The following is a 57671-nucleotide window of genomic DNA, read 5'->3' on the forward strand; positions in this document are numbered from 1 at the left end:
GCCGCGCACGGCACCGGAGCGGTCGTCGACGACAAGGGCGAAGGTCATCTCGACTTAGAGCCTCCCCCGATTGTGCCCGCGCGTGTCTGCTGGCGCTAGTGTGGCGTCGCCGGCGCCCCGCCGCAATGGACGGGCGCGACAACAGGCCCGAAAACGGGCTCACGCGGAACCTTGCGGCGCCTCGTCCAAATCTGTTGACCCAAATCCGTCATTGTTCGACAGTTCCGCTGCTTTCCTGGGTGCTGATGAACTTCAAGTTCGGTCTCGCGTCGTGGAATGTAGCGCAACGCCATCCTGGCGCTATCTGGCAGCGTGGTACGCCGTGTCCGGCGGCCTGCTATTGCTGCTGCCGGCCTGGAAGTTCGGGTTTGCGGTGTGGCTGTTGCCTCGGCCCCAGTGGCTTCCCTTTGCCACTCTTGCGACCGCCTTTGTCCTGAGCGCAGCGACCGCCGCGCTGCTGCGGCCCGCGATCCGATCGGTCGGGCTGATCACGCTCTGCACCACGGCGATCTTCAGCGCGGCCTTTCTCGGCTTCCTCGTGACCAGGACCGATTATTCGCGCGCCGTCACGCTGACAATATTCCTCGCCGCCGTGATCTTGATACCGGCGCCCTACGCGCTCGGCGCTTCGCCGTCACGCCGTGCGCTGGCGCTTGGCGTTCTGCTCGCTGCGGCGGCCGCCGGACCCTTCGCCCTCGGCCTGCTCCACCAGGTCGCCTTGCGCAGCTCGGCCCTGATCAAGACCGAGTACTACAATCTCGATGTCGAGACCTATTCGAGCGTCTTCCCCAAATCGGCGGTCCATGGCGGCGCGCTGGCGAGGATCGGGGATCGCTATCTGTTCTTGACCGGCGATGGCCATCTCGACGTCTTCGGCTGGAACGAGAGCGGCGATCGTCCGAAGGCGACGCCCCTGCCCTACCGCGTTCCTGTCAACGGCGAGGCCTTCGCCGCAGCTGCCGGACGCCCCTGGGCGATCCCGCCGGGCGAGGGCCTGCCACAGGAAGATACGGCAACGGGCGGACGAGGCGAGATCCTCAATAGCGAATCGTTCCGCGCCTACGGCCTGCTCGTCCAGGAAATCGGAGCCGACGCCCGTATCTTCGTCTCGCACGCCTATTGGCACGCCGGCCGCGAATGCTGGGTCGAGCGAGTCTCGATGCTGCAGGCCGAGCGCGCCGCGCTGTTGCGCGGCACGGCGACCGCCGAATGGAAAACGCTTTACGAGACGGCGCCGTGCCTGCCCGTGCGCGGCGAGAAGCGGCGGCACGGCATTCCGTTCGTCGGCTATTTCGGCGGCGGCCGCATGGCGCTGCTCGATCCGCAGACCCTGCTCCTGACCGTCGGCGACTTCGGCTTCGACGGACTGGCTTCGGTCGAAGCCCAGCCGCAGGATCCGACGACCTCCTACGGCAAGACGATCGCCATCGGCATCGCCGATGGCAGCGCGTCCGTCTTCACCCTCGGTCACAGAAATCCGGAGGGGCTCTTCATCGATCAATCCGGCATCATCTGGTCCACCGAGCATGGGCCGCAGGGCGGCGACGAACTCAATCGGCTGGTGCGGGGCGCCAATTACGGCTGGCCCTATGCGACCGACGGCACCGATTACGGATCATTCGCATGGCCCCTGAACAAGCCGCAGGACGAGCAGCGCGGATTTCAAGCGCCGGTCTTCGCCTGGGTCCCCTCGATCGGGATCTCGAACCTCGTGGCGGTCGAGCACGGGCTGTTTCCACAGTGGCGCGGCGATCTCCTGATCGCCTCGCTACGCGCCCAGACGCTGTTTCGCGCCCGGATCCGCAACGGCAACGTCGCATACCTCGAAGCGATCGCGATCGGCAGCCGGATCCGCGACGTCGCCGAGGGCCATGACGGCCGGATTTTGCTCTGGACCGACGACGATACGCTGGTGTCGCTGCGGCCCAGGACGGGCTCGAGCGGCGAGGCGCTGTTCGCCGAGAAATGCAGCGGCTGCCACCAGGCGGCCCTGATCAGCGGCAACCGGATCGGACCTAACCTCGCCGGCGTTGTCGGACGCCGCGTCGCTTCGCTGCGCAGCTATCCGGATTACTCGCCGAGCCTGCGCCAGCTCGGCGGCACATGGTCGGAAAAGCGCCTGGATGCCTTCCTCAAGGACCCGAACGCCCTGTGTCCTGGAACCAGCATGGAATTCGCCGGCGACGCCAGCGTCGCAGACCGCGCCGCGATCATCGGCTATCTGGGAACGCTGCGGTGAGTGTCGTGGCCGTCGATCGATTCCGCGGCATTCATCCCCGCCGTTTTGCCGGACAGATGAGCCCGTAACTTCTTTTCAGTTGTAACCGCCGGGCGCCTTGTTCGGCTGCACCGTCGGCACGTTCCTCTTGTGGATCTCGGCCTTGCCGCCGGGTGCGAAGCCGGGCCCGACACAGCGGCAGCGCGGCGGCTGGTGCCAGTAGGGCCTGGCGCATTTGAGCACCTGCCCGAAGGGACAGGACTCGACGGCCGATGCCATCGCCGGGGCAAGCAGGATGCCCGCCGCGCTCAGCAGTGCCATTATCATCCTCTTGCGCATCGTTCCCGCTCCCTGTCGGTCGGCTCTGGCGTTTCGCAACGACATGATCGCCCTCGCCTCAGTCGTATCCGCCCGGGCCCTTGTGCGGCTGCACCGTCGGCACGTTGCGCTTGTGGATCTCGGCCTTGCCACCCGGTTCGATCCATGAATATCCAACGCACCGGCAATACTGCGGCTCGCCCGAGTGCTTTTTCTTCTGGCATTTGAGCGACTGCCCGGGTGGACAGGACGGCACCGCGAGCGCCATCGACGGACCGAGCGCCAGGCCCGCCGACACAAACATGCTCAGCATCATCCGCGTGCGTCGCATCGTTCCGCCCCTTGCGTTTCGGATCCTCGCCTCAGTCGTTGGTGCCGGGCCCCTTGTTGGGCTTCACCGTCGGCACGTTCTTCTTGTGGATCTCGGCCTTGCCGCCGGGCGCGACCCAGGGACCGCGCTGGCTGACGCAGCGGCATTGCGGCGGCCGGGTGAGCGGCGGCCGATCACATTTCTGTACCTGTCCCGGCGGACAGGATGGGGCGGCGAGCGCCACCGCCGGACCGAGCAGCGCGCCCACAGCGGCCAGCATCGTCAGCAACATCGTCTTGCGCATCGTCTCGCTCCATTTCTCGTTCAGCAGAGCTTTCATTCGGCAGAGAAGAGATCGGGGAGCCGTATCGGCTCCCCTTCGAACTTCACCGTGCGCCGTCACCGCACATTGGTGGTCGGCCCGCTCGGCTCGAAACGGGTCCGAGGCTTCGTCACCGGCGGCCGCGGCGGCGGCGTCACCACCGGGCGCTGCGGACGCTTGGGCGGGACAACAATCTTCGGCGGCGGCACGAACACCGGCGGCGGTCGCACGCCCGGTCGGACCCGATGCGGCGGCGGCAGCACCTTCGGCGGCGGCACCACCAATGGCGGCACCATCACCCTCGGCGGCGTCACATGCGCCGGCGGCGTCGCGGGGACGCACGAGCGCCGGTTGGCGTCGGGCCGCTGGCCGGCCGGACAGCAGACGCCGCTCGCGGTCGCCTGGCTCTCTCGGCAGCACGCCCCGCTCGGCAGCCGCACATAGCCGGCGAAGCAGGATGCCGGTGTCGGTGGAGCGGCCGGGCCGACGCACCTCTGGCCATCGAAGGTCTGCCCCGGCGGGCAGGTGCAGGCCGGGACCGTGGCGGCAGTGACGCCGAGCGGCGGGCAGCACTGGCCGTTGGCCTTCTGGATGGTGTTGGGCGGACAGAGCTGCTGGGGCGTGCACGTCCCGGTCAACGGATTGGTCACCGTGCCGGGCGGGCAGGTCTGGCAGGTGCCGTCCGGTTGCGGCGTCGAACCGAGCGGGCAGCACAAGCCGGTGGAGGTTCGCCGCTCCGGCGGGCAGATCGGGATATGACCGCCGCCGCAGGTGCCATCGGGCTGCGGCTTCTGGCCGGACGGACAGCAGACGCCCTTCACCGTCATCTGCTCGGGCGGACAGGTCGGGATATGACCGCCGCCGCAGGTGCCGTTGGGCTGCGGCTTGGTCCCCGGCGGGCAGCACTGGCCGCTCGACGAGAGCTGCTCGGGCGGACAGCCGGTCTTGAGCGGCGGCCCGCATTGGCCGTCCGGTCCTGGCAGCATGCCCTCTGGGCAGCACTGCAGGATCGGCAAGGCCCAGCCTTGATCGCCGCACAGCGCATGGCACTGGCCATCGAGGCCGACCTGCTGGTCTGGGCCGCAGAGCTTCTGCTGCGGGATCGGATCGCAGGTCGCGTTGCTCCAGATGTCGTCGGGATTGCCATGCGGCGGCCCCTCGACATAACCGGCCGGACAGACCGCACCCGGCGGCTTGGGGCACCGCGAATGGTTCTGGACCTTCATCGGCGGCGAGCCATCCCAGCACATCAGCGCATTCGGATCGAAATTGTTCGGATCCGGCGGCGGCGCCACGCCCATCATGCAGAACATCCTGCTCGCCAGGTCGGCCGCGCCGTTGGCGCAGAGCGAATGGCACTGGCCACCGGGGCCCGGCACCATGAAGATCGGACAGCATTGCAGGCCCGGGCGCTGCGTGGTGCCCGGCGGGCAGCTGCACGGCGCACCCGGCGGGCAGAAGCAGCCATTCGGACCAGGCACCGGGCAGAACGGCGGCGGCGGCGGAATCGGCATGCCGAAATCGAAGCCGAACCACTCGACCCACGCCGGCGGCAGCAGCAGCGTCAGCCGCTCGCAGCTCTTCGGGATGGCGACGTCGCCGATCTGGCCGCGCGCGGCGGCATCGTCGAAGCGATCGTCCTTGTCGATGAAATAGGTCGTCCACGGCGGCACATTCGCCGGCGCGACCAGTTCGGCATCATTGCCCTGCAGGCCATTGACGATCGGCGGCCCGCCTTGCGCGAGCCGCTGCGCGGTTGCCGGATCGTTCGAGACGCGCAAGCGCTCGCCCGTCGACCACAGGAAGCCGCCGCAGGAGGCGCGCTCGATCACGCCCTTGTCGTCGTAGCGATAGCCGAGCGCGATGCCGCCATTGCCGTTGCTCATCTGGGCGGGGAAGCCGATCGCATACTGATCGGGATCGTCCTGCCAGCGCGGTGCGTTGGGATCGCCCGACACCACCGGCGCATAGCGCAGCACGCGTCCGATGCCCTCCTGGGCCAGCGCCACCATGGCGTAATCGCCGGTCGGGCCGGCGCGTTCGGCGAGCAGCATGCGCCCCCGGTTATCGAAGACGATCTTGGAAATCTCGGTCGGCGACGGCCCTGGCGGCACCGCGACCTCGAGCCGCGGATCCTTGCCGAAACTGCCGCCGGCGATCGACACCGACCACACCTGCAAGCCTTCGGCGACGGCGTAGTAGAGCCGCCCGCCATGCACGCCGAGGCCGAAAACGAGGCGCGCCGCCGGCGCATGGCCGAAGGTCGCAGGATTTTCGCTCAGGAAGGCCGGCGACGTGATGTTGAGCTGCTTGCCATTGTACGGAACAGGCGGCGCGCCGACCGCGGCGCGGCCGACGACGCCATGATCGAAACGGCCGCGCTCGACACCGTCGAGACCGAACTGATGGATCATGCCGGTGGTGCGATCGGCGACGAACAGCGAATTCGATGCGCCGTCGAAGGCGAGGCCGCCGAGCGCCGGCCCGGCATTGGCAACGCCGTTGAGCGTGACATTGGCGAACAGCCGCACCTCACCGCTCGCCCCGTCGATGCGCCAGATCGCGCCGGGGCCGCCGGGTGACGGTCCGAACAGGCCGGCCATGAAGTGGGCGTTGGCGGTGCCCTGCTTGACCCGGTCCTCCAGCCCGTCGCCGTCCTGATCGGGCACCACGATCGGCAGCCCATAGACCGAGGTCGCCGCCACATAGATGTTCGGCGGCGTGGCGTTGTCGAGCGCGACGCCGAACACCTGGCCGACCTGCGACGCCGTCGCCGCGAACGGCTTCGGCAATGTGAGAAGCTGCGCCTGCGGCGGCGCGCCGGGCGACTGCAGGTCGAGCACGCGGACCGAGACGCCGTTGGGATCGATATAGGTCTTGTCGAGCGGATTGACGCCCGGCGCCACCATCACCGGCGGCACCGTGCCCGAGAAACCGGTGATCACCGCATTGCCGTCGGCAACGATCGGCTGCTGCGCGGCTGCCGGCGCGACGAGGGCGGCGGCGGCGAGCAGCGCCGCCAGCGCAACCGCGACGGCAGGACCGCGCCAGCGGCGAAGCCGCGATGCCCCAGGCGTCGGTGATGGTCTCAAGGTGAGAGGAACGAGGCTCGGGCGTTGCCGGAAGATTGCGAGCACACATGCGAGCAACGCCGCGGCGGAGATCCCCAGGACCGTCATTGTCGCCTCCCACTATGAGGTGGCGGATCTTGGCCCTGATGGCAACGGGAACATTGACTTAACGCAACTTCCGGCTGCGACAGCGCCGTCGCGCGCTACCGGGGTATGGCATGCAAGGCAAGCCGATGTCGGATGATGCCGCGCCTGCGGTCCGGCAAGCTGGATTCAAATGCCGCGCATGAATGCGCGTGGTAACCACGCGCGCGTCCCTTATGTCTCCGAAGCGCCGTCCGAGCCGTGCGACAAATGGAGCGGTCATTCGGAGACAGGACACTAGAACTTGTAGGCGAGCCCCAGCGTCGCGGTGTGGGTGCGGGTGCTGACCGAATAATGGACCGCATCCGAGCCCGGGTCGGCGGACGGCTGGCCGGCGAACAGCACGCCGCTGACGTTGCCGAAATCGCTGTAACGATATTCGCCGCGCAACAGCCAGGCGCCGAACTTGCGCTCGATGCCGCCGCCGATGGTCCAGCCGGTCAGGACGTGGCGGTCGGTCTGCGTCTTCACGGCAAATGGCGGCGAGATCAGGCACACCGGATCGGCCAACGTATTGGCGCAGGTTCCGGACACCTCGATGCTCTGCCAGGCGACGCCGCCGGTGCCGTAGACCAGCGTTTCCGGCGTGACGAGGTAACCGACGCGCGGCCGCAGGCTCACATCCCAGAGCGCGCGGATGACGGAGGAATCGACGCCGGGCCCGGGAAAGCCCACGGCGCACTCGATCCTGCAGCCCGGCACACCCGCGTGGGTATCGCTCGCGTCCGACCAGGCGGCGTCGATCTCGAGGCCATAGACCCAGGGACCGGTCTGCCAGTTGTATCCGGCATAACCGCCGACCCGGAATGCCGCTGGACGGAACCGGTCGGGCGACGATGCGTCGATCACCGCCGTTCCGAATGCTGCTGCCGGCGGATCGACCAGCTGCGTGGTGGTCCATTTCGCGTCGGTCCACTTGCCGCCGAGCGCGACGCCGACATAGAGGCCCGCCCAACTACTCTCGACCGGCGCGGCACTATAAATAGGCGCCTTGACCGGCAAATCGGCGGCGAGCGCGCCATCGCCGACACCGACGCCGACGCCGACAGCCAAAGCGAACACCAGAGCGCAGAACGATTTGACCCGCATGCCCCTGCCCCAACGTCTGATTGCAGACGGCACAGGCTATCAAGTCAGGGGGTGCGGCGATAGCCCGACGCTCACTGTTCCGCGCGATCCTCAACCGGCGCGGGACGGCTCGCCGCGCCGTCGCCGAGCACCCGCTGCATCAGGACGGTGTCGACCCATTGGCCCAGCTTGAAGCCGACCGCGGTGAAGGTGCCGACCGGCGCAAAGCCCAGCTTGCGGTGCAGCGCAATCGAGCCGGCGTTGCCGCTGTTGCCGATCACCGCGAGCATCTGGCGCCACGGTCCCGCCTCGCAGCGCGCGAGGAGGCTCGCGAGCAGCGCGCTGCCGATGCCGCCGCCGCCGAGGCCGTCCGCCACATAGATCGAATCCTCGATGGTGTAGCGATAGGCCGGGCGCGGGTGATAGGACGCGGCATAGGCGTAGCCGACCACCCGGCCTTCGCGTTCGGCGACGAGATAAGGCAGCCCCGCATCGATGATTGCGGCGCGTCGGCCCGCAAGCTCGGTCACCGACGGCGGCACCTCCTCGAAGGTGGCGAGGCCGTGCAGGACGTGATGGGCATAGATCGCCTGGATCGCCGGCAGATCGGCATCTTCGGCATCGCGGACGTGGAGGTTGGTGTCGGTGCGGTCACCGATCGGTCGCAGCGCTTGCGTGGTCATTGCATGGTCCGTTGGCGAGGCGCGAAGCCGAGGCAGCCCGGGCCCGCGCCGCGCGGGTTTGATGGCCTCAGCCTGCCGCGGCCGTTGTCATAATAGAAGGTTTTGTATCTTATGCAGAGCATAAGAGATTCTTTGAGATGCGGCGGATCAATCTCGACTATCTGCGGACCTTCGTCACCGTGACCGAGCACGGCAGCTTTTCGGCGGCCGCGGACCATCTCAATCTGACCCAGCCGGCCGTCAGCCAGCAGATCCGCCAGCTCGAACGCAGTCTCGGCGCCCCCCTGATCGAGCGCGTCGGCCGCAAGGCGAAGCCCACCGCAGCGGGGACCGAACTGCTCGCCCATGCCGGCCGGATCGATGATGCCGTCAGCGCGGCGATGGAGGCCGTCGCGCGCCGGGCGGACGGCACGCGCGGCCGCGTCCGGCTCGGCACCGGCGCCACCGCCTGCATCTTCCTGCTGCCGCCGATGCTCAAGCAGCTGCGGCGCAAATTTCCCGACATCGAAATCACCGTGACGACGGGCAATACCAATGAGGTGGTGAAGGCGATCGAGGACAATGTCCTCGACATCGGCCTCGTCACCCTGCCGGTGTCGGGCCGCGCCCTGGACATCACCCCCATCCTCGACGATGAGCTGGTGGTGATCGCCCCAGCCGACATGGCGCTGCCCGCGCGGGTCACGCCCCAGGTGCTGGCGACGACGCCGGTGCTGCTGTTCGAGCCCGGCGGCAACAAAAGGCGGCTCATCGATCAGTGGCTCGCCCGCGGCGGCGTCTCGCTCAAGCCGGCGATGTCGCTCGGCAGCGTCGAGGGCATCAAGGAGCTGGTCGCGGCGGGGCTCGGCTGCGCCATCCTGCCGGCCATGGCGGTGCGCGACCTCCGGCAGCAGAAGGCGCTGGCCGTCCGGCCGCTCGCCCCGCGCCTGCACCGCCGGCTCGCCGTGGTCGTCCGTCGCGACAAGCGGCTGACGACGGCGCTCAAGGCCGTCTTGCTGGCCTTCAAGCGCCTCGGCTGAAACGCGCGCATCGTCAGAACTCGACCCTCGCCTGCAGCGTGATCTCGCGCGGATCGCCGATCGCCACCACCGTGGTCGAGAGGCCGGACGGATAATAGGTGCGGTCGAAGATGTTCCTGGCATTGAGCTGCCAGGTCACCGGCAATCCGTTGTGCGTGGTCTTGTAGGAGACGAAGGCGTCGGTCAGGTAATAGGCCGGCAGGAAGAAGGAATTGGCGGCGTCGCCGGCGCGGGCGCCGACATAGCGCTCGCCGACGCCGGCGCGCAGCCGGCCGGCGAACACTTCGCCGAAATCATAGGTGAGGAACAGCGAGGCGTTGTGCGCGGCGACGTTGTTGAGCCGCTTGCCCGTGAGCGTCGGATCCTCGAGCACGCGGGCATCGAGATAGGAATAAGTGCCGATCAGACTCCAGTTCTCGCTGATGCGACCGGCGACGTCGAGTTCGAAGCCGCGCGAGCCGACCCGGCCGGCGGTGCGATTGACGCTGATGCCATCGACCACCTCGGTGTAGAGCACGTTGCTCTTGACGATATCGAAGACCGCGGCGGTGGCGGTGATGCCGCCGGGCGTCTCCAGCTTGATGCCGGCCTCGATCGAGCGGCCCTGCTCCGGCGGCAGCGCGCCGACATAGCTCGAGATCGAGGAGTTCGGCCTGAATGACTGGCCGTAGTCGACATAGAGCGAGGTGTCGGGCCGGATCTTGTAGACCGCGCCGACGCGCGGCACGGCCTTGCCGCCCTCCACATCGGTGTTGGTGACGAAGGGGCGGCCGCGCCCGGCGACCTGGTGAAACTGCTGGTAGCGCAGCCCGCCGACGACGATGAAGTCGTCGGTCAGATGGATGCTGTCCTGGAGATAGGCCGCCTGGGCCTTGATCCGCTCGGTCTGATCGCTTTCCGACGCGCTCACCCGCGTGCTGGCCGGCATCACGCCGTAGTCGGGATTGTAGATGTTGAAGGTAGTGGTGTTGGGGCCGCGGATCATGTCGGTGCGCAGCGTGTCGGTTTCCTCATGCTCGGTGCCGATCAGGATTTCGTGCCGCACCGGTCCGGTCATGAACTTGCCGACGAGCTCGAGCCGGGCGATCTGCTGGTCGATGTTGGAATCCTGGGTCGCGTCGGCGCGCCGGGTCGCCACGCCGGTGTTGAACTTCACCGACAGAACCCGCGCCTGGTTGTCCTTGTACCAGCTGTGATTGTAGAAATAGCCGGCGCGCAGGCGCCAATTGTCGTCGAGGGCGTGCTCGATGGTCGCGGTCAGCATGTCGGTCGAGCCGCGGGTGACGTTATAGGGCGCGTCCAGCCGCCGCTCGCGCGGAATATCGACCGGCCGCCCGGTGCGGGTGTCGATCACCGTGCCGCGGTCGAACGGAATCTTGTATTCGGAATGCTCGTAGGCGACGTGGACCGTCGTCCTCTCGCCGTACCAGGACAGCGACGGCGCGATCAGGCTGCGCTGGATCTTGCCGAAGTTGCGCCAGTAGTCCTTGTCCTGATAGTCGCCGATGACGCGGTAGGCGAGGCCGTCGGCGCCGATCGGACCGGTGAGATCGATCGTGGCGCCGCCGCCGTTGAAGCTCGACCAGTTGCCGGACAGGCTGCCCTTGCCCTGCAGTTGCGGCTTCTTGCTGATGATGTTGATGACGCCGCCGGGATCGAGAATGCCGTAGAGCATCGATGACGGCCCCTTCAGCACCTCGACGCGATCGGCCGAGGCGCTGAAGTTGCTGGGCAGGATGGTGCGGAAACTGTCGCGCAGGATCGAGCCGTCGCGGTTGTCGCCGAAACCGCGCTTCATGACTGCGTCCTGGGTACCGCCCAGCGTGTTGGCCTGGGTGATGCCGCTGACATTGTAGAGCGCCTCGTCGAGCGTGCGCACCTGCTGGTCGACCAGCGCCTGGCGCGGCACCACGGCAATCGCCTGCGGGATATCGATCAGCGGCGCATCCGTGCGCGTGGCGGTGGAGGCGCGCAGCGGCTGGTAGCCGCCCTCCTGCCTGTCGGCGCCGGTGCCGGCCGTGGGCACGCGGGCCGCCGGCGGAGCAGCGGGCCGCGGCGCCGTGGTGCGCCTGGCCGCCGATGCGCGCCGCTGCCGGTCGCCGTCCTTCTTCCTGTGAGGGCCGGCGGTGACCTCGATGCTCGGGAGCTCGACGGGCGTGCCACTCGGTTCTGCCCGCGCCTCCAACACGCCGAGCACGGCGAGACTCGAGAGACCAGCGGCAACCGCCGCACCACGCAACGCCATCGAATCGACTTCCAGTCATGAGCACATTCGGTGCGTGCCTTATCGGTCACGCCGATTGCATGGAAGCGCGCAACGCGATGTTTCGAGCGATTCAAATTTGCGCGCTGTTTCGAACGATTCAAATCTGATGATGCAGTTGTCGCATTCCATCGCGCAGCCTTGTGGTCTATGCAGCACGCGTCGCGCGACGTGTTCGCGCCCATGGCGTTTTCGAGCGAGGTGGACACGCTTCGCCTGGAGAAGGCGCGTCAGAAACAATCGAGTGTCCGCTCGGATTCCATCGGAGCGGAGTCGCCGCAACCAGAGGCTCCACCGCCGCCTCTCATACGAGACGTCTTCGCGCGATGACCCCGCCGCCGCTTCGCCGCCTTCTCTTCCATGCGCACTCGATTGCCGGACTGATCGTCTCGCTGCTGCTCGCGCTGATGGGGCTGACCGGCGCAATGCTCGCCTTCGAGGACGAGATCATGGCGGCGCTGAACGCCGCAACCGCGCAGTCCGCGCCGCGTGCCGAGCCGACACTCGGCCCCGCCGGGATCCTGACCCGCACGGGGCGGCAAACGACACACCGCATCGCCTCGATCAGCTTCGCGGGCGAGGCCGGTGCGGCTGTCCACGTCCGCTTCGCGCGCGGCGCCGATGGCGAGCGCCCGGCGGGGCTCTATCTCGATCCCTATGACGGCCGCGTGCTCGCACCGGTACGTGGCGAAGAAGCTTTCGCCCTGATCCGGCGGCTGCATCGCTGGCTGCTGCTTCCCGGCGATGGCCGCGGCGCCGGCCGCACGATCACGGGCGCGGCGGCGCTGTCGCTGCTGGCGCTGCTGGTCAGCGGCGTGATCCTGCGCTGGCCGCGCAAGGCGAGCAGCCTGCGGCTGTGGCTGAAGCCGCAGCTCGGGCTGCGCGGCCGCGGCCTCCACCGCTCGCTGCACACGGTGATCGGCACCTGGCTGCTGCCGATCTATCTGGTGATCGTCCTGACCGGCCTGTGGTGGTCATACGACTGGTACCGGGCCGGCGCGAAGTGGCTCTTATCCAGCAAGGCCGCGGCGGCCAAATCCGGCGGCGACGCCGGCCGCGACACCGCGACGGACGCCGCGATGCTCGACGGAATCTGGCGGACGTTCCTCGCCAGCGGCGGCGCCGGCTACGTCAGGGCGACGCTGGCGCTGCCGGATGGCGGCGGCGAGCGCATGATCCACATCCGCTCCGTCGCCCGCGACGCTCCGCACGCTTATGCGCGCGACGAGTTCCGGTTCGATGGCCGCAGCGGCCGGCTGCTCTCCGCCGAACGCTACGCCGCCATGGCGCCCGGCGATAAGCTGCTGGCCAGTGTCTTTGCCCTGCACAGCGGCCGCTATCTCGGCCCGATCGGCAGCCTGCTGTTCATGCTGGCGGCGGCGATGATGCCGTTGTTCGCCTTCACCGGCTGGATGCTCTATCTGTCGCGGTTGCCGCGGCGGCCGACGGCGGAAGCCGCGGAGGCGGCGCCGGCGCCGAAATGACGGCTGCCGAGGCGATCGGCGCACAGTCGGATCGTCGCGCCGCTCAGGCGCGACCCGGCAGATGATGCGTCGGATGCGGAAGGAGGTTCGGCCGCTGCGCCGCCTCGTAGAGCGCGGTGATCAGGCTCTCGATGTCGCGCCGGCGGTCCGGCTCCCAGCCGCACGAGCAGCCATGCGCGCCGCAATGAGCGTCCGCGGTGTCGCGGTAGATGGTGCCGAGCGTCGCGGCCACTAGTGCGGCGTCTCGCAATTGCCTATGCCCTTCGCGGCAAGCCCCTGTAGGCAATTGCGAGACATAAGCCGCGCTAGCTTTTTGATTTTGCTAGTGTCCCGATGTCTCCGAATGACCGTGCGAGGGTGAGGCAAATGAAGCGGTAATTCGGAGACAGGACACTAGTTGGAGCAGCAATCATCCGTGCCGCGCGGGCCACTCGCCGTGCCATAGGTCATGATGCATCTCTCGTTCGACCCGGGGCATGATCCGGAAAAGCGAGGGACGTTTTCCGGCAAGATCATGCTCCATCATGGGAGCGCGATTGTGCTTCGACTTGAAGCTGTCGCGCTCTGGCGGAACGGTAGGGCGCGCGCTGCGCGTGATGCAAATTGAATAGCTCCAGGGTCATGACGCTGCGCTCAGATAGCCCGCAGCTCATGCCGGGAGATCGCTGGCCGGCGGCGTCGATCGATGCCTGGACGGCATCGCCAAGCCCTTAATGCCCCTCGAAGCTCATCAAGGTGCGCACCGGCACGTTGAGGGCGCGGAGCTTGTCGGCGCCGCCGAGTTCGGGCAGGTCGATGATGAAGCAGGCGGCCACGACATTGGCGCCGATCTGGCGCATCAGCTTGACCGCGCCCTCGGCGGTGCCGCCGGTGGCGATCAGGTCGTCGATCAGGATCACCTGCTCGCCCGGCTGGATGGCGTCGGCATGGACCTCCATCTCGTCGAGACCGTATTCCAGCGAATAGGCGATGCGCACCGTGGTGTGCGGCAGCTTGCCCTTCTTGCGGATCGGCACGAAGCCGGCGGAGAGCTGGTGCGCCACCGCGCCGCCGAGGATGAAGCCGCGGGCTTCCATGCCGGCGACCTTGTCGATCTTGGCGCCGGCCCAGGGCTGCACCAGTTCGTCGACGGCGCGACGGAAGGCGCGCGCATTGCCGAGCAGCGTGGTGATGTCGCGGAACATGACCCCGGGCTTGGGATAGTCCGGGATGGTGCGAACACTCGCCTTCAGGTCGGTCATCTTCAACAGCCTCTTGTCAGAGTGATGCCGTCATGGCCGGGGTCGTCGCGGGCATGACGTGAGTTAAGAATGGCGGGGCCGCGCGCATCACGGCCGCGCGGCGAGCCGAAATGCGTTCTCGACGATCCTGAGCCCGACCTCGCCGCCCAGCGACATCAGCGACTCGGGGTGGAACTGGACGCCGCCGACCGGCAGCGTCCTGTGCTCGATCGCCATCGGCACGCCGTCCTCGGTCGCAGCGGTCACCTCGAGCTCGTCCGGCATGGTCGAGCGATCGACATAGAGCGAATGATAGCGGCCGATGGTGATCTCGTTCGGCAGGCCGCGCATCAAGCTGCCGCCGCGCACCTGGATGCGCGAGGGCCGGCCATGAGCCGGTTGGGCGAGCTGCCCGAGATGGCCGCCGAAATATTCGCCGATCGCCTGGACGCCGAGGCAGACGCCGAACACCGGCAGCTTCCTCTTCAACGCGGCATCGAGCGTCTTCTCGATCCTGAAATCCTCCGGCCGCCCCGGCCCGGGCGACAGCACCAGCAGATCGCAGGGCTCGCGCTCGAGCATTTCGAGCGCATGGGTGTGGCGGGTGACGCAGACCTCGGCGCCGACCTGGCGGAAGTAATCGGCCAGCATGTGCACGAAGCTGTCGTCGTGGTCGATCAGCAGCACGCGCTTGCCGGAGCCCGAGGCGTCCGGCGCCAGCGCCGACAGCGGCTTCGGCGGATCGCCGCGCAGCGCCTGGAACAGCGCCGCCGCCTTGGTCTGGCATTCCTTCTCTTCGGCGACCGGATCGGAATCGAACAGCAGCGTGGCGCCGACCCGCACCTCGGCGAGGCCGTTCTTCATGCGGATGGTGCGGATGGTGATGCCGGTGTTGATGCTGCCGTCGAAGCCGACGAAGCCGATGGCGCCGGCATACCAGCGGCGCGAGGAGCGCTCGTTGTCCTCGACGAACTGCATCGCCCACAGTTTCGGCGCGCCGGTGACGGTCACCGCCCAGGCGTGGGTGAGGAAGGCGTCGAGCGCGTCGAAGCCCGGCCGCAGCATGCCCTCGACGTGATCGACGGTGTGGAAGAGTTTCGAATAGGTCTCGATCTGGCGCCGCGCCAGCACCTTGATCGTGCCCGGCACGCAGATCCGCGCCTTGTCGTTGCGATCGACGTCGGTGCACATGTTCAGCTCGAACTCGTCCTTCTCCGAATTCAGGAGCTGGCGGATCTGCTCGGCGTCGCCGATGGCATCGGAGCCGCGGGCGATGGTGCCGGAGATCGGGCAGGTCTCGACGCGGCGGCCGTCGCTGCGCACGAACATCTCCGGCGAGGCGGAGACGAGGAACTCGCCGTCGCCGAGATTCATCAGGGCGCCATAGGGCGAGGGATTGATCTTGCACAGGCGCTGGAACACTTCCGCCGGCGAGCGTTCGCAGGGTTCGCCGAACAGCTGGCCCGGCACCGCCTCGAACAGGTCGCCGCGGGCGAAGGCTTCGCGCGCCTTCTCGACCGTGGCCTGGTATTCGCCCGGCGTGTGGTCGGCGAAACCCTGGCGCGGCTCCTTGTTGTAGATGCTCTCCGGCGTGTCGTGGCCGAGGCCCGCCGTGCCCTGCCCCTTCCAGGCGAAGTCGTAGGACAGCGTGACGCCGCGGCCGGTGGCGCGGTCGTAGGCATAGAGCTGGTCCGGCACGTAAAGCACGATGTCGCGCTGGTCGCTGTCGCGGGCGCGCTTCTGGACGAGGTCTTCCATCTGGAAGACGAGGTCATAGGCAAAGGCGCCGTAGAGGCCGAGCAGCGGCTCGGCGGAATTGGCCAGCGCCGCCACCATGGCGCGCACCAGCGTCATGATGCTGGCGCGGCGGGTGCGCTGGTCTTCCCTTTGCGGCGCCTCGCCGCGGATGACGTGGCCGGTGAGGCGTGTCGGGGTGCGGGCGGTGAACTGCACGACCGGATCGCTGAGGGTGTCGCCGAGGAAGGCGATCAGCACCTCGCCGCGGGTATTGAGCGCGTCGATGAAGAAATCGACGCCGACGGTCTCGAGACGCAGCGGCGGATCGGCGAAGCCGAGGTCGAAACTGTCGTAGCGGCCCGGCACCGTGGTGCCCGAGGACAGCATGACGCCGCGACGGCGGTCGAGCAGATCGATCAGGCGGTCGAGCGCGGCGCCGCCGGTGAAGGGCGCGATGGTGCGGACCACCTCGAGCCCCCCGGCGGTGCGGTAGGCGCTGTGGGCGGGGAGCGAAAACACGGTCCTGTTCATGATGTCCTCGGAGCTGCGGTCTGCCTAAGGGAGGGGCGCGTCACGCAGGGCACACGAACAGAAGGCCGTCGCACTGCGGAGACGGCCTGAACGATTGTGCTGAGTTTGACGAAAAATCGCACCGGCCACCTTCAGGAGGTGGGCCACCAGTAACGGGATGGGCGGGCGACGGTGTTCATGGGGCGGAAAACACCATGCCGCAGCCGGGGCGTCAAGGGGCTTGGCTGGCACCGCCGCCGCGGCCTGAGGCCGTGGCCGGCCGCTGTTTCCGCAGCACCGACAGCCGCAGTGGCCCGACACCGTCCTCGATGAGCTCCCAGCCGAGCCGCAGGTAGAAGCCGCGCCGGGCCTCGGCGGCGCACAGATGGACCATCTCGCCACCGAGGGCGAAGGCGGCCCGGGCGGCGGCCCCGACCAGCGCGGCGCCGAGGCCGCGGGAACGGAGCGGCGGCTCGATCCAGACCGCCGCCACCCATGGCGTGTAGTGCGGCCGCTCGTCGAGATCGGAAACGATCACCGAGGCCGTGCCGATGAAGCGCGGACCGTCATGGGCGACGAGCGCGACCGGAAGACCCGGCCCGGCCATGTTCTCCTTCAGCCGCTCGATGACGTCGTCGCGTGGCACGCCGTTGCGCCGCCACCACGCCGACCAGATGCGATCGGCGACGATGTCGAAGAAGGCTGGCTGCTCCCGCAGATCGGAGATCGAGAAATTCACGGCGCCACGCCTCTCTGTGTTGTCGTCGCCCGCGCAGCAGGCGGCCAGTCCAGTACGCCGAGCCTCTCGCCGGCGCGGCGTACTGGCCCCCGGGTCAAGCAAGGGCAAGCCGGGGCGACAGGCGGAGGTTGGGGCTGCGCGCCCTACGAGGCGACCAGGCGCGGCGCCCCTTCCCTCACCCTAGATGCTTGTGGAAGAAGTCGGTGGCGCGGGTCCAGGCGAGCTCGGCCGCGGCGCGGTCATGGACCTGCTGGCGCTGCTCATTCACGAAGGCATGCTCGGCGTCGTAGCGGAAGATCTCGGCGTCCTTGCCGGCGGCCTTGAGCGCCGTCTCGAAGGCACCGACCACCTGCGGCGTGCACCAGTCGTCCTTGTTGGCGAAATGGCCCTGGAACGGCACCTTGAGGTCGGCGGGCTTGGCCGCCTGCTCCGGCGGAATGCCGTAGAAGCACACCGCGGCGCTGAGCTCGGGGATGCGCGCCGCGCCGATCACGGTGACCGCGCCACCGAGGCAGAAGCCGGTGAGGCCGACCTTGGCGCTGTTGCACTTGAGATACTGCACCGCGCCGCGCACGGTCTGCTCGGTGGCGTCGAGGAAATCGAGCGAGCCCATTTCCTTGTTGGCCTTTTCGGTGTCGTGATACGGCACCAGCACGCCGTTATAGAGGTCGGGCGCCAAGGCATCGAAGCCGGCCAGGGCGAAGCGGTCGGTCAGCCCCTTGATGTTCTCCGACAGGCCCCACCATTCCTGGATGACCACGACACCCGGCGCGTTGCCGCGCGAGGCATTGGCGAGGTAGCCCCTCGCGTCCTTGCCGTCGGGCCGCTTGAAGGTGATGGTCGTTCCCATGGTCGTCTCCTGAAAAAATCCGGGGTCGAAAACGGCGGCAGAATGCCGCCGCGGCGGCGGATGCGCAACGGGGCTGCATCAGCCCAGCCACCCCATTCAATCCACGTCACCCTGAGGTGCGCGGCCGAATGGCCGCGCCTCGAAGGGCGACGCGGCCCGGTGGTCCGGGCCGTCCATCCTTCGAGGCTCGCCGTGCCCATGCACGGCTCGCACCTCAGGATGACGGAGAGAGCGCGAAACCGCCGAGCTCGCCCCCAAACGAAAAAGGGCTCCTCGCGGAGCCCTTTTCGTCAGGTCGCTTCACGCGCGTCGATCAGTGGGCGTCAGCCCAGACCTTGCGCTTGGTGAAGTACAGCATGCCGCTGAGAATGATCAGGAAAAGCATCACCTGCAGGCCCAGCCGCTTGCGCGACTCGAGCTTGGGTTCCGCGGTCCACATCAGGAAGGCGGCGACGTCGGTGGCGTATTGCTGCACGGTCTGCGGCGAACCGTCATCATAGGTCACCTGGCCGTCGCTGAGCGGCTTGGGCATGCCGATCGAATGGCCGGGGAAGTACAGGTTGTAATTGCCGCCCGGCGGCAGGGTGAAGCCCTGCGGCGCGTCCTCGTAACCGGTCAGGATCGCGACGATGTAGTTCGGGCCCTTTTCCTGGAACTGGCGAAACAGGTCGAAGACGAAGAGCGGGAAGCCGCGGTCATAGCCGCGGGCCTTGGCCATCAGCGACAGGTCCGGAGGCAGCGCGCCGCCGTTGGCCGCGCGGGCCGCCTGCTCGTTCGGGAAGGGCGCGGGGAAGTAATCCGCGGCGCGGCCCGGCCGCTCGAACATGTCGCCCTGGTCGTTGGGACCGTCCTTGATCTTGTATTCGGAAGCGAAGGCCTCGGCCTGGGCCTCGGAATAGCTCGGGCCGCCCTGATCGGCGAGGTTGCGGAAGGCCACATAGTTCAGCGAGTGGCAGGCGGAGCAGACCTCCTTGTAGACCTTGAGGCCGCGCTGGAGCTGGCCCTGGTCGAACTTGCCGAAGGGGCCGGCGAACGACCAGCTCAAGCCCGGCGGCATCGGCTGCTCATGGCCCTGGGCGCGGGCCGAGGACACGTTGCCGAGCAAGGCAAGGCCCCCGACGGCCAGGATGGCGACGGCGGAGACCACCGCCTTGGCGCCGCTCTTGCGCAGCACGTCGTCGGCGATCGAATTGGGCACCGGACGCGCGGTCTCGACCCGGCTGAGGATCGGCAGCAGGATCAGGAAGTGGAAGAAGTAATAGGCGGTGAGGATGCGCGCGGCGACGACATAGACGCCTTCCGCCGGCTTGGCGCCGAGCCAGCCCAGCAGCAGGCAGTCGACCACGAAGATCCAGAAGAACTGCTTGGCGAGCGGCCGGTAGCGCGCCGAGCGCACCTTGGCGCCGTCGAGCCAGGGCAGGAAGGCGAGGACGATGATGGCGCTGAACATCGCGATCACGCCGCCGAGCTTGCTCGGGATCGAACGCAGGATCGCGTAGAACGGCAGGTAGTACCATTCGGGCACGATATGCGCCGGGGTGACACCCGGATTGGCCGGCACGTAGTTGTCCGGGTCGCCGAGGAAATTCGGCGTGTAGAACAGGAACCAGGCGAAGAAGATCAGGAAGCACGCCATGCCGAACGAGTCCTTGATGGTCGCGTAGGGCGTGAACGGCACGGTATCCTTCTCGGTCTTGGGCTCGACGCCGGCCGGATTGTTCTGGCCGACCACATGCAGCGCCCAGACGTGCAGCACGACGACGCCGGCGATGACGAAGGGCAGCAGGTAGTGCAGCGAGAAGAAGCGGTTGAGCGTCGGGTTGCCGACCGAATAGCCACCCCACAGCAGCGTCACGATGCTGTCGCCGACGTAGGGAATGGCCGAGAACAGGTTGGTGATGACGGTGGCGCCCCAGAAGCTCATCTGGCCCCACGGCAGCACGTAGCCCATGAAGCCCGTGGCCATCATCAACAGGTAGATGATGACGCCGAGGATCCACAGCACCTCGCGCGGCTCCTTGTACGACCCGTAATAGAGGCCGCGGAACATGTGCACATAGACGGCGATGAAGAACATCGAGGCGCCGTTGGAGTGCATGTAGCGCAGCAGCCAGCCGTAATTGACGTCGCGCATGATGCCTTCGACCGACTTGAAGGCCATGTCGACATGCGGCGTGTAGTGCATCGCCAGCACGATGCCGGTGATGATCTGCACCGCCAGCATCATCGACAGGATGGCGCCGAAGGTCCACCAGTAGTTCAGGTTACGCGGCGTCGGATAGGCGATGAACGAGGAATGGATCAGGCCGCCGATCGGCAGGCGCCGCTCGACCCATTTCAACACTGCGTTCTGCGGCTGGTAGTCGGATGGTCCGCTCATGATGCGATCCTGAAGATCCTGGAAGAAGATCCTGAAAGAAATAAAGGCGGGCGATGCGGTCGGCCGGGGCGGCTCAGCCGATCTTGATCTTGGTGTCGGTGAGGAAGGCGTAGGGCGGCACCGGCAGGTTCGCCGGCGCCGGGCCCCGGCGGATGCGGCCCGAGGTGTCGTATTGCGAGCCGTGGCAGGGGCAGAAGAAACCGTCATAGTCGCCCTGGTGGGCGATCGGGATGCAGCCGAGATGGGTGCAGATGCCGATCACCACGAGCCACTGGTCGTGGCCTTCCTTGACGCGGGACTGGTCGGTCTGCGGATCGGGGAGCTGCGACAGCGGCACCGCGCGCGCCTCCTCGACCTCCTTCTTGGAGCGGTTCATGATGTAGATCGGCTTGCCGCGCCAGAACACCTTGATGGCCTGGCCCTCGGCGACCGGCGCGAGATCGACATCGATCGGGGCGCCAGCCGCGACGGTCGAGGCGTCGGGGTTCATCTGCGAGATGAACGGCCAAGCCGTGGCAACGGCGCCGACAGCGGCCACCGCACCGGTTGCGACATAAAGAAAATCGCGGCGGGTAGGCTCCGCCGAAGTCGAGGTCGTCACGATCCCAAACCCTTTCTGATCTGCAGCCGGCGGAACCGCCCCCGAAAGACGCTGCTGTACGAGCTTCGCGATCCGGGGAGACGACCGGTGCCCGCGGGGCACCCGCGGTGGCAGAATGAGGACCCATGCCGCAATACCCCCAGCGGAACAGGCCTTCAGAATCGTTCTATTGGCACCCTTGCCCAAAGAGCGCAAGCCCGCTATCGGCACGGCGCAGCGCGATGCACCAATTCCACACAACGGGGCCGGTACGGACCCGGCCTTGTGCAGGATTCATCGGTTAAGCCCATGCGAATCGCATTGTTCCAGCCGGATATTCCCCAGAACACCGGGACGATCCTGCGCCTGTGCGCTTGCCTTGCGGTCGAGGCCCATATCATCGAGCCGGCCGGCTTCCCGGTCAGCGACCGCCATTTCCGCCGCTCCGGCATGGACTATCTCGACGAGGTGACGATCCGCCGCCATGTCTCCTGGGGTCATTTCGACCAATGGCGGCGCGAGGACGGCGGCCGTCTCGTGCTGTTCTCGACCAAGGCCGCGCGGCCCTATCTCGAACATCGCTTCATGGACAGCGACATCCTGCTGTTCGGACGCGAGAGCGCCGGCGTGCCCGACGCGGTCGCGGCGTGCGCCGACGCACGGCTCGTCATCCCGATCGCGCCGCAGTTGCGCTCGCTCAACGTCGCGATGTCGGTGGCCATGGCGCTAGGCGAGGCGCGGCGCCAGACGCAGGGTGGACAATCCTGACGATGTGCCCCAAGCACGTGGGTCGCATCAACACAGCAAGGATCGGCATGGACAAGCAGCTTGACGAGCGCAAGGCGCGCGCGAAGGCCTGGTTCGAGAGCCTGCGCAATGACATCTGCACCGCCTTCGAGCGCCTCGAGGACGATGCGCCGCCTGCGCTCCATGATGGCGCGGCGGGGCGCTTCGCCCGCACGCCGTGGCAGCGCACCGACCACTCCGGCGCCGACGGCGGCGGCGGCGTGATGGCGATCATGCGCGGGCGCCTGTTCGAGAAGGTCGGCGTCCACTGCTCGACGGTGCACGGCGAATTCGCCCCCGAGTTCCGCGGCCAGATCCCCGGCGCCGCGGAGGATCCGCGTTTCTTCGCCACCGGCATCTCGCTGATCGCCCACATGCGCAGCCCGCATGTGCCGGCGGTGCACATGAACACCCGCTTCGTCGTCACTACCAAGGCCTGGTTCGGCGGCGGCGCCGACTTGACCCCGGTGCTCGATCGGCGCCGCACCCAGGAAGATCCGGACAGCATCGCCTTTCACGGCGCGATGCGCGCCGCCTGCGACGCCCATGCCGCCGTCGCGCCCTATGACAAGTTCAAGACCTGGTGCGACGAGTATTTCTACCTGCCCCATCGCAAGGAGCGACGCGGCATCGGCGGCATCTTCTACGACTGGCTCGACAGCGGCGACTGGGAAGCCGACCTCGCCTTCACCCAGGATGTCGGTCGTGCCTTTCTGTCGATCTATCCGGAACTCGTCCGGCGCAACTTCGCGACGCCGTGGACGCCGGCCGAGCGCGAGGAGCAGCTGATCCGCCGCGGCCGCTATGTCGAGTTCAACCTGCTCTATGACCGCGGCACGATCTTTGGACTGAAGACCGGCGGCAATGTCGAGTCCATCCTGTCCTCGATGCCGCCCGAGGTGAAATGGCCCTGACCAATATTGCGGCATTCACGGCAATTTGCGCCGCTCCGATGTGACCGCAAGGCCACATCGGCCGACGGATTGCCCGCTGGCTCCGCTCCCGGCGGCGAAACCGTTGCCCGGCCCGGGGAAAGCCCCTACCCCTATACAAGTGGACCGGCCGCGAGGCGGCCGGCGCGCGTGGAGTGGGGACTCCAGGTTGCCAAACGTGGCGCGACGCATCGGTGCAGCCCTCGTCGGCGCTGCTCTTGGCCTGATCGCAACCGCCCTGCCGGAACCGGCACGGGCGGCGGACCTCGCGCCGCTTTACAAGGCTCCCGCCGGGCGCGTTCCGGTCGCCGTCAAGGACACCTGGACCGGTGGCTATATCGGCTTTTTCGCCGGCGGCGCCGCAGCGGCCTCCGATGCCTCGACGAGCGTCCCGGCCAGCGCCGCCGGCACACCGTTCTTCGGCGGCCGCGCGGCGAGTTATGGCCTCGGGGCCAGCGCCATCGCCGGTCTGACCACCGGCTACAACCTGCAGGTCGCGCCACACTGGGTGATCGGCCTCGAATCGGAAACCGGCTATCTGCGCCTCAAGGGCTCGAACGGCTTCGACGGCCGGCCGACCACCACCGGCACCATGCAGATCGGCGCCACCTACAGCCTGTGGTCCGGCCGCGTCGGCTATGCCTTCGACAAGTCGCTGCTCTATGCCAAGGGCGGCGTGGCGCTGGCCCAGGTCGACGGCGGCGCCAGCGATCCGACGCCGGGCCTGCACACCGACGCCATCGGCCATGAGCTCGAAATCGGCTATGCGGTCGGCGGCGGCCTTGAATACATGATCGGGCCGCGATGGAGCCTGAAGGCCGAATATCTCTATCTCGGCCTGCCGAAGGACCTCACCACCACCGGCAACGGCCAGCCGCTGCCGACCCAGCTGTTCACCACCACGACCGTGCCCGGCATCCATTCGGCCAAGGTCGGCGTCAACTATCAGTGGGACTGGCTGTCGCTGTTCAAGCGGTGATCTGTGAACGGGTGGGCGAAAGAAGCGACGCGCTCCACGCATTTTTAGCTGTCACCCACCGGCTTGACCGGTCGGCCCTGGTACTCCATGTCGACGCGGTGGCGCAGAGCACCGGACGGCGCGCGATTGTGATGGACGCCGCCCTACAACCTGTGCTCGCGGCGGAAGCGCGCCACAGTCTCGTCGGCGATGCGGGCGAGCCCCGCCGGGTCGTCGATGAAGCCGCTGGCGAGCCAGGCGTCCTCGCACAGGGTGAGGATATGGCCGAGCGCCGGCCCCTCGTCGATGCCGCGGGCGATCAGGTCGGCGGCCCGAATCGGGAATTTCGGCGGCGTCCAGCGGTCAGGCAGCGTCGCGAGTTCAACCCAGCGCTGCGACGAGACCGTGCGGCCGGAGCGCGCCCAGGCCAGCATGATGCGATCGCGATAACCGGCGGCGCCGAGGCGATAGAGCCGGCGCCGCGCGGTGGCGTCGTCCATGCCGGTGAGCCGCCACCAGCGATGACCCATGGTGTCGAGCCGCTTGGCTTCGGCATTGGACAGGCGCAGGCGTTGGCCGAGACGCCGCGCATCCTCCGTCACCGCGACGCAGAGCGCACCGAGGCGCAGCACCGCATCGGGCCGCAGGCCGAGCTGGCGCTCGATCTCGATCATGACGGCGAACGGGCCGGGATAGGCTACGCCGCCGATCACCAGCTGCAGCAGCCCGCCGTCATTCATCGCCACCACCGCCTCGACCGCCCCCGGGGCGGCGACGAGCTTGAGCATCTCCTGGCGCAGCCGCTCGGCGGACAGCGCCGCGAGGCCGTCGCGTGCGCGAACGCAGGCGAGATAGCCGGCGCTCTCGGGGGCGCCATGGCCATAGGCGGCGTGGATGCGGAAGAAGCGCAGAATGCGCAGATAGTCCTCGGCGATCCGCGCATCCGGGTTGCCGATGAAGCGCACCCGCCGTGCGGCGATGTCGTCGAGGCCGCCGACATGGTCGTGCACCACGCCACGGCGGTCGAGCGACAGGCCGTTGACGGTGAAGTCGCGGCGATGGGCGTCGCCCGCCCAGTCGCGGCCGAATTCGACCTTGGCCTTGCGGCCGAAGGTCTCGACATCGAGGCGCAGCGTCGTGACCTCGTAAGGCGTGCCGTCGAGCACCAGCGTGACGGTGCCGTGATCGACACCGGTGGGCACCGCCTTGATGCCCGCCGCCGCGGCGCGGCGCATCACTTCCACCGGGACCGCGGTGGTGGCGATGTCGACGTCGGCGACCGCCAGGCCGAGCAACTGGTTTCGCACGGCGCCGCCGACGACCCGTGCTTCCTCGCCATCGGCATCGAGCAGAGCGAGCACGCGCGCAGCGCCGCTCTGTTCCAGCCAGGCAACATGGTCGAGTTGTCGGGTCGTCATTTCTCAGTCCCTGGCACGAGCCGGCCGTTCTCGATATGCGCCGGCGTGTAGGTTGATGTGGGCGGCGCACCGGAGAAATTCGCCAGCAGCACCAGGCTCAGGATAGTCAGCAGGGCGGCGATCACCGACAGGCGCACCACCATCGCGGCCGGCCACGACGAGGTATCGATGACGCCGCTGCGGGTCGCGACCAGGAACAGCGCATAGACCGCGAAGGGAATGAGGAAGACGCCGACCTCGGTCAGGACCGCGCGGATCATGAAGCAATGATCCGTTCGTAGAGCACCCGCAGGATGCCCGCGGTGGCGCCCCAGATGTAGCGATCGGCGAAAGGCATGGCGTAGTAGGAGCGCATCAGGCCGCGCCATTCCTTGCTGTGTCGCTGGTGGTTGCCGGGATCCATGAGAAAGGCGAGCGGCACCTCGAAAGCCTCGTCGACCTCGCCGGTGTTGACGTTCAGCGAAAAGCCGGGCCGCACCCGCGCCACCGTCGGCAGGATGCGGAAGCCGAAGCCGGTGGCGTAGAGATCGAGATAACCGAGCGGCTCGACGAAGCCGCGCGACAGGCCGATCTCCTCCTCGGCCTCGCGCAGCGCGGTGTCGAGCGGGGAGGCGTCGGTGGCGTCGATCTTGCCGCCCGGAAACGAGATCTGGCCGGCATGGTCGTTGAGATGTGCGGCGCGCTGGGTCAGCAGCACCGTCGGGGTTTCATGGGCGACGACGCCGATCAGCACCGCCGCCGGCCGGATCGGCCGCTCCTGGGCGACCGCCGACAGCATGCGGTCGGTGCCCTCGTCGCCGGTCACCGGAATGACGGCGGGATCGGTGAGACCGGCGGGCACCTCGAAATTGAGCCGCTCCGTGGCGCGGGCGAAGAATTCGCCGGAGCTCAGAGCGGCGGGATCTGGCTTGCGGATCATCTCGTTCAAGTCGCCATCCCCGCGATGCGGGCAGGTCCAGACTGCCGCTTCTCTTTCGTCATGCCCGGCCGTAGCAGTCTGCCTTGCGCAGACTGCGTAAACTTGTCTGCGATGCCGAGCATCCACGTCTTTACGGCGTCTGCAGCAAGAAAGTCGTGGATGGCCGGGACAAGCCCGGCCATGACGATGGCGAGGAGGTATCGCCGAGAACTGCAATAGGCGCTGGAAAACGAAATGCCCACAATCAGCCCCTCACCGCAGCGGCGTCGGCCATGGCGAAGAAGACGCCACCCGACCACACGCCATACTGCGCCCTGCCCGCCACGCTTCCTTCCTCTCCCAGTTCGACCACATCGTAATACAGCGCGCGGGTCACCTTCGCCCAGAGGCCGCTGCGCACGTGAACGTAAGGGACGAGACCGCCGTCGGCGGCCGGCTCGAAGCGCAGCCGATGGTCGGCGTCGCACCTCACCCAGTCGTCCATATTGGTCCGGAAATGGAGCACCCGCTCCTGCCTTTCGCCCTCGATCCTCATCTCCACCGCCGTAAACGGCGCATCGTCGACCCGGATGCCGACCTTTTCCACCGGCGTGACCAGGAAATAGTGGTCGCCCTCGCGCTTGAGAATGGTGGAGAAGAGCCGGACCAGCGCCGGCCGGCCGATCGGCGTGCCGAGGTAGAACCATGTTCCGTCGCGACCGATGCGGATATCGAGATCGCCGCAGAACGGCGGATTCCACAAATGCACCGGCGGCAGCCCGCGGACGGCGGCCTCGCGCGCCGCCGCCGCCAGCCCGTCCAGCGCCTGTGGGCTCTGCCCTTGCTTCGCCATTCTTTACCTCGACGCTGTCACCGGCCCGATTGTCACTGCATCCTGTGGCACGATTGATGCTCATTCGATGCAGTCGCTTTCGGTGCCGCCGGGCGGGATGCGGCCGGTCTGGATGCACGCTCCGGCTGCGAACGAGAAGGTTCATGCAACGAGGTTAACGCCGCGGCGTTGGCCCGCCGGACCGGAGAATCGATGCGGGAAATGGTGCGGACAACGTGTCCGGTTAGGCTTCGGTCCGGTCTCCACATCGTGATGATCAGACCCTCTTTACGCCCGATAAGGTGGGGAAAGGTCAAATCGAGGAATACATCGCGGTTGTTGAAGTCTAGTGTCCCCTTGTTTCCAACGTTCGTATGAGCGCCTGGTGCAAAGGAATACGAACGTTGGAAACGGGACACTAGCATGAAGTTTCGCCGGGTCATCAGTGCCCGGTGGACAACGGCCCGCCTCGCCGATCAGATCGAAGGCCGGCCGACGGCAGTGGATGCAATGGAACCGGACTCGCCCACCGCCGTCCTTGGCAACATAACAAGCGGAAGTAGAGGCCCCTGCAGCCGTGCGCGGGGCACAGGAGAGGCGAATGGCTGGCGATAGTGTCGAGAAGCTGGAAGACGTGATTGTCCGCTCGGCGGAACAGGTGGCCGGCCAGATTCGCGCCGCCAAGGAGGCGATCGCCACCGTCATCTTCGGCCAGGACCAGGTGGTGGAGAACACCCTGGTGACGATCCTGTCCGGCGGCCACGCGCTGCTGATCGGCGTGCCGGGCCTCGCCAAGACCAAGCTGGTGGAGACACTGGGTGTCACCCTCGGCCTCGATGCCAAGCGCATCCAGTTCACTCCGGACCTGATGCCCTCGGACATCCTCGGCTCCGAAGTGCTGGACGAAAGCACCGCCGGCAAGCGCTCCTTCCGCTTCATCGCCGGTCCGGTGTTCGCCCAGCTGCTGATGGCCGACGAGATCAACCGCGCCAGCCCGCGAACCCAGTCGGCGCTGCTGCAGGCGATGCAGGAACAGCATGTCACCGTGGCCGGTGCCCGCCACGATCTGCCGAAACCGTTCCACGTGCTGGCGACCCAGAACCCGCTGGAACAGGAAGGCACCTACCCGCTGCCGGAAGCCCAGCTCGACCGTTTCCTGATGGAGATCGACGTCGACTATCCCGATCGCGACGCCGAGCGCCGCATCCTGTTCGAGACCACCGGCGCCGAGGAATCCCACGCCAAGGCGGCGATGACGCCCGACACCCTGATCACCGCCCAGCGCCTGGTGCGGCGCCTGCCGGTCGGCGATTCGGTGGTCGAGGCGATCCTGTCGCTGGTGCGCTCGGCGCGGCCGGGGCCGGATGCCGGAGCGCTGGGCAGTCTGATCGCCTGGGGCCCGGGACCACGGGCCAGCCAGGCGCTGATGCTCGCGGTGCGTGCCCGCGCCCTGCTCGACGGCCGCCTCGCGCCGTCGGTCGACGATGTCATCGATCTCGCCGAGCCTGTGCTCAAGCACCGCATGGCCTTGACCTTCGCCGCCCGTGCCGAGGGCCAGACCGTGCCCGGCATCATTCGCCAGCTCAAGGCGAAGATCGGCTGATGGCGGCGCCTGCGGAACGCGCCACACCGGAACAGCTCGCGCTCCGCCGCGCCGACGGCGAGAGCCGGACGCTCGCGGCCTCGCTACCGCGCCTGGTGCTGGAAGCGCGCCGCATCGCGGCCAATGTCATCCACGGATTGCACGGCCGCCGCCGCGCCGGCTCGGGCGAGAGCTTCTGGCAATACCGCCGCTTCGCCTCGGGCGAGCCGGCGCAGAATGTCGACTGGCGCCGTTCGGCGCGCGACGACCATCTCTATGTCCGCGAGCAGGAATGGGAGGCCGCGCACACCATATGGTTGTGGCCAGACCGTTCTGCATCCATGGCCTTCGCCTCCAGGGGCATGCGCGACAGCAAGCTGGAACGCGCCCTGATCGTCACCTTCGCCCTCGCCGAACTCCTGGTCGCCGGCGGCGAGCGGATCGGCGTGCCCGGGCTGATACCGCCGAGCTCGAGCCGCAACATCATCGACAAGCTGGCCCAGGCCATGCTGCACGATACCGCCGTGCGCCCCAGCCTGCCGCCCGCCTTCGTGCCCTCGCCGCTCGCCGAGATCGTCGTGATCGGCGATTTCTGGTCGCCGATCGGCGAGATCGAGGCGATGCTCGCCGGCCTGTCCGCCTCCGGCGCCCATGGCCTGTTGCTGCAGGTGGTCGACCCGGCGGAAGAGAGCTTCCCCTATTCCGGCCGCGTCGAATTCGTCGAGCCGGAAGCCGGCAGCACCATCACTGCCGGCCGCGCCGAGACCTGGGCCGGCGACTATGTCACGCGCCTCGCGCTCCATCGCGACCAGATCCGCGCCGCCGCCGGCCGCCGCGGCTGGATGTTCTCGACCCACACGACCAGCCGTTCGGCGGCCGAACTTCTGCTGTTCCTCCACGCCAGCATGACCGTCAACCGGGCGGGCCGCTCCACCGGCATCGGGGCTGGCGCATGATCGGAGCCCTGCCCCTCTCGTTCGCCGAACCGTTGCTGCTGGCGGGGCTGATCAGCCTGCCGGTGCTGTGGTGGCTGTTGCGGCTGATGCCGCCGCGACCGCGACGGATCGATTTCCCGCCGACCCGCCTGTTGTTCGACATCGCGCCCAGGGAGGAGACGCCGTCGCGCTCGCCGTGGTGGCTGACCGCGCTGCGCCTGCTCGCCGCCGCGCTGGTGATCCTCGCCGCCGCCGGACCGGTGTGGAATCCGCAAACCGTCGGCCAGCGCAGCCAGGGGCCGCTGGTGCTGCTGATCGACGACGGCTGGAGCGCCGCCGCGAGCTGGGATGCCCGGGTGAAGTCGGCCGACGAACTGATCAGCAATGCCGAGGCCGATCGCCGCGCGGTGGCGCTGGTGCCGCTGTCGGAGCCGACCCGCGACCTGTCGATGATGCCCGCCGGCACCGCGCGCGTCGCGCTGCGCCAGCTCGCGCCCAAGCCCTATGCGGTGGAGCGCATCGATACCCTGCCGGCGGTCGAACGCCTGCTCGGCGCCACCAGCGACGCCGAACTGGCGTGGCTCGCCGACGGCGTCGACAGCGGCCGCGGCCCCGACTTCGTCACCGCGCTCGGCAAGCTCACCGATCGACATCCGCTGACCATCGTCGATGGCGGCACGCCCCCCACCCATGCGCTGGTCGCCGCCGAGAATGCCGCGGCCAAGATGACGGTGAAAGTGCTGCGCGCGACCGGCGGCGGCATCGACGGCGGCCTCGTTCGCGCCCTCGACCAGAAAGGCGCGCCGCTCGGCGAGAGCCGTTATCAGTTCATCGGCAACGAGACCGAGACGGAAGCGTCGTTCGATCTGCCGGTCGAATTGCGCAACGACATCGCAAGGCTGGAGATCGCCGGCGAGCGCTCGGCCGGCGCGGTGCAGCTGCTCGACAAGCGCTGGCGCCGCCGCGCCATCGGCATCGTCTCCGGCGCCACCAGCGACACCGCGCAGCCGCTGCTGGCCTCGACCTTCTATCTCGCGCGGGCGCTCGCTCCGTTCGCCGATGTTCGGCTCGGCGGCCGCGTCGCGCCCGCCCAGGCGATCGCCCAGTTCCTCGACCAGAAGCTGCCGATGATCGTGCTCGCCGACATCGGCGCGCTGTCGCCGGAAGTGCACGAGCGGCTCGACGCCTTCATCGAACAGGGCGGCGTCTTGGTGCGGTTTGCGGGCCCCCGCATGGCCGCCGGCGACGACGATCTGGTGCCGGTCAAGTTGCGCCGCGGCGGCCGCAGCCTGGGGGGCAGCCTGACCTGGGAGAAACCGCAGCATCTCGCCGCCTTCGCCGCCGATGGACCATTCGCCGGGCTCGCCGTGCCGTCCGACGTCACCGTCAACCGACAGGTGCTGGCCGAGCCCGATCCGTCGCTGGCGACGCGGAGCTGGGCCTCGCTCGCCGATGGCACGCCGCTCGTCACCGGCGATCGTCGCGGCCGCGGCGTGCTGGCGCTGTTCCACGTCAGCGCCGATGCGCGCTGGTCGGACCTGCCGATGTCGGGCAGCTTCGTCGAGATGCTGCGCCGTCTCGTCGACATGGCCGGCTACACCGCCAAGCCCGGCGCCGGCGTCGCCGCCACCGAGGCCAGGGATACCGTGGCGCCGAGCCGCGTGCTCGACGGCTTCGGCGTGTTCGTGCCGCCGCCCTCGACGGCGCGGCCGATCCCGGCCGACTTCAGCGACCGCGCCAGCGCCGAGCATCCGCCCGGCTTCTACGGCCCGCCCGACGGGCCGGTGGCGCTCAACACCCTCGCCGCCGCCGATCGCGTTGCCGCGCTCGATACCTCGGCGCTCAAGGCGCGGCGCGCGAGCTATGCCAGCGCCGAACCGCGCGACCTGCGCGGCCTGCTGCTGTCGACCGCGCTGGCATTGTTCCTGATCGACGCGGTGATCGTCGCCCTGCTCGGCGGCGGCCTCGCCGCGCTGCTGCGCCGGCGCGCCGCGACGACGACTGCGGTGCTGATCGCGATCGGACTGGCGAGCGGCGTTGCCGCCGGCCTCGTGCCGTCAGGGCCGGCCCGCGCCCAGAGCCCGCCGGATCGCACGATCACGGCGCCCGCGCCCGCTCCCAACGGCAGCAAAGCGGCAAGCAGCAAGAGCGACGACGAAGCGGCGATCCGCGCGGTGTCGCAGACGAGGCTCGCCTATGTCGTCACCGGCAATGCCGACGTCGACGACATCGTCAAGTCCGGCCTGTCGGGGCTGACGCTGTTCCTCGCCCAGCGCACCGCGCTCGAGGCCGGCGATCCGGTCGGCATCGATCCGTCGCGCGACGAGCTCGCCTTCTATCCGCTGATCTACTGGCCGGTGCTGCCGGGGGCGCCGAAACCCTCGCAGCAGGCCCTCGACAGGATCGACGCCTACATGAAGAACGGCGGCACCGTGCTGTTCGACACCCGCGACGCCATGGACGCCTCGCCCGGCGCGGAATCGCAGACGCCCGGCATGCAGTCGCTGCGCGACATTCTCTCCTCGCTCGACGTGCCGGAACTCGAACCGGTGCCGCGCGACCACGTGCTGACCAAGACCTTCTACCTGCTGCACGACTTCCCCGGCCGCTTCACCAACGGCCAGACCTGGGTCGAGGCCCTGCCGCGCGAGAACGACGAGGAGGCCGAGGCGCGGCCGGCGCGCGGCGGCGACGGCGTATCGCCGATCATCATCACCTCCAACGATCTCGCCGGCGCCTGGGCGATGCGCAGCGACGGCCAGCCGATGCTGCCGACGTCGCCGGGCGAGCCGCGCCAGCGCGAATTCGCCTTCCGCGCCGGCGTCAACATCGTGATGTACACCCTGACCGGCAACTACAAGGCCGACCAGGTGCACGCGCCGCAGATCATCGAACGGCTGGGGCAGTAACGCATGCAGTACGGCATCGCCTTCGCTCCGCTCGTTCCGACGCAGGTGCTGTGGATCGCGCTCGCCGCCATCGTCGTCGTCGCCGTGGCGCTGATGCTTTCCCGCGGCGCCAAGGCGGCGGTCCGGGTCGCGGCGCTGGCACTGATCCTGCTGGCGCTCGCCAATCCTTCCTTCACCCGCGAGGAGCGCGAGCCGCTGTCGTCGGTGGCGGCGGTGATCGTCGACAAGAGCCCGAGCCAGAATTTCGGCGACCGCACCGGCGAGACCGCGCGGGCGCGCGACGCGCTGCTCGAGCGCCTCAAGGCCATCAAGGGCCTCGAGGTCCGCACCGTCGAGGCCGGCCAGGCCGACGGCGAGACCGACGGCACCAGACTGTTCGGCGCGCTGGCCTCGGCGCTGTCGGACGTGCCGCCGGACCGGATCGCCGGCGCCTTCCTGATCACCGACGGCCGTGTCCACGACATTCCGGCGAATGCCGCCGGCCTCGGCTTCCACGCGCCGGTGCATGCGCTGATCACCGGCAAGAGCAACGAGCGCGACCGCCGTATTGCCATCGTCGCCGCGCCGCGCTTCGGCATCGTCGGCAAGCCGCAGACCATCACCTACCGGCTCGACGACCAGGGCGTCACCGGCCAGCAGGCCAGGGTCACCCTCCGCCGCGACGGCGAGGTCCTGAGCGAACGCATGGTCGGCAGCGGCCAGAGCGTCGACGTCACCGTCGACATCCCCCATGCCGGGCCGAACCTCGTCGAGATCGAGGCTTCGCCGCTCGACGGCGAATTGACGCCGGTCAACAACCGCGCCGTGGTCTCCATCGACGGCGTGCGCGACAAGCTGCGGGTGCTGCTGGTGTCGGGCGAGCCGCATTCCGGCGAGCGCACCTGGCGCAACCTGCTCAAGTCCGACCCCAGCGTCGACCTCGTGCACTTCACCATCCTGCGTCCGCCGGAGAAGCAGGACGGCACGCCGATCAACGAACTGTCGCTGATCGCCTTCCCGACCCGCGAACTGTTCCAGCAGAAGATCAACGAATTCCAGCTGATCATCTTCGACCGCTATGCCCGCCAGGGCGTGCTGCCGATCTCCTATTTCGACAACATCGCGCATTATGTGAAGAACGGCGGCGCGGTGCTGATCTCGGCCGGCCCCGATTACGCCTCGACCACCAGCATCTGGCGCACGCCGCTCGACGCCGTGCTGCCGGCCGAACCGGTCGGCGTCACCGAAGAGGCCTTCACCGCACGCGTGTCCGGCGTCGGCAAGCGCCATCCGGTGACCCGCGGCCTCGAAGGCGCGGCGAGCGAGCCGCCGCACTGGAGCCGCTTCTTCCGCCTCGTCGACACCCGCAACGCCACCTCGCCGGCGCTGATGGAAGGCGCCGACAAGAAGCCGCTGCTGCTGTTGTCCCGCCAGGGCGAAGGCCGGGTCGCGCTGATCCTATCCGACCATATCTGGCTATGGGCGCGCGGCTACGAGGGCGGCGGCCCCTATCTCGATCTGCTGCGCCGCACGGCGCACTGGCTGATGAAGCAGCCCGACCTCGACGAGGAGGCGCTGCGCCTGCAGGTCCAGGGCAAGGAACTCGCGATCCTGCGCCAGACCATGGCCGACAGCGTGCCGCCGGTCACGGTCACCTCGCCCTCCGGCGCGAACCGCACCCTGACGCTGACCGCGGCCGAGCCCGGCCAGTGGCGGGCGACGCTGCCGGCCGACGAACTCGGCCTGTGGCAGGCGAGCGACGGCACGCTGAAAGCGCTGATCAATGTCGGCCCGGTCAACCCGAAGGAATTCGCCGAGGTCACCTCGACCACCGAAACGTTGAAACCACTGACGCAGGCGAGCGGCGGCGACACCCGGCGGGTGTCCGACGGTTCGAGCATCGATCTGCCGCGCATCGTGCCGGTGCGCGCCGCCTCCGGCTTCCGCGGCGACGGCTGGCTCGGCGTGCGCATGCGCGACGCCAGCGTGGCGCGCGGCATCGGCGTGTTGCCGATGTTCGCCGGCCTGATCGGCCTCTTGCTGCTGATCGGCGCGCTCGCCGCCACCTGGGTCCGCGAGGGGCGGTGACGCCGCTGAAAAGTGTCGCGCGGGCAAGCCGGCGGAAATGAAGACGCCGCTCCTCCCGACCGCCCCCTTCCGGTGTTATTCTTCACACTGTTGCCGTGGCGCCAATTGACAGTGCTACGGCACCATGATGTTATAGTATAACATCAAGACGCTGGGGATCGGCCACTGGCCGACCCGGCGCGGGGATAGTTGCGCAAGCGGGGCAGCGGGTGGGCTGGATCAGGCCGAGGACTGGAGCGGGGGCATGGCTGGCGCTGATCGCGCTCGCCTTGCAGACCGTCCTTGCCTTCGGCCACGGCCATTTCGGCCTTCACGACGATGGTTCATACGCCGGCCGGCTGATCGCGGCCTCATCGTCCCACCTGCCCGGCCCCGGTCGTGACGACGGCGACGGCCTCGGGCCCGACGGCTGCGCCATCTGCGCCACCATGGCGCTGGCGGCAACCGCGCTCGCGGCGGCGCCGCCGCCGCTCACTTTGCCTTCGCCTGTGGTCGCGCCGGAGCAGCCCTGGCGCCGCACCGTCGCGATGGCGGCAACAATCGATGCACCGTTCCGCTCCCGTGCCCCGCCCCTCCTGATCGTCTGACGCTTCGCTCGCGCGATCCAGGCGGCGCCATCCGGCGCCGTCGTCCCAGGCAATCAGGTTCACATTCATGCAGTCCCGTTTCTCGCGCGCGCTCCTCGGCAGCGCTGCGCTTCTCTCGTTCACCATCGTTGGCGCCGCGGCGCAGCAATCCCAAAACCAGGCGCAGAGCCAGGACGAGGCCAAGCCCGCCGCCGCTCCCGCGGCGCCGGCCGGCACCACCGCGCTGCCGGAGATCGTGGTCAATTCGCCGAGCCCGATCGTGCGCCGCGCGCCGCGCCAGGTCGCTGGCGCCGGCACCGGCCCGGCCCGCCCTGCGCCGCAGCGCCGGCAGCCGACACAGCAGACGACGAACCAGCCGGCGCCGCCGCCGGCGCTACCCGGCACATTGCCGATCGTCACCGACCAGTTCGCCACCGTCACCGTGGTCCCCAACGAGGAAATCCGCCGCAGCGGCGCCACGACCCTGGGCGACCTGCTGCTCAACAAGCCGGGCATCACCGCCTCGTCCTTCGCCCCGGGCGGCGCCAGCCGGCCGATCATCCGCGGCCTCGACGTCAACCGCGTCGGCATCACCGAAAACGGCATCGGCAGCGGCGGCGCCTCGGATCTTGGCGAAGACCATTTCGTGCCGATCGATCCGCTGACCACCAATCAGGTCGAGGTGATCCGCGGGCCGGCGACGCTGCGCTACGGCTCGCAATCGATCGGCGGCGTGGTCGCCGCCAGCAACAACCGCGTTCCGGACAGCATGCCCTGCGCCACGCCGGTCCGCACCTTCGGCATGGGCGATATCACCACGCCGCTGGCGGCGGCGCCCTGCGTGCGTGTGGAGACGCGCAGCGCGGTCTCCAGCGTCGACAGCGGCAGGGAGACCGGCGTCCTGCTCGACGCCGGCGGCAACAACATCGCCTTCCACGCCGACGGCTTCATGCGCGGCACCGACGATTATGCCGTGCCGGCGTATCCTTACCGCTTCACGCCGGGCCGGCCGTTCTTCGGCCGCCAGACCAATTCGTCGACCCGCTCGGACGGCGGCTCGATCGGCGGCTCCTATTTCTTCGACGGCGGCTATGCCGGCATCGCGGTCATCCAGAACGACAACCTCTATCACATCCCGAGCATCGACGGCGTCAACAACCACACGCGGATCGACGCCCATCAGACCAAGGTGGTGTCGAAGGGCGAATACCGCCCGGACGCGGCGATGATCGACGCGGTGCGCTTCTGGGTGGGCGCCACCGATTATCGCCACAACGAGATCGGCCTCGCCGACCCCGCCAACCTCGCAACCGACGGCGTGCGCCAGACCTTCACCAACAAGGAACAGGAAGGCCGCGTCGAGGTGCAGCTCGCGCCCTTCAACCTGCGCTTCGCCAGCATGACCACCGCGCTCGGGCTGCAGGCGGGACATCAGGAGCTGACCGCGCCGAGCCCCGACAATCCGAACTCGCAGTTCAACGGCCTGTGGGACCCGAACCACAACACCCGCGTCGCCGGCTACGCCTTCAACGAGTTCAAGTTCAGCGAGGTCACCCGGGCCCAGCTCGCCGGCCGCATCGAGCATGTCAGCCTGACCGGCACGGTGCCGGGCTTCCCGGCCGACTACATCCCCGATGGTCTCGACCGGCCCAACGTGCTGCACCACCTCGACTACACGCCGATGAGCGCGAGCTTCGGCGTGATCCAGAACCTCTCCCACGATCTCGTCGCCAGCGTCACCGCGCAATATACCGAGCGCGCGCCGAAACCCGCCGAACTGTTCTCGCGCGGCGCCCACGATGCCACCGCGACCTTCGACATCGGCAATCCCAACCTGACGATCGAGGCCGCCAAGTCGGTCGAGGCCGGATTGCGTCGCGCCGTCGGGCCGTTCCGCTTCGAGGCCACCGCCTACTACACCCGCTTCAACGGCTTCATCTATCGCCGCCTCACCGGGCTGATGTGCGGCGAGGACTTCAATTCCTGCGGCAACGGCGATCCGGCCAACGCGACGCGGCAGGCGGTCTATTCGCAGCGCGACGCCACCTTCCGCGGCGGCGAGATCCAGTTCCAGTACGATGTCGCCGCGCTGGGCAGCGGGTTGTTCGGCGTCGAGGGGCAATACGACATCGTCCGCGCCACCTTCACCGACGGCACCAACGTGCCGCGGATTCCGCCGCAGCGGCTCGGCGGCGGCGTCTACTGGCGCGATGCGAGCTGGCTCGCCAAGCTCAACCTGCTGCACGCCTGGGCGCAGAACGATGTCGCGCCGGAGGAGACGACGACGCCCGGCTACAATCGCCTGCGCGCCGAACTCAGCTACACCCAGAAGATTCCGCATTCCGGCTTCGGCCTGTCGGAATACACCGTAGGCTTTGTCGGCGACAATCTGCTCAACCAGTCGATCCGCGAGAGCGTGTCCTACACCAAGGACGAAGTGCTGATGCCGGGGCTGAACGTGCGGATGTTCGTCAACACGAAGTGGTGAGGGAGCGCCCCTCACCGCCCCATTCGTCATGGCCGGAATTGTCGCCCGCAAGTCGGATTCGTCATGGCCGGGCTTGTCCCGGCCATCCACGTCTTTCGTGCTGAAGCGCCGTTAAGTCGTGGATGCCCGCGACCGGTCTTCGCCTTCGGCTTCGACCCGGCGCAATGGCTGGGCGCGCCGAAGCTTCTTAGCGAAGGCGGGCAAGCGCGGGCATGACGATTGTGAGTGGATCGCCGCTTGTGCCGACTTCATCGCACGGCTGCCCGGACCGCTGCGCCCGCCGTTTTCTCGTCGCAGGTCGGATGTGTCCGACTTGCGGCACTCATCAGTGGACGCAACCCGGCCGGGCCTGGTTGCTATGCCATCCACGCGGGCTGCCGCTGCAGTTTCTTCGTCATGGCCGGGCTTGTCCCGGCCATCCACGTCTTTCGTGCTGAAGCGCCGTTAAGTCGTGGATGCCCGGCACAAGGCCGGGCATGACGATTGTGAGTGTGGCACCGTTTGGGCGGCGTCATCGCACCCAGCCAAATCGCGACGCGCCGCCTTCAGGTGATCGTTGGATATAGATCATCCCACGCGGGATTGTTCGCGACGATCAGCCGGACCTTCCAGGCGCGCGACCAGTGCTTCACGTTATGCTCGCGCTGAATCGCGTTGCGGATGTCGCCAAACTGCTCGAAGTGAACCAACCGATCCAGTCCGTAGCGTTTGGTGAAGCCGGCCACCGATTTCGATCTGTGTTCGAAGATACGGCGAACGAGATCGTTGGTCACCCCGACATACAGGATGCCATTGGGCTTGTTGGTCAGAATATATACGTAGCCGCCTGCCATACGATGATCATGGCGTTACGAGCGACACCGACAATATCCGACTTGCCGCAAGCCCGGCGACCGTCCGCGTGGCGGACTAGCCTTCCGCCTTCGCCATGCGCGCGGCGGCGGCCCAGTCGGGACGGATCGCGCCGCCGACGCCCTCGAAGGCGCCCTCGACCAGTTCGTTGACGAGCAGGCGCTTCAAATCCACCGGGCCCGGCATGGTGGCGCGGCCCCTGGGGACCGGCTTGAAGCCGACGCGGCTGTAATAGGCCTCGTCGCCGACCAGCAGCACGAGACGATGGCCGGCGCGACGCGCGTCGGCGAGCGCCCGCTCGAGCAGCGCGCGGCCGACACCGTGGCTGCGGAACGGCGGCTCGACGGTGAGCGGGCCGAGCATCAGCGCCGGGGTATCGCCGACGCAGATCGGCAGCTGCCGCACCGAGCCGACCAGCAGCGTGCCGATGCGCGCGATGAAGGACAGGTCGAGGTCGTGGCCGATGTCCTCGCGCAGCCGGTAGGCGCTCAGCACGAATCGGCCGGGGCCGAAGGTGCGCTCGTGCAGCCGCTCGATCGCCTGGGCGTCGTTCGGGGTTTCCGGCAGGATGGTCAGGGACAGTGCGGTCATGGTCTCTCTAGTGTCCCGTTTCCAACGTTCGTATTCCATTGCAGCAGTCGCTCATACGAACGTTGGAAACAAAGGGACACTAGTGTGGCGTCTCGCAATTGCCTACCGCCTTTGCGGCCAGTCTCTCGTAGGCAATTGCGAGACATAAGCCACACTAGCGCTTTGATTTTGCTAGTGTCCTTATGTCTCCGAATGACCGTGCGAGGGTGAGGCAAATGAAGCGGTAATTCGGAGACAGGACACTAGCATGATTATGATTTTAGTGCGGTTTTGGATCTGACGCTCGTATGATGGGTACGCTGTGATACTGATACGAGCGTCAGATCCACCGCACTAGGGCGCCGCATAGCATCTGCGGCGCGCCGGGTCCATGGCGGCGAGAAGGCGGCGAGAAGGATCAGCCGCCGCCACGGGAGCCCGGCACCGGCTGGGCGAGATAGGCGAGCAGCTTCATCTCGCGCCGGCCGCGGGTCACGGTGTCGAGCACGAGGCCGGAGCTCAGCGAGAGCATGGCGAGGATCATCATCCCGGTGGCGAGCACCGCGGTCGGCATCCGCGGCACGATGCCTTCTTCGAGATAGGTGATGGCGAGCGGGATCGCGAGGACGACGGCGGCGAGCGCCAGCATCGCGCCGATCAGGCTGAAGAAGCGCAGCGGCTTCTCCGAGCGGTAGAGCTTGACGATGGTGCCGAGGATGCGGAAACCGTCGCGCCAGGTGTTGAGCTTGGAATGCGAGCCCGCGGGCCGGGCATGATAGGGCGTGTCGACCTCGGCCACCGGCAGCGCCAGCTCCAGCGCATGCACGGTGAGTTCGGTCTCGATCTCGAAGCCGTCGGAGAGCACCGGAAAGGACTTGACGAAGCGGCGCGAGAACACCCGGTAGCCGGAGAGGATGTCGCGAAACTGCTGGCCGAACACCGCCGACAGAAACCCGGTGAGCAGACGGTTGCCGAAGCGGTGGCCCGCCCGGTAGGCGGCCTCGACCCGATCGACGCGCAGGCCGACCACCATGTCGAGCCGGTTGTCGACCAGCGTCCGGATCATCGCCGGCGCGCTCGGGGCGTCATAGGTGGCGTCGCCGTCGACCAGCACATAGACGTCGGCATCGACGTCGGCGAACATGCGGCGCACCACGTGGCCCTTGCCCTGGCGGCGCTCGCGGCCGACGGTGGCTCCGGCCTCGGCCGCGACCGCCACGGTGCGGTCGCTGGAATTGTTGTCGTAGACGTGAACCTTTGCGCCGGGCAGCGCGCGGCGGAAATCGGCCACCACCTGGCCCACCGCCATCTCTTCATTGTAGCAGGGCACGAGCACGGCGACGCGCAGCGGCGCAGGCAGCGCCTGCGGCCGCTCCTCGCGGGCGAACTGTTCCAGCGCCTCCGCCATGCCGGCGATGGTCATGCCGGCGGCGGCCCTGGCCGTCGCCGCCGTGCCGTGGGCGAGGTCGCCATCCGCCCCGCTCAGGCGTCTCGCATCCGCAGCCTGCATGACGATCCCTGATCGAAGCCGCCCGTCGCGCCGTCAAGGCCGCGACCTGCCGGCGGGATGCCGGCCGGCGGCGATCATAGGCCGGCGCTGCCTAACGATCCCTAACCGGGGCCGGCGCCGCCCCAGTCGGCCGAGGGCGTGGCGTTTTCCAGCACCTCGGCGAGGCGGCGGCGGGTGCCGCGGCTGGTGCCCGCCGGCAGCGCCGAGAGGGGAAAGAAACCGCAGGCGATGATCTCGTGGTTCGGCGCCGGCAGGCGGTCCTGGCGGAAGTCGCGCACCACATAGACCGCGACATGGTCGCGGCGCGAGACATGGGCGTTGAAGAACAGGCCATGGAGCCGCGGCGGGCCGGCGAGCTCGATCCGGCCCTCCTCGCGCAACTCCCGCTCCAGCGCCTCGAGCGCGGTCTCGCCGACCTCGACCCCGCCGCCCGGCAGGTGCCAGCCGGCGACGTAGCTGTGCTCGACCAGGAACACCTCGTCGCGCTCGTTGACCACCACGGCGCGGACGCCAAGGGTCATGCCCCGGGCGAAGCGCCAGTAGAAATGAAAGACGTGCCGCAGCAGCGGCTCGAGGCGGGTGCGCAGACGGGGCGGGATCGGCATTCGGTGGCAAACTCCAGAAAGGGCATCCCGACTTATAGTGGGAAGCAGCAGACAAGACGTGGATGGCCGGGACAAGCCTGGAAAAGCCTGGAAAAGCCGGGCCAAGACGATTTCTTGTTCAGCAGGACCGCTGCCCCCCAACTGAACCCGCCCTTGCATCAGGCCCTGCGCCTTGTCAAAACCCGGCGATGCAGCCTTTCGTGCTCGCCCACCTGTCGGACCCGCATCTGTCGCCGCTGCCGCGGCCACGGCTGCATCACCTCCTGGGCAAACGCGCCTTCGGCTATGTGAACTGGCGGCGCAACCGCCACCGCGTCCATCGCCTCGATGTCGTCGAGGCGCTGGTGAAGGACGTCAAGGCGCAGCGCCCCGACCATGTCGCGGTCACCGGCGACCTCGTCAACATCGCCCTGCCCGAGGAAATCACCGGCGCCGCCGCCTGGCTGCGCAGCATCGGCGCCCCGGAAGACGTCACCATGGTGCCGGGCAATCACGACGCCTATGTCGCGAGCGCCCTCGTCCATGTCGACCGCGCCTGGGGCGACTTCATGCAGGGCGACGCGCCGGGCCCGGCTGGCAGTCCCGCGGCAAGCCACAGCGGAAGTGCCACGGCGAGCCACGCCGGCCGCTTCCCGTTCCTACGCCGCCGCGGCCCGGTGGCGCTGATCGGACTGTCCACCGCGGTGCCGACCGCGCCGCTGATGGCCACCGGCCTGATCGGCGAGAGCCAGCTCGCCGCGCTCGACGCGCTGCTGGCGAAACTCGACGACGACAGCTTCCGCGTGCTGCTGGTCCATCATCCGCTGGACAGCAAGCGGCGCTACGCCCGGCTGATCGATGCCGATCGGCTCGCCGGCATCCTGCGGCATCGCGGCGTCGATCTCGTGCTGCATGGCCATGATCACCGCCACACCGTGCTCTTCACCGCAGGACCGACGCGTCCGATCCCGGTGGTCGGCGTCTCCTCGGCGTCGATCGCCGCCGGCAGCCATCGCGCGGCCGCCGGCTACAATCTGATCGCGATCAGCAGGGACACCCAGGGCTGGCGCGCCGAGATGACGACGCGGGCGATCACCGGCAGCGGCACCTTCGCCGAGATCAAGCGTCAGGTGCTGCGCGCCACGGCGTGAGCGCCACGCCGCGGGCTCGTGGCGACGCCGCGCGCGCCATTGGCGACATGGCGGACTCCGGCGATGACGACGGCGAATGAGGTCGCGCTCACGACACGCGCGATGACAGCCGCGGACGCGCCGGGGAACGCGCCGGTCAGATCCAGCGCAAGGCGGCGAGCAGCGCCAGGGCGAACAGCGCTGCGCCGCCGGCGATGAAGCCGAGGGCGAACACCAGCCAGGTGCGCGCTTTGGGCAGCGCTTCGGCACGCTTCGCCGCCGGCATGGTCGCGGCGGCCGGTGCGGCGCTCGCCCCTGCCGCACCCGCGCCGGCCGGAGCCGCTTCGCCCGGCAGCGGCACGGCGCCCGGCACCGGCAGCGTCACCAGCGCGTGCTCGCGCTCGATGATGCGGCGGGCGACGTAATCGGTAACCGCGCTGACGATCGTGGAGACCTCGTGGGATTCGGCGAGCACGAGGCGGCCGAAACGGGTGTCCTGGACGAAGCGGTAGAGCCGCTTGTCGCGGCCCATCACCACATGGGCGACGGCGTCGATCCACAGCCGCGGGGTATCGCCGCGGCTGATACCGCGGTCGAACAGTTCGACATTGCTCGGAATCTCGTCGAACAGCGGGTCGAGCGCCTCGCTCAGGATTTCGAGCCGGGCGACCTCGGCGTCGCGCAGGTCGACCACCACGGCGGTACGGTCGGCCGCCTCGATCCGCGCCCGGCGCAGCGCCTCGCGCAGCCGCGTCGGCCGCGCCTCGCCCGCCGGACCCGAAATCCCCGAACCCGATAACCCGTTGTCGAGGTTGGACACGCGCCAATTCCTTCCCGATCGCCTGGTTTAACCTATCAGTAACCACAAGGCCGGCAAAGGCCCGCCGCGGCGTCATCCCTGTCCCAAAACGAGAAACGGCCCCGCCTTGCGGCGGGGCCGATCTCGAAAAAAACGCCGATACCACCTTGCGGCGGGGCCCATCTTGAAAAAAACGACGGCCCCGCCTTGCGGCGGGGCCGTGGCCTCCTTGGTGTTATTCATTTTTCAGCGGCAGGCGGCGTTACGCCACCGCCACCCGGCGCGGCTCCTCGACGATCGAGAAGCGGACATTGCAGCGGTGCCGGTTCTTCTCCGACAGCGTCCGCCAGCACTCCTCGGCCTCGCGCCGCGACGGGAACGGGCCTTCGACCTGAGCGCTTCCATGCACGAGCGTGTGGAAGTCCAGAGAGCGAAATTCACCGCCAACAACCCAAAAATGCGTTCCGTGCATGGTCGTGCTCCTGCGCTCGTCGACATCCGAGGTGATCAGCCTGGCGCTCTCCGCGTCGGTGCGGGCCATGACGAAGGTCGGCACGCCGCAGACGTCGGCGGCGAGACGCGCCGCGATCAGGTTGCGCTCGTGGGCCGCGGTCGGGATCAGCACCTTGCCGCCCATGTGGCGCACTTCTTCTCGGACGCCAGCTGGTCCTCGAAATGCACACCGGCCGCGCCCGCCTCGATCGATTGCAATTGCTGCGGATCGCCCACCAGCACGACCTTCGCACCGGCCTGTTGAGCATGGGACAACACGCGCTCCAACTGCCGCGTGCCGACCATGCCTGCCTCGTCGATCACCAGAACGGCGCGTGACGTGAGCATGTCGCGACCCTGTCCCCAGCCATATTCCATGCTGGCGATGGTGCGCCGGCGGCGTGATGGCGGCGCTGTTCCGCCTCGATCATGGCGCGGGTGGTGAAACGACGACGCGTCGATTGAAATTGACGCAGGACGTGAACGCACTGATAATGTATCTATTGCGGATATTTTCTACCTGACGTTGCTCATGTGGTCGATATGGCTTGCCGCGCCTCACCCGCGCGCCGGCGTTGGCCATGCCCGATAAACGGCTAGTGTCCCGTCTCCGAATGACCGCTTCGTTTGCCTCACCCTCGCACGGTCATTCGGAGACATCGGGACACTAGCAAAATCAAAAAACTAGTGTGGCTTATGTCTCACAATTGCCTACAGGGGCTTGCCGCAAAAGGCATAGGCAATTGCGAGACGCCACACTAGGTGGGTGATCCGCCGAACGAAGCTGATCGGGAGTCATGAGCATGACGCAAGGCCACGATGCCGGAAATCCTGCGGGTAAGATGCTTGCGATCGGTGCGGGCGGCGCACCCAACGTCTTCTTCACCAAGATCTATGATTTTAATCCCAACGATTTCGCGAGCGGGAACACCCCTAATGGCCGATTGATCATCGATGCCGCCGGCAACATCTATGGGGTCACCCTCTATGGCGGATATGCCCCAAACGACAATATCTTGGGCGGTGGCGTCGTGTTCATGCTGACGCCGGTGTCCGGTGGAACCTACGGCTACACTGTCCTGCACACTTTTCAGGGCGGCCCGCATGACGGAGCGCGGCCCGTAGGCGGCTTGACGAGGGATTCGGCAGGAAACCTGTATGGCACGGCGGCCGCCGGCGGATCGGGTTGGAGCGGAACCGTATTCAAGTTGACTCAAGGGCAGGACGGGTCCGGCTACACCCTCACCAATCTCTATGATTTCACCGCGATGTCGCCCTCAGCGACGAATTCGGACGGTGCCGCCCCCACCAGCAGCCTGATCGTCGACGCGAACGGAACCCTGTTCGGAACAACCAGCAACGGCGGCGCCAATGGCGCGGGTACAGTGTTCCGCCTCGCCAGGCAGACGGATGGGAATTACACCTTAACCAACCTGCACGACTTCGCCGCGGCGCAGGGATACGGCGACACCACGGGTGGCCTGGTCATGGATGCAGCCGGAAACCTGTATGGGCTGAAGACCGCTGGCGGCGCCAATGCCTCGGGCGAGATATTCGGGTTGTTCATGCCCGACTATTCCTATCGGTCGCTCTACAGTTTTCCGCTGGTCGACTACGCCCGTGCCATGCCCATGGGCAGTCTCGTCATCGACGGGTCTGGAGTGCTGTTCGGAACGACGAGTGAGGGTGGAGACAATATCTCTGGAACGGTCTTCAGCTATCCCAGCGGATCGACGCCGGCGACGCCGACCAACCTGCATGTTTTCAACGATCTCAAAGGTTCGTTTTCCCCAGACGCGGGCGTGATCCTCGATCCCGCCGGCAATCTGTTCGGCACGGCATCGTCCAGTTCGACGGGCTACGGCGCGGTCTACAAGTTGACCCGCAACGACGACGGAACCTATGGCTACGCCACCCTTTTCGAATTCACCGAACAGAAGCGGCAGGGGGAGGCACCGCAAAATACGCTGGTGCTGGATTCCGTCGGCGCGCTGTTCGGTACGACGCTCGAGGGCGGCGCGTATAATGGCGGTGTGGTCTTCAGGATCGGCGAGACGGCCGAAGCGATGGCCGTGATGGAAAACGGCGTGGTCTTGGAAATCGTCGTCCTGTATCCCGGGCGCGGCTACACGTCGCCACCGACGGTTTGGATCACTCCGTCGACAAACGGCATGACCGCACAGGCCGTCGCGACCGTTTCCAATGGATCGGTCACTGCCGTAACAATGACCAACAATGGCAGCGGTTATGACTTCGGCCCCCAGGTAGGCTTTACGCCCACCGACTGAACAGCGGCCATCGGCCCCGGCCGCCGCGCGCGCCAGCTGCCAGTCGAGCTCGCGCATAGGCGCGCTGCGGCGAGGTTGAGGACGCTCTCGAACGATAGGACGGCTTTGTCGTAGCGGATGGCGATGCGCCGCTGCTGCTCGAGCTTGCCGAACATCCGCTCGATGCGATTGCGATCCTCGTGACGGCGGTAGTCCGGATGAACCGGGGCCTTGCGGTTGGATAGCGGAGGAATGACCGGCAGGATGCCGCGATGGAGCAGATTTTCGCGGAATCTATTGCGTCCCGAAGTAGCCGTGAAATTTTGAAATTTTCATCACGGCGATGCTGCGCTCCGGGTTATTGCGCCGAAGCCGAACCTGTCGCGGCTTAATTCCCGTCCGGGCGGTTTGACAGGAGGCGTCCGACCAAATGATCGACGGCCGTTTCCGCCGCTACGATCGATGCCTTCAGGCGCTTGTCGGCGAATTCGTCATATTCTATCGCCACGGTATTGCTGTCGTGAAGCCCAATATAGGCCATCGGAACCTTCAAGCCCACTTCGACGAGATTCATCGAGGCAAGCCGACCGCCTTCATCATAGCCATAATCGCCGCGCGCCGTCAGAATGACCAATCGCTTGCCCGGAGGCAGCATCGGCCAATAGGGTTCACCGGGGCGCGACCGGTCGAAGCCGAAGGTCACGCCGACGCGAACGATATTGTCGATCCATGCCTTGAGCTGCGCTGGTAGGCCGAAATTATACATCGGCGCGCCGATGACGATGAGATCGGCCCACATCAGCTCGGAGATCAGCCGATCGCTTTCTGCCAACACCGCATTCTGGGCCTCGTCGCGCCGGTCTGGCGGGCAGAAAGCGGCGGCGATCCAGTCCCCGCTGACCGGTTTAGGCGGAGTAATTCCGACATCCCGATAGGTGACGATGTCCCTCGACCGGAATTCGGACCAGCGGTCGATGAAGCGTTGGCTCAGACGCCGGGTATGCGAGCCATGTCGATCACGGCCGGAGAGGCCGGACCTGGCGCTGGCGTCGATATGAAGCAGGCAAACAGGTCGGGATTCATTGGGAATCATGGAGAAATTCGATTCATCTGTTATGGTCGTTGCGATCGGATTATCGCGATGACCAGGCGCGTGACGAACGCGAATTGCTCTCCTGATGAATGAATTGACCTCATCCATACCGCGTCGGCGGCGACTACCTCCGCTTGCAGCTCTGCGGGCTTTCGAAGCGGCGGCTCGGCATCTCAGCTTCCGCAAGGCCGCCGATGAGCTGGCAGTAACGCCAACCGCAATCAGCCACCAAATCCGACTTCTGGAAGAAACGTTGGGAATGGCGCTGTTCGTCCGTCAGGTTCGGCGCGTCGGGTTGACCGACGCCGGGCTGCGGCTCTATCCAACCCTGCGCGACGGTTTGGACGCCTTCGAGCATGCGATCACGGAATTGTCGCCGCAACGCTGGCGCAAGGCGGTGACGCTGTCGGCGACGACATTGTTCACAGCCCGCCGGCTACTGCCGGCGCTAGGTTCATTTCGGCTGGATCATCCCGAATTCGACTTACGTCTCCACGCCTCGGACGAACTGGCTGATCTGGCTTCGGGGTTCGCGGACATCGCTGTCCGCTACGGATCAGGGCCGTTCGACGGATTGGTATCGGAGCCGCTTTTTGCAGAACGGTTTGGAGTTCTATGCAGCCCAAGTATTAACCTCTCCAGTCCAGACGAATTGAGGCGGGCAACGCTGCTGCATGTGGAATGGAAGCGCCCAGGCATGGCGCCCGACTGGCGGCGATGGGCGCGATTGGCCGGCATCGCGGACCTTGCCGTTGAGGAGGGGCCGCGCTTTTCAGAGGACGGGCACGCCCTCCAGGCCGCAATTGCAGGGCATGGCATCGCGATCGCCAGCCTCGTACTTGCGGGCCCTGAAATCGGGGCCGGATTGCTGGTCCATCCCTTCGGGCCGGTGATCAATGGCGAAATCTATCATGTCGTCGCAACGCCAGAGAATATGGCCTGCGCCGATGTGCGCGCAGTGCGCGACTGGTTGAAGACGGCCGTTGCAACAGCATGAACGGCAAGCACGATTGGAAGAACTGCTGTCCACGTCAGGACACATTAGCCTGAATGTGCGCAATCGAGACTGCCCTATGCCGCTTCGGCCGATACGCCGATCGGCGGCAATATCGCGTAATCGGCGGAACTGGCGGAGCGGGAGAGATTCGAACTCGTAAGGTCGTGTGGGGGGGCACGGTCGCCGCTCCGCTCTGGAAGCGTGAGCCTAAATGGCACAGGCCGCCCCGAAGGGCGGCCTTTAGGTCTTGATCGCCACGACGAGCGATTCATGCTGGAAGTGGTTGCGGGGGCAGGCTTCAAATCTCCACCGTTATTAAATGTCTGTCTCGGTCAAAACCTGCCCGGCCATGACGAAGAACAGGCGGGCACGACGCAGAATTGCGCAAGCGCCCCAACACGAGAAACGGCCCCGCCTCGCAGCAGGGCCGTCCCTCCTTGGTATTATCCTTTGATCGCGGGACGCGGCGTTACGCCACCGCCACCCGGCGCGGCTCCTCGACGATCGAGAAGCGGACATTGCAGCGGTGCCGGTTCTTCTCCGACAGCGTCCGCCAGCACTCCTCGGCCTCGCGCCGCGACGGGAACGGACCTTCGACCTGAGCGCTTCCATGCACGAGCGTGTGGAAGTTCAGAGAGCGAAATTCACCGCCAACAACCCAAAAATGCGTTCCGTGCATGGTCGTGCTCCTGGTCGTTCGTTTTACTCGGCCGCCTGGGCCTTGACGTCGGTCTTGAACTGCGCCGCCTCGGTGGAGTCGGCGAGCGCGGTGGTCGAGCTCTGGCCCGACGAGATGGTGGTGGACACCAGGTCGAAGTAGCCGGTGCCGACCTCGCGCTGGTGGCGCGTCGCGGTGTAGCCGTGCTGCTCGGAGGCGAATTCGGCCTGCTGCAGGCGGGAATAGGCCGCCATGCCTTCGGTGCGATAGCCGCGGGCGAGCTCGAACATGCTCAGATTCAGCGAGTGGAAGCCGGCCAGGGTGACGAACTGGAACTTGTAACCCATGGCACCGATTTCGCGCTGGAACTTGGCGATGGTCGCCTTGTCGATGTTCGCTTCCCAATTGAAGGACGGCGAGCAGTTATAGGCGAGCATCTTGTTCGGATAGACCTTGCGGACGGCCTCGGCGAACTCCTTGGCCTCTTCGAGGTTCGGGGTCGAGGTCTCCCACCACAGCAGGTCGGCATACTTGGCGAAGGACAGGCCGCGCTTGATGCAGTGCTTGAGGCCGGTGCCGTCCTTGAGGCGATAGAAGCCCTCGGCGGTGCGCTCGCCGGTGATGAATTCACGATCGCGCTCGTCGACATCCGAGGTGATCAGCCTGGCGCTCTCCGCGTCGGTGCGGGCCATGACGAAGGTCGGCACGCCGCAGACGTCGGCGGCGAGACGCGCCGCGATCAGGTTGCGCTCGTGGGCCGCGGTCGGGATCAGCACCTTGCCGCCCATGTGGCCGCACTTCTTCTCGGACGCCAGCTGGTCCTCGAAATGCACGCCGGCCGCGCCCGCCTCGATATAGGCCTTCATGATCTCGAACGAGTTCAGCGGACCGCCGAAGCCGGCTTCGGCGTCGGCGACGATCGGCACGAACCAGTCGATCTTGGCGCCGCCCTCGGCGTGCTCGATCTGGTCGGCGCGCTGGAAGGTCTTGTTGATGCGGCGCGCCAGCTCGGGACCGGCATTGGCCGGATAGAGGCTCTGGTCGGGATACATCTGGCCGGCGGTGTTGGCGTCGGCGGCGACCTGCCAGCCGGACAGGTAGATGGCCTGCAGGCCGGCACGCGCCTGCTGCATCGCCTGGTTGCCGGTGAGGGCGCCGAGCGAATTGACGAAGGGATCCTTCTTCAGGCTCTCCCACAGGCGGTTGGCACCCTTCTCGGCGAGGGTATAGGCGATCGGCACGGAGCCGCGCAGCCGCTCGACCTCGGCCGGGGCATAAGGCCGCTCGATGCCGTCAAAACGGCCCTTGGGCGCGGGGACCAGCTGTTCAAAACTCTTCGCCATCTCGTTCGCCTTTCTGCGCGCTTCCCGTCTGTCCGGGAAAGTTATCGACATTCGTGACAATGCGTCGCGAAACGTGGCGCTGAGATAACGCGGAATTGCCAAACAGGTATATAGTCCTTGCTTCAAAACAGTGATGGAGTGTAACTTCTGAACTTGTAACAAATGTAAGTTTGTAAATTTTGTAAAGAATAGGCCCTTTTGAAGGGCCAGGAGACGGCCCATGGCCCAGGATTCCGCCAAGAAACTGTTCGTCGGCCCCCGATTCCGGCGGATCCGCCAGCAGCTCGGTCTCAGCCAGACCCAGATCGCCGAGGGCCTCGGCATCTCGCCGAGCTATGTCAACCTGATCGAGCGCAACCAGCGCCCGGTGACCGCCCAGATCCTGCTCCGCCTCGCCGAGGCCTACGACCTCGACCTCCGGGATCTGGCTACCGCCGACGAGGACCGCTTCTTCGCCGAGCTCAACGAGATCTTCTCCGACCCCCTGTTCCGCCAGATCGAATTGCCCAAGCAGGAGCTGCGCGACCTCGCCGAGCTCTGCCCCGGCGTCACCCATGCGCTGCAGCGGCTCTACGCCGCCTATGCCGAGGCGCGGCGCGGCGAGACCCTGGTCGCCGCCCAGATCGCCGACCGCGGCGACGGCGGCAGCTTCCAGGGCAACCCGATCGAGCGGGTGCGTGACCTGATCGAGGCCAACCGCAACTATTTCCCCGAGATGGAGACCGCCGCGGAATCCCTGCGCGACGCCCTCGGCGCCAACGCCCAGGAACTGTTCGCCGCCCTGAGCACGCGGCTGCGCGAAAAGCATTCGATCACGGTGCGGATCATGCCGCTCGACGTCATGCGCGAGACGTTGCGCCGCTTCGACCGCCACCGCCGCCAGCTCTTGATTTCCGAACTGGTCGACCTGCCGAGCCGCTCCTTCCACCTCGCCTTCCAGTGCGCCCTGTCGGAATTCACCCCGGCGATCGAGGCCATCGTCAACCGCGGCGGCCCGCTCGACGACACCGCGCGGCGGCTCTACCGCATCACGCTCGCCAACTATTTCGCCGCCGCGGTGATGATGCCCTATGTGGAGGTGCACGCCGCCGCCGAGCAGCTTGGCTATGACGTCCACGTCATCGCCCAGCGCTTCAACGCCAGCTTCGAGCAGGTCTGCCACCGCCTCACCACGCTGCAGCGGCCCAATGCCAGGGGCGTGCCGTTCTTCCTGCTGCGGGTCGACAATGCCGGCAATGTCAGCAAGCGCTTCTCCTCGGGCACCTTCCCGTTCTCGCGCTTCGGCGGCACCTGCCCGCTGTGGAACGTGCACTCGACCTTCGACACGCCGGACCGCCTGCTGCGCCAGATCGTCGAGATGCCGGACGGCAGCCGCTATTTCTCCATCGCCCAGATGCTGCGCCGGCCGGTGGCGCCCCACCCCCACCCGCAGCCGCGCTTCGCCATCGGCCTCGGCTGCGAGATCCGCCACGCCTCGCGGCTCGTCTATGCCGCCGGCATGGACCTGGAGAAGGCCGAGGGCACGCCGATCGGCGTCAACTGCCGGCTGTGCGAGCGCGAGAATTGCGCCCAGCGCGCCGAGCCGCCGCTGACGCGGACGTTGATTCTGGACGAGAATACAAGGAGGATGAGCTCGTTCGCGTTTTCAAACGCGAGGGAGTTGTGAGGGCGGGCGCATAGTGAAGTCGTTAATTCAATCGACGCGGTCCTAGTCCTTGAGGAAATAGTCTAGGCAAGCCCCGTCGCATCCTGCTAAACAACTGTAAGTATTCCGATTTACGTAGGTTGCTGGCGAGGCTACTGTAATTGATTATGGCATACGCGCTGCAAGATATCTCTTTAAGGCTGGAGAAATGCGAAATCCAATCGCCATTCTACGAAGCTTCAATGATGCTCAGGCCCAACTTGTAGTTCAGACAGCAGATCTTCCGCTTGGCACCCTCGCTGATATGGTCGATAGCGAAGCCATCGATCTCCAACCTGGCTTCCAACGCCGGGAGCGATGGTCAATCGAGAAGCAGTCAGCTCTCGTCGAATCATTTCTGCTAAACGTACCTGTGCCGCCTGTTTATTTGGCGGAAGAATCCGATGGCACCTATACCGCTATCGATGGAAAGCAGCGTCTTCGTGCGATAGCTGACTTCATGGCGAATCGAATGTCTTTGCGGAATCTCGATCGCCTAACTAGCGCTGAAGGCTTTCAATTTAGCGATCTACCCACCGAGATATCCAACGCACTTCGATTGCGCCCATTTCTTCGCGTCGTGACACTCTTAAAGCAAACGAACACAGCGCTAAAATATGAGGTCTTTCTCCGCCTCAATCGCGGCGGCGAGTCGCTTAACGCTCAGGAGATTAGAAACGTCGCGTTTCGCGGTCCTATGAATGACGCTATTTACGATCTCTCGGGCTCTCCTTTCTTGCGAGCGCAATTGAAGATCAATGACGACAAGTCGCCCGCATATCGAACGATGACAGATGCTGAATTTGTACTTCGCTTTCTAACGCTAAAAGATCGGATTCAACATTTCAGTGGAAGCTTAGTACGTGAAATGGATGAATACATGGAAGCCTCACAGAGCGCACGTCCCGATGACATAGCACGCGCGCGAGCATCTTTTTTGGAGGCGCTGGATCGATGCGAACAGCTTTGGGGGCGGCATGCCTTTAAGCGACCAGAAGGCAACGGATGGCGCGATCAAATGCTTGCAGGCATGTACGACGCTCAGATGATTGCCGCCTCCGCCGTTAGCCAAACCCAATTCAACCATGTGCTCCAGCACAGTAATGTTGTTCAACAAGCAACGCGCGACCTATTTAACGACGTCGAATTTGACAAATCTGTGAGGACGGGGACAAACACGCCCGCGCGGATCTCATATCGGGTGAATAAAGTTGGTGAGATGCTGCGAAGTCTTTAGAGAATGAGCCTCGCCCGTTCGTCCTTTTATGAGCATATGAACTTATTGCGGGAGCTGTCATCGGACTCCTTGCTAACTGATGTCTTTCCTCCTGTTGATGCTCACAATGCGCGGGCAAAGATCCTGCGAAACGGATTGGTCGTATCCTCTTTCTCTCTCCTTGAGCATTATGTTCAAGGGCGCTTGGACGAAAAAATTGCAGAGCTGTCCAGCACGCGCATAACGTACAGCATGTTCGACGATAAGATGCGAAGCTTCTTATCGATGAACGCAGTTCTTGGCTTGGGGAATCGAATCAATTTTACTGATAAGTCAGATCGCTTATCATTCGCTGAAACGCATATTACGCGTCTTGCAGCCATCGCTACAAACCCGCCGAGCTACACAGGTCTGGGCTTTAGCCCGAAGGGATCAAATGTATCTGGCGATGATCTTCGAGATTTGCTGGCCGCGTTTGGGATCCAGAACGCTTGGCGAGCTCTATCTCAAGTCGTTTCTAGCTTGGGTGCTACAAGGGTCAGCCTCAAAGACGATTTCGTAAACTTATCTCGGAGTCGCAATCGAGCGGCTCACAGGAGTACAACCAATCTTGCAACCGCGGACCTTCAGACGCATTTGGATACGGCGGTGCTGGTAGGGCTGAGTATCGATATTCTTTTGAGCAATGCTATCAATGCCTTCATTAAAGAGCGCACGGCAGCGTCCGCGACGGCATCAGCTAATTCACTACCTCTCAACTTTCGATTTCTTGATCAGCAAGTTGACAATACATGGAATGAAAAAGTGGGTTCTGCTGGCAGAGTAGTTAAGAAGTATCCGAGTCGGATGGCTGCGGTCGCCGGAGCCACCGCTCGCGCCGCGAAGAATTACATTGTCGTCCGTGACTTGCGATCGATTCCTGTCGAATTGTTGTAGTTCTCCGACAGGACTTGCTGGATCGCGGTAATAGTGCACTCACTCACCGGCCGCTCAGTCATCTCTCCGGTTGGGCGCTCGGATTTGGGTTGACGGCGTACTTAACCGTCTCCCCTACCGCATGTGGTCGATCAGCCCCTCCGGCGTCGCGCAGACGTGGTGCGCGCCGGCGCCGATCAGCTCCTCCCGGCTGCCGTAGCCGTAGAGCACGCCCACCGCGGCGGCCATGCCGTTGTTGCGGGCGCCGATCATGTCGTGGCTGCGATCGCCGATCATCATCGCCTGCCGCGGATCGACCTTCGCCTCCTTCAGGGCGTAGCCCAGCAGGTCGGTCTTGTCGGCGCGGGTGCCGTCGAGCTCGGAGCCGAACACCCGTTCGAAATGGCGATCCAGCCCGAAATGACGGACGATGCGTTCGGCATAGACCGTGGGCTTGCTGGTGGCGACGAACAGGCGCCGGCCCGAGCCGGCCAGCGCCGACAGGAGTTCGTCGATACCGGGATAGACCTCGTTCTCGTAGAGGCCGATGTCGCCGAAGCGCTCGCGGTATAGCCGCAGGCCTTCGTCCGCCAGTTCGTCGGTGCCGAGCAGCGTCTTCAGGCTGGCGTGAAGCGGAGGCCCGATGCACCAGGTCAGTTCGTCTTCCATGGGCACGGCGCGGTCCAGCCTGCGCAGGGCATACTGGATCGACCGGGTGATGCCGGGCTTGGGATCGGTCAGCGTCCCGTCGAGGTCGAAAAAGATCGTCGTCATCTGGCCACGCTCACACGGTTGAGGCTGCGCGGCGATCGGCTCGCCACGGCAATGCGAAGGTATCTGCATGGCCCTTGTTCGTTCTTGTAACGACCCCATAATAGAAAGACACGTATCCGAAAAGGGAATTAGAATGGACCCGCATGTCGCGTTCGATTTGCGCAAGTTCGTTGCGCCGGAGTTTGTCTACGGCGTCGGGGCCCTGACGCTGATCGGACGCTACGCGAAGAATTTCGGCGCCGGGAAGGCGCTGGTGGTGACTGATCCCGGTGTGATCCGCTCCGGATGGGTGGACAAGGCGTTCGCCTCGCTCGACGCCGAGCACATTCCCTGGGCTACGTTCCAAAGCATCACGCCAAATCCCAAAGATCATGAGGTGGCCGCCGGAGTAAGGTTCTATCGGGAGCAGGGATGCGACGTCATCGTCGCGGTGGGAGGCGGCAGCCCGATGGATTGCGCCAAGGGGATCGGGATCGCGTCCGCCAACAACATGGACGTTCTCAAGTTCGAAGGGGTCGACGAGGTACCGACGCCCGGCCCGCCGCTGATTTGCGTTCCAACCACCGCCGGGACCGCGGCGGACATCTCTCAGTTCGCGATCATACTCGACACGCTCCGCAAGCTGAAGATCTCCATCGTCAGCAAAACGGTGGTGCCCGACGTTTCGCTGATAGATCCGGAAACCACCACCACCATGCCGGCCGATCTGACCGCCGCCACCGGCATGGACGCATTGGTCCACGCCATTGAGGCCTATGCGTCCAACGCCAGTTCGCCCGTGACCGACATGAATGCCCTGGCGGCCATGCCGCTGCTCGCGCAAAATCTGGCTCCAGCAATCGCCTCGCCAGAAAACCTGGAACACCGAAACAATATGATGTTGGGCAGTCTGTTGGCGGGCTTGGCGTTTTCCAACGCCGGCCTCGGCCTGGTCCATTCCATGGCCCACAGCATGGGTGGACTGCTCGACGCGCCGCATGGATTGTGCAACGCGCTGTTGCTGGATCATGTCATCGACTTCAACTACCCTGCAGCACCTGAGCGTTACGACAGAATTCTATCGGCGATCGGCGGCGAGACCGCGGGCGCACCCGGCCGCAAGGAGGCGCTGTTGAAATGCATCGCGAAGCTGCGCGAGAACGCCGGCATTGCCACGACGATCGGCGCGTTGGGTGTCACCGCGGCGGATATTCCCCAGCTTTCCATCAATGCCTTCAACGATCCATGTTCCGCCACCAATCCCCGGAAGGCGAGCATTCAGGAAATAGGGAGGCTATATGAACGAGCGCTCTCGATCTGAGGCTGCTGGACCGCCCCTGCGCGAGAAGATCATCGGGCTGGGAGAGCGCTCGATCCGAAAGAGCTATTATCCGCAGCTTCGACAGCAATTGGAGGAGCTGGAGACGGCGCGCAAGAAACTCGCCGAGAGTGAGGCTCGCTACCGTTCGCTCGTGGAGAATATCAACGAAGTCATCATCAGCCTGGACACCGAGGGGCGAGTTACTTACGCCAGCCCCGTCCTGCAGAATTCGTATGGGCTGGCGCCCGAACAGATCGTCGGCCAGAAGCTCACACAACTCATCCACTCCGATGATCGGGCAGCCTTAGGTGGCAGCCTCGAAAGCGCCCTGGCCGGGCGGCAGAAATTCCTTGAGTTTCGATTGCTCGGCAAGGAGGGCGTCACCCGCTATATGCGCATATCCAGCCGGCCGCTCCTGGAACAGGGGCGTGTGGTCGGCCTGACCTGCATCTTGAGCGACATCACCGAGGGCAAGCTGGCCGAGGATGCCCTGCATAAGCTCAACGAAGAGCTGGAGCGGCGAGTAGCCGAGCGCACCGCCGACCTGGAACGCTCCAACAAGGATCTGGAGGCGTTCTCCTATTCCATCTCCCATGACCTTCGGGCGCCTCTGCGGGCCATCGATGGATTCTCGGGAATTCTGATGGAAGAATACCACAGCCGGTTCGACGAGGAAGGTCGGCACAATTTGGAGGTCATTCGCCGCAGTTCTGCCCGAATGGCCCGTCTGATCGACGACGTCCTCGAATTTTCGCGCGTCTCCCGCCGGGAGTTGGCAGCCGCGCCCGTGGATATGGCCGCGTTAGTGCGCGAGGTCTTCGAGGAAGCGCGGAGCGCAGCGCCGCAGCGCAAGATCGTCCTGCGGCTGGGGGCGGCGCCTCCGGTCCGGGGGGATTGCTCCATGATCCGCCAGGTTCTGGCAAATCTGTTTTCGAACGCCGTCAAATTCACGGCTCGATGCGCCGAGGCGGTAATCGAGGTCGACGGCACTGTCGAGGGCGACGAAGTCGTCTACCGGGTGAAAGACAACGGCGCCGGCTTCGACATGCGATACGCGGACAAGCTGTTTGGTGTCTTCCAGCGGCTCCACGGAGCCGATGAATTCGAGGGCACCGGCATTGGCCTCGCCATCGTCAAGCACATCGTCCTGCGCCATGGCGGACGGGTGTGGGCCGAGGGAAAAGTGGACGAAGGCGCGAGCTTCTCCTTCACGCTGCCTGCGGCTCTTGCCGCTGAAACGCCACAGAACGCTCCTTAGTGTGGCGTCTCGCAATTGCCTATGCCCTTTGTGGCAAGTCCCTGTAGGCAATTGCGAGACATAAGCCACACTAGTGTGGTGGATCTGACGCTCGTTTCAGCATTGGAGCGAGTTCTTCAAACGAGCGTCAGATCCAAAACCACACTAGAATCATAATGCTAGTGTCCCCTTGTTTCCAACGTTCGTATGAGCGCCTGCTGCAATGGGATACGAACGTTGGAAACGGGACACTAGCTTTTTGATTTTGCTAGTGTCCCGATGTCTCCGAATGACCGTGCGAGGGTGAGGCAAACGAAGCGGTAATTCGGAGACGGGACACTAGTGGCCGGCGCGATGCCGCGCCCCGCACCCTACCTTGGCGCCGCCACGATCGACGCGCTGGAGATGGCATCGCCGCCGTTGTCCCAGGCGCTGCGGGACTGGCCGTCGGTATCGCTGCCTGCAAAATGCCCCGCCACGCCGAGCGACAGCGTCGTGTTCGGCGCGAAGCGCCAGTTGACGCCGGCGGAGACCGACTGGACCCGGGTGGCGGTGGTCTGGGTGAGCGCGCGCATCGCGCTGCCGCTGGCGAGGATCGACGTGCCGAGATCGATCTGCTGGTAGCCGAAGCTGACGCTGAGGTCCGGACGCACCAGATAGTCGACGCCGCCGCCGTTGACCGCGCCGGGCCGCGTCGCCAGTTGCAGCGAGGCGAGCCCGAGGGCGCTAAATCCAGTGCTGACACCGCCGTCGAACCCGAACTGGCCGGGGGCGAGCGGCGCGATGCCGGACCAGGCGACCCATCCGCTGGTGGCGGCGGTGGCGGCGGGCCGCTGCGAATCGGCGGCACCGCCACCGGCGCCGCTCATCGGTCCGCTGAGGCGCGTCGCCGAGGCCTCGGTTCCGCCCCCTGCCGCCACGCCGTGCTGCGCCTCGTAGCCCGCGCGGGCACCGGCCAGCCAG

49 protein-coding genes and 3 pseudogenes (1 of these 52 running past the window's edge) are annotated in these 57671 nt (G+C 66.5%); 20 read left to right on the top strand and 32 right to left on the bottom strand.

Annotation, left to right across the window (positions count from 1 at the left end; all coding sequences use genetic code 11):
* Window positions 1–211: 211 nt before the first annotated feature.
* Window positions 212–2239: a PQQ-dependent sugar dehydrogenase gene (locus DB459_RS01905; RefSeq protein WP_253711241.1), complete on the top strand. Its 2028-nt coding sequence runs from the start codon at window positions 212–214 to the stop codon at window positions 2237–2239.
* Between the two features lie 75 nt (window positions 2240–2314).
* Here DB459_RS01905 and DB459_RS01910 read toward each other — a convergent pair whose 3' ends face one another.
* From DB459_RS01910 to DB459_RS01935, 6 genes are all read right to left on the bottom strand, one after another.
* Window positions 2315–2539: a hypothetical protein gene (locus DB459_RS01910; protein ID WP_253711242.1), complete on the bottom strand. Its 225-nt coding sequence runs from the start codon at window positions 2537–2539 to the stop codon at window positions 2315–2317.
* 76 nt (window positions 2540–2615) lie between these two features.
* Window positions 2616–2852, bottom strand: coding sequence for a hypothetical protein (locus DB459_RS01915; RefSeq protein WP_253711243.1), 237 nt, complete (start codon window positions 2850–2852; stop codon window positions 2616–2618).
* Window positions 2853–2898: 46 nt separating this feature from the next.
* Entirely contained in the window at window positions 2899–3150 is a 252-nt protein-coding gene (locus DB459_RS01920) for a hypothetical protein (RefSeq protein ID WP_253711244.1), read from the bottom strand.
* Window positions 3151–3245: 95 nt separating this feature from the next.
* Complete coding sequence (locus tag DB459_RS01925; protein ID WP_253711245.1) at window positions 3246–6347, bottom strand: hypothetical protein; 3102 nt, start codon at window positions 6345–6347, stop codon at window positions 3246–3248.
* 273 nt (window positions 6348–6620) lie between these two features.
* Window positions 6621–7472 (bottom strand): outer membrane protein, encoded by an 852-nt coding sequence (locus DB459_RS01930; protein ID WP_253711246.1) that lies wholly within the window; start codon window positions 7470–7472, stop codon window positions 6621–6623.
* Window positions 7473–7543: 71 nt separating this feature from the next.
* Window positions 7544–8134, bottom strand: coding sequence for a GNAT family N-acetyltransferase (locus DB459_RS01935; RefSeq protein WP_253711247.1), 591 nt, complete (start codon window positions 8132–8134; stop codon window positions 7544–7546).
* Between the two features lie 137 nt (window positions 8135–8271).
* Here DB459_RS01935 and DB459_RS01940 point away from each other — a divergent pair, with 137 nt between their 5' ends.
* Window positions 8272–9153, top strand: coding sequence for a LysR family transcriptional regulator (locus tag DB459_RS01940; protein WP_253711248.1), 882 nt, complete (start codon window positions 8272–8274; stop codon window positions 9151–9153).
* A 13-nt stretch (window positions 9154–9166) separates the two neighbouring features.
* Here DB459_RS01940 and DB459_RS01945 read toward each other — a convergent pair whose 3' ends face one another.
* Complete coding sequence (locus tag DB459_RS01945) at window positions 9167–11398, bottom strand: TonB-dependent siderophore receptor (RefSeq protein ID WP_253711249.1); 2232 nt, start codon at window positions 11396–11398, stop codon at window positions 9167–9169.
* A gap of 344 nt (window positions 11399–11742) precedes the next feature.
* Here DB459_RS01945 and DB459_RS01950 point away from each other — a divergent pair, with 344 nt between their 5' ends.
* Window positions 11743–12900: a PepSY domain-containing protein gene (locus tag DB459_RS01950; RefSeq protein WP_253711250.1), complete on the top strand. Its 1158-nt coding sequence runs from the start codon at window positions 11743–11745 to the stop codon at window positions 12898–12900.
* Window positions 12901–12943: 43 nt separating this feature from the next.
* On the opposite strand, the gene DB459_RS01955 is transcribed toward DB459_RS01950, so the two are convergent.
* The 7 genes from DB459_RS01955 to petA all read right to left on the bottom strand — a co-directional run bounded on the left by DB459_RS01955 (window position 12944) and on the right by petA (window position 20937).
* Entirely contained in the window at window positions 12944–13132 is a 189-nt protein-coding gene (locus DB459_RS01955; RefSeq protein ID WP_253711251.1) for a hypothetical protein, read from the bottom strand.
* Window positions 13133–13610: 478 nt separating this feature from the next.
* The gene (locus DB459_RS01960) at window positions 13611–14141 is read right to left on the bottom strand and encodes an adenine phosphoribosyltransferase (protein ID WP_253711252.1); all 531 of its coding nucleotides are present in this window, start codon (window positions 14139–14141) and stop codon (window positions 13611–13613) included.
* A gap of 87 nt (window positions 14142–14228) precedes the next feature.
* Window positions 14229–16388 (bottom strand): anthranilate synthase component I, encoded by a 2160-nt coding sequence (locus DB459_RS01965; RefSeq protein ID WP_253711253.1) that lies wholly within the window; start codon window positions 16386–16388, stop codon window positions 14229–14231.
* 211 nt (window positions 16389–16599) lie between these two features.
* Entirely contained in the window at window positions 16600–17106 is a 507-nt protein-coding gene (locus tag DB459_RS01970) for a GNAT family N-acetyltransferase (RefSeq protein ID WP_253711254.1), read from the bottom strand.
* Between the two features lie 175 nt (window positions 17107–17281).
* The gene (locus DB459_RS01975) at window positions 17282–17956 is read right to left on the bottom strand and encodes a dienelactone hydrolase family protein (protein ID WP_253711255.1); all 675 of its coding nucleotides are present in this window, start codon (window positions 17954–17956) and stop codon (window positions 17282–17284) included.
* Window positions 17957–18269: 313 nt separating this feature from the next.
* The gene (locus DB459_RS01980; protein WP_253711256.1) at window positions 18270–20336 is read right to left on the bottom strand and encodes a cytochrome c1; all 2067 of its coding nucleotides are present in this window, start codon (window positions 20334–20336) and stop codon (window positions 18270–18272) included.
* 73 nt (window positions 20337–20409) lie between these two features.
* Window positions 20410–20937, bottom strand: a complete 528-nt coding sequence (gene petA, locus DB459_RS01985) for a ubiquinol-cytochrome c reductase iron-sulfur subunit (RefSeq protein WP_253711257.1) — start codon at window positions 20935–20937, stop codon at window positions 20410–20412.
* Between the two features lie 288 nt (window positions 20938–21225).
* Here petA and DB459_RS01990 point away from each other — a divergent pair, with 288 nt between their 5' ends.
* From DB459_RS01990 to DB459_RS02000, 3 genes are all read left to right on the top strand, one after another.
* A complete protein-coding gene (locus DB459_RS01990) occupies window positions 21226–21684 on the top strand; it encodes a tRNA (cytidine(34)-2'-O)-methyltransferase (protein ID WP_253711258.1) in 459 nt (152 codons plus the stop codon).
* Window positions 21685–21731: 47 nt separating this feature from the next.
* Window positions 21732–22616, top strand: coding sequence for an oxygen-dependent coproporphyrinogen oxidase (gene hemF / locus DB459_RS01995; RefSeq protein ID WP_253711259.1), 885 nt, complete (start codon window positions 21732–21734; stop codon window positions 22614–22616).
* Window positions 22617–22812: 196 nt separating this feature from the next.
* Window positions 22813–23613, top strand: coding sequence for an outer membrane protein (locus DB459_RS02000; protein ID WP_253711260.1), 801 nt, complete (start codon window positions 22813–22815; stop codon window positions 23611–23613).
* Between the two features lie 143 nt (window positions 23614–23756).
* On the opposite strand, the gene DB459_RS02005 is transcribed toward DB459_RS02000, so the two are convergent.
* From DB459_RS02005 to DB459_RS02020, 4 genes are all read right to left on the bottom strand, one after another.
* On the bottom strand, window positions 23757–25010 hold the full coding sequence (locus tag DB459_RS02005) for a CCA tRNA nucleotidyltransferase (RefSeq protein ID WP_253711261.1): 1254 nt from the start codon (window positions 25008–25010) through the stop codon (window positions 23757–23759).
* Window positions 25007–25270 (bottom strand): DUF6111 family protein, encoded by a 264-nt coding sequence (locus DB459_RS02010; protein WP_253711262.1) that lies wholly within the window; start codon window positions 25268–25270, stop codon window positions 25007–25009. The genes DB459_RS02005 and DB459_RS02010 overlap by 4 nt, the downstream gene beginning before the upstream one ends.
* The gene (locus DB459_RS02015) at window positions 25267–25929 is read right to left on the bottom strand and encodes a CoA pyrophosphatase (protein WP_371927021.1); all 663 of its coding nucleotides are present in this window, start codon (window positions 25927–25929) and stop codon (window positions 25267–25269) included. The genes DB459_RS02010 and DB459_RS02015 overlap by 4 nt, the downstream gene beginning before the upstream one ends.
* Before the next feature lie 244 nt (window positions 25930–26173).
* A complete protein-coding gene (locus DB459_RS02020; RefSeq protein WP_253711265.1) occupies window positions 26174–26761 on the bottom strand; it encodes a DUF1285 domain-containing protein in 588 nt (195 codons plus the stop codon).
* Between the two features lie 580 nt (window positions 26762–27341).
* On the opposite strand from DB459_RS02020, the gene DB459_RS02025 reads away from it, so the two are divergent.
* From DB459_RS02025 to DB459_RS02050, 6 genes are all read left to right on the top strand, one after another.
* Window positions 27342–28343: a MoxR family ATPase gene (locus DB459_RS02025; RefSeq protein ID WP_253711266.1), complete on the top strand. Its 1002-nt coding sequence runs from the start codon at window positions 27342–27344 to the stop codon at window positions 28341–28343.
* Entirely contained in the window at window positions 28343–29278 is a 936-nt protein-coding gene (locus DB459_RS02030; RefSeq protein ID WP_253711268.1) for a DUF58 domain-containing protein, read from the top strand. Before DB459_RS02025 ends, DB459_RS02030 begins: the two co-directional genes overlap by 1 nt.
* Window positions 29275–32166 (top strand): DUF4159 domain-containing protein, encoded by a 2892-nt coding sequence (locus tag DB459_RS02035; RefSeq protein ID WP_253711269.1) that lies wholly within the window; start codon window positions 29275–29277, stop codon window positions 32164–32166. Before DB459_RS02030 ends, DB459_RS02035 begins: the two co-directional genes overlap by 4 nt.
* Before the next feature lie 3 nt (window positions 32167–32169).
* The gene (locus DB459_RS02040; protein WP_253711270.1) at window positions 32170–34233 is read left to right on the top strand and encodes a hypothetical protein; all 2064 of its coding nucleotides are present in this window, start codon (window positions 32170–32172) and stop codon (window positions 34231–34233) included.
* 209 nt (window positions 34234–34442) lie between these two features.
* The gene (locus DB459_RS02045; RefSeq protein ID WP_253711272.1) at window positions 34443–34820 is read left to right on the top strand and encodes a DUF2946 family protein; all 378 of its coding nucleotides are present in this window, start codon (window positions 34443–34445) and stop codon (window positions 34818–34820) included.
* A gap of 67 nt (window positions 34821–34887) precedes the next feature.
* Window positions 34888–37287, top strand: a complete 2400-nt coding sequence (locus tag DB459_RS02050) for a TonB-dependent receptor (RefSeq protein ID WP_253711274.1) — start codon at window positions 34888–34890, stop codon at window positions 37285–37287.
* 545 nt (window positions 37288–37832) lie between these two features.
* Here the strand turns inward: DB459_RS02050 and DB459_RS02055 are convergent.
* From DB459_RS02055 to DB459_RS02070, 4 genes are all read right to left on the bottom strand, one after another.
* Window positions 37833–38120 carry a GIY-YIG nuclease family protein gene (locus DB459_RS02055; protein WP_253711275.1) on the bottom strand — a complete coding sequence of 96 codons (288 nt, stop codon included), beginning with the start codon at window positions 38118–38120 and terminating at the stop codon, window positions 37833–37835.
* 76 nt (window positions 38121–38196) lie between these two features.
* Window positions 38197–38730, bottom strand: a complete 534-nt coding sequence (locus DB459_RS02060) for a GNAT family N-acetyltransferase (RefSeq protein ID WP_253711276.1) — start codon at window positions 38728–38730, stop codon at window positions 38197–38199.
* A gap of 397 nt (window positions 38731–39127) precedes the next feature.
* Window positions 39128–40117, bottom strand: coding sequence for a glycosyltransferase family 2 protein (locus DB459_RS02065; RefSeq protein ID WP_253713735.1), 990 nt, complete (start codon window positions 40115–40117; stop codon window positions 39128–39130).
* 203 nt (window positions 40118–40320) lie between these two features.
* Entirely contained in the window at window positions 40321–40824 is a 504-nt protein-coding gene (locus DB459_RS02070; protein ID WP_253711278.1) for an NUDIX domain-containing protein, read from the bottom strand.
* Window positions 40825–41012: 188 nt separating this feature from the next.
* On the opposite strand from DB459_RS02070, the gene DB459_RS02075 reads away from it, so the two are divergent.
* The gene (locus tag DB459_RS02075; protein WP_253711279.1) at window positions 41013–41954 is read left to right on the top strand and encodes a metallophosphoesterase; all 942 of its coding nucleotides are present in this window, start codon (window positions 41013–41015) and stop codon (window positions 41952–41954) included.
* Window positions 41955–42090: 136 nt separating this feature from the next.
* Here DB459_RS02075 and DB459_RS02080 read toward each other — a convergent pair whose 3' ends face one another.
* The 4 genes and pseudogenes from DB459_RS02080 to DB459_RS02095 all read right to left on the bottom strand — a co-directional run.
* Window positions 42091–42753: a hypothetical protein gene (locus DB459_RS02080; protein WP_253711281.1), complete on the bottom strand. Its 663-nt coding sequence runs from the start codon at window positions 42751–42753 to the stop codon at window positions 42091–42093.
* 241 nt (window positions 42754–42994) lie between these two features.
* Window positions 42995–43204: a hypothetical protein gene (locus tag DB459_RS02085; RefSeq protein ID WP_253713736.1), complete on the bottom strand. Its 210-nt coding sequence runs from the start codon at window positions 43202–43204 to the stop codon at window positions 42995–42997.
* 12 nt (window positions 43205–43216) lie between these two features.
* Window positions 43217–43434 (bottom strand): annotated as a pseudogene (locus DB459_RS02090) (isocitrate lyase); the annotation flags it as partial.
* A pseudogene (locus DB459_RS02095) lies at window positions 43417–43617 on the bottom strand (AAA family ATPase); the annotation flags it as partial. The pseudogenes DB459_RS02090 and DB459_RS02095, both read right to left, overlap by 18 nt.
* A 404-nt stretch (window positions 43618–44021) precedes the next feature.
* Here DB459_RS02095 and DB459_RS02100 point away from each other — a divergent pair.
* On the top strand, window positions 44022–45512 hold the full coding sequence (locus tag DB459_RS02100) for a choice-of-anchor tandem repeat GloVer-containing protein (protein WP_253711282.1): 1491 nt from the start codon (window positions 44022–44024) through the stop codon (window positions 45510–45512).
* On the opposite strand, the pseudogene DB459_RS02105 reads toward DB459_RS02100, so the two are convergent.
* Together DB459_RS02105 and DB459_RS02110 are read right to left on the bottom strand one after the other, a co-directional pair.
* Window positions 45470–45775 (bottom strand): annotated as a pseudogene (locus DB459_RS02105) (transposase); the annotation flags it as partial. The gene DB459_RS02100 and the pseudogene DB459_RS02105 overlap by 43 nt on opposite strands.
* A 104-nt stretch (window positions 45776–45879) precedes the next feature.
* Complete coding sequence (locus DB459_RS02110; RefSeq protein WP_253711284.1) at window positions 45880–46692, bottom strand: FMN-dependent NADH-azoreductase; 813 nt, start codon at window positions 46690–46692, stop codon at window positions 45880–45882.
* Here DB459_RS02110 and DB459_RS02115 point away from each other — a divergent pair.
* The gene (locus DB459_RS02115; protein ID WP_253711286.1) at window positions 46670–47581 is read left to right on the top strand and encodes a LysR substrate-binding domain-containing protein; all 912 of its coding nucleotides are present in this window, start codon (window positions 46670–46672) and stop codon (window positions 47579–47581) included. The two genes, DB459_RS02110 and DB459_RS02115, sit on opposite strands and share 23 nt — an antisense overlap.
* Window positions 47582–48050: 469 nt before the next feature.
* Here DB459_RS02115 and DB459_RS02120 read toward each other — a convergent pair whose 3' ends face one another.
* Both DB459_RS02120 and aceA read right to left on the bottom strand, forming a co-directional pair.
* Entirely contained in the window at window positions 48051–48260 is a 210-nt protein-coding gene (locus DB459_RS02120) for a hypothetical protein (protein WP_253711287.1), read from the bottom strand.
* A gap of 23 nt (window positions 48261–48283) precedes the next feature.
* Window positions 48284–49582 (bottom strand): isocitrate lyase, encoded by a 1299-nt coding sequence (aceA, locus tag DB459_RS02125; RefSeq protein ID WP_253711289.1) that lies wholly within the window; start codon window positions 49580–49582, stop codon window positions 48284–48286.
* 220 nt (window positions 49583–49802) lie between these two features.
* Between aceA and DB459_RS02130 the strand changes: the two genes are divergently transcribed.
* The 3 genes from DB459_RS02130 to DB459_RS02140 all read left to right on the top strand — a co-directional run bounded on the left by DB459_RS02130 (window position 49803) and on the right by DB459_RS02140 (window position 53418).
* Window positions 49803–51248 (top strand): short-chain fatty acyl-CoA regulator family protein, encoded by a 1446-nt coding sequence (locus DB459_RS02130; protein ID WP_253711291.1) that lies wholly within the window; start codon window positions 49803–49805, stop codon window positions 51246–51248.
* Between the two features lie 187 nt (window positions 51249–51435).
* A complete protein-coding gene (locus tag DB459_RS02135; protein WP_253711292.1) occupies window positions 51436–52503 on the top strand; it encodes a DUF262 domain-containing protein in 1068 nt (355 codons plus the stop codon).
* Window positions 52504–52506: 3 nt separating this feature from the next.
* Window positions 52507–53418 (top strand): HEPN domain-containing protein, encoded by a 912-nt coding sequence (locus DB459_RS02140; RefSeq protein WP_253711294.1) that lies wholly within the window; start codon window positions 52507–52509, stop codon window positions 53416–53418.
* Between the two features lie 114 nt (window positions 53419–53532).
* Here DB459_RS02140 and DB459_RS02145 read toward each other — a convergent pair whose 3' ends face one another.
* Window positions 53533–54171 carry an HAD family hydrolase gene (locus DB459_RS02145; RefSeq protein ID WP_253711296.1) on the bottom strand — a complete coding sequence of 213 codons (639 nt, stop codon included), beginning with the start codon at window positions 54169–54171 and terminating at the stop codon, window positions 53533–53535.
* A 133-nt stretch (window positions 54172–54304) separates the two neighbouring features.
* Between DB459_RS02145 and ercA the strand changes: the two genes are divergently transcribed.
* Entirely contained in the window at window positions 54305–55471 is a 1167-nt protein-coding gene (gene ercA, locus DB459_RS02150) for an alcohol dehydrogenase-like regulatory protein ErcA (protein ID WP_253711297.1), read from the top strand.
* Window positions 55449–56729: an ATP-binding protein gene (locus DB459_RS02155; protein WP_253711299.1), complete on the top strand. Its 1281-nt coding sequence runs from the start codon at window positions 55449–55451 to the stop codon at window positions 56727–56729. Before ercA ends, DB459_RS02155 begins: the two co-directional genes overlap by 23 nt.
* Before the next feature lie 350 nt (window positions 56730–57079).
* Here DB459_RS02155 and DB459_RS02160 read toward each other — a convergent pair whose 3' ends face one another.
* Window positions 57080–57671: the 3' portion of a hypothetical protein gene (locus DB459_RS02160; protein ID WP_253711301.1), read on the bottom strand. 128 nt of this gene lie beyond the right edge of the window; 592 of the gene's 720 nt are visible here — the last part of the coding sequence; its start codon lies off the right edge, out of view — the gene reads right to left on this strand; the stop codon is at window positions 57080–57082.

It is taken from the genome of Bradyrhizobium sp. WD16, assembly GCF_024181725.1.
In the GTDB taxonomy this organism is placed as follows: domain Bacteria; phylum Pseudomonadota; class Alphaproteobacteria; order Rhizobiales; family Xanthobacteraceae; genus Bradyrhizobium_A.

Excerpts from the sequence above, each read along its gene's own strand:
- DB459_RS02025 (WP_253711266.1), top strand. The coding sequence starts at position 27,342 with ATGGCTGGCGATAGTGTCGAGAAGCTGGAAGACGTGATTGTCCGCTCG.
- DB459_RS02140 (WP_253711294.1), top strand. The coding sequence starts at position 52,507 with ATGAGCCTCGCCCGTTCGTCCTTTTATGAGCATATGAACTTATTGCGG.
- DB459_RS01975 (WP_253711255.1), bottom strand. The coding sequence starts at position 17,956 with ATGGGAACGACCATCACCTTCAAGCGGCCCGACGGCAAGGACGCGAGG.
- DB459_RS02055 (WP_253711275.1), bottom strand. The coding sequence starts at position 38,120 with ATGGCAGGCGGCTACGTATATATTCTGACCAACAAGCCCAATGGCATC.
- ercA (WP_253711297.1), top strand. The coding sequence starts at position 54,305 with ATGGACCCGCATGTCGCGTTCGATTTGCGCAAGTTCGTTGCGCCGGAG.
- DB459_RS02135 (WP_253711292.1), top strand. The coding sequence starts at position 51,436 with ATGCGAAATCCAATCGCCATTCTACGAAGCTTCAATGATGCTCAGGCC.
- DB459_RS02030 (WP_253711268.1), top strand. The coding sequence starts at position 28,343 with ATGGCGGCGCCTGCGGAACGCGCCACACCGGAACAGCTCGCGCTCCGC.
- DB459_RS02010 (WP_253711262.1), bottom strand. The coding sequence starts at position 25,270 with ATGATCCGCGCGGTCCTGACCGAGGTCGGCGTCTTCCTCATTCCCTTC.
- DB459_RS02110 (WP_253711284.1), bottom strand. The coding sequence starts at position 46,692 with ATGGATGAGGTCAATTCATTCATCAGGAGAGCAATTCGCGTTCGTCAC.
- DB459_RS02065 (WP_253713735.1), bottom strand. The coding sequence starts at position 40,117 with ATGGCGGAGGCGCTGGAACAGTTCGCCCGCGAGGAGCGGCCGCAGGCG.
- hemF (WP_253711259.1), top strand. The coding sequence starts at position 21,732 with ATGGACAAGCAGCTTGACGAGCGCAAGGCGCGCGCGAAGGCCTGGTTC.
- DB459_RS01935 (WP_253711247.1), bottom strand. The coding sequence starts at position 8,134 with ATGACCACGCAAGCGCTGCGACCGATCGGTGACCGCACCGACACCAAC.
- DB459_RS02075 (WP_253711279.1), top strand. The coding sequence starts at position 41,013 with ATGCAGCCTTTCGTGCTCGCCCACCTGTCGGACCCGCATCTGTCGCCG.
- DB459_RS02060 (WP_253711276.1), bottom strand. The coding sequence starts at position 38,730 with ATGACCGCACTGTCCCTGACCATCCTGCCGGAAACCCCGAACGACGCC.
- DB459_RS02020 (WP_253711265.1), bottom strand. The coding sequence starts at position 26,761 with ATGGCGAAGCAAGGGCAGAGCCCACAGGCGCTGGACGGGCTGGCGGCG.
- DB459_RS01990 (WP_253711258.1), top strand. The coding sequence starts at position 21,226 with ATGCGAATCGCATTGTTCCAGCCGGATATTCCCCAGAACACCGGGACG.
- DB459_RS01945 (WP_253711249.1), bottom strand. The coding sequence starts at position 11,398 with ATGGCGTTGCGTGGTGCGGCGGTTGCCGCTGGTCTCTCGAGTCTCGCC.
- DB459_RS02100 (WP_253711282.1), top strand. The coding sequence starts at position 44,022 with ATGAGCATGACGCAAGGCCACGATGCCGGAAATCCTGCGGGTAAGATG.
- DB459_RS02130 (WP_253711291.1), top strand. The coding sequence starts at position 49,803 with ATGGCCCAGGATTCCGCCAAGAAACTGTTCGTCGGCCCCCGATTCCGG.
- DB459_RS01940 (WP_253711248.1), top strand. The coding sequence starts at position 8,272 with ATGCGGCGGATCAATCTCGACTATCTGCGGACCTTCGTCACCGTGACC.
- DB459_RS01915 (WP_253711243.1), bottom strand. The coding sequence starts at position 2,852 with ATGATGCTGAGCATGTTTGTGTCGGCGGGCCTGGCGCTCGGTCCGTCG.
- DB459_RS01920 (WP_253711244.1), bottom strand. The coding sequence starts at position 3,150 with ATGCGCAAGACGATGTTGCTGACGATGCTGGCCGCTGTGGGCGCGCTG.
- DB459_RS02120 (WP_253711287.1), bottom strand. The coding sequence starts at position 48,260 with ATGCACGGAACGCATTTTTGGGTTGTTGGCGGTGAATTTCGCTCTCTG.
- DB459_RS02015 (WP_371927021.1), bottom strand. The coding sequence starts at position 25,929 with ATGATCCGCAAGCCAGATCCCGCCGCTCTGAGCTCCGGCGAATTCTTC.
- DB459_RS01980 (WP_253711256.1), bottom strand. The coding sequence starts at position 20,336 with ATGAGCGGACCATCCGACTACCAGCCGCAGAACGCAGTGTTGAAATGG.
- DB459_RS02040 (WP_253711270.1), top strand. The coding sequence starts at position 32,170 with ATGCAGTACGGCATCGCCTTCGCTCCGCTCGTTCCGACGCAGGTGCTG.
- DB459_RS02035 (WP_253711269.1), top strand. The coding sequence starts at position 29,275 with ATGATCGGAGCCCTGCCCCTCTCGTTCGCCGAACCGTTGCTGCTGGCG.
- DB459_RS01950 (WP_253711250.1), top strand. The coding sequence starts at position 11,743 with ATGACCCCGCCGCCGCTTCGCCGCCTTCTCTTCCATGCGCACTCGATT.
- DB459_RS01925 (WP_253711245.1), bottom strand. The coding sequence starts at position 6,347 with ATGACGGTCCTGGGGATCTCCGCCGCGGCGTTGCTCGCATGTGTGCTC.
- DB459_RS02085 (WP_253713736.1), bottom strand. The coding sequence starts at position 43,204 with ATGCACGGAACGCATTTTTGGGTTGTTGGCGGTGAATTTCGCTCTCTG.
- DB459_RS01910 (WP_253711242.1), bottom strand. The coding sequence starts at position 2,539 with ATGGCACTGCTGAGCGCGGCGGGCATCCTGCTTGCCCCGGCGATGGCA.
- DB459_RS02155 (WP_253711299.1), top strand. The coding sequence starts at position 55,449 with ATGAACGAGCGCTCTCGATCTGAGGCTGCTGGACCGCCCCTGCGCGAG.
- DB459_RS01930 (WP_253711246.1), bottom strand. The coding sequence starts at position 7,472 with ATGCGGGTCAAATCGTTCTGCGCTCTGGTGTTCGCTTTGGCTGTCGGC.
- DB459_RS02145 (WP_253711296.1), bottom strand. The coding sequence starts at position 54,171 with ATGACGACGATCTTTTTCGACCTCGACGGGACGCTGACCGATCCCAAG.
- DB459_RS01965 (WP_253711253.1), bottom strand. The coding sequence starts at position 16,388 with ATGAACAGGACCGTGTTTTCGCTCCCCGCCCACAGCGCCTACCGCACC.
- DB459_RS02005 (WP_253711261.1), bottom strand. The coding sequence starts at position 25,010 with ATGACGACCCGACAACTCGACCATGTTGCCTGGCTGGAACAGAGCGGC.
- DB459_RS01960 (WP_253711252.1), bottom strand. The coding sequence starts at position 14,141 with ATGACCGACCTGAAGGCGAGTGTTCGCACCATCCCGGACTATCCCAAG.
- DB459_RS02050 (WP_253711274.1), top strand. The coding sequence starts at position 34,888 with ATGCAGTCCCGTTTCTCGCGCGCGCTCCTCGGCAGCGCTGCGCTTCTC.
- aceA (WP_253711289.1), bottom strand. The coding sequence starts at position 49,582 with ATGGCGAAGAGTTTTGAACAGCTGGTCCCCGCGCCCAAGGGCCGTTTT.
- DB459_RS02115 (WP_253711286.1), top strand. The coding sequence starts at position 46,670 with ATGAATGAATTGACCTCATCCATACCGCGTCGGCGGCGACTACCTCCG.
- DB459_RS02070 (WP_253711278.1), bottom strand. The coding sequence starts at position 40,824 with ATGCCGATCCCGCCCCGTCTGCGCACCCGCCTCGAGCCGCTGCTGCGG.